This window comes from Paracoccus sp. R12_2 (assembly GCF_017744015.1).
In the GTDB taxonomy this organism is placed as follows: domain Bacteria; phylum Pseudomonadota; class Alphaproteobacteria; order Rhodobacterales; family Rhodobacteraceae; genus Paracoccus.
Genome location: NZ_JAGHRA010000009.1, coordinates 1 through 54,025 on the forward strand (window position 1 = coordinate 1; position 54,025 = coordinate 54,025).

At 63.6% G+C, this 54,025-nt stretch carries 61 protein-coding genes and 1 tRNA gene (1 of these 62 cut by a window edge); 14 read left to right on the forward strand and 48 right to left on the reverse strand.

Annotated elements, in window-relative coordinates; translation table 11 throughout:
* Nucleotides 1-245: hypothetical protein (locus tag J7359_RS11735; RefSeq protein ID WP_209056844.1), on the forward strand; the 245-nt coding region annotated here is incomplete at its 5' end.
* Nucleotides 246-300: 55 nt separating this feature from the next.
* Here J7359_RS11735 and J7359_RS11740 read toward each other — a convergent pair.
* Nucleotides 301-2,010 (reverse strand): bifunctional sulfate adenylyltransferase/adenylylsulfate kinase, encoded by a 1,710-nt coding sequence (locus J7359_RS11740; protein WP_209056845.1) that lies wholly within the window; start codon nucleotides 2,008-2,010, stop codon nucleotides 301-303.
* A 266-nt stretch (nucleotides 2,011-2,276) separates the two neighbouring features.
* Nucleotides 2,277-2,501 carry a hypothetical protein gene (locus tag J7359_RS11745; protein WP_209056846.1) on the reverse strand — a complete coding sequence of 75 codons (225 nt, stop codon included), beginning with the start codon at nucleotides 2,499-2,501 and terminating at the stop codon, nucleotides 2,277-2,279.
* Between the two features lie 70 nt (nucleotides 2,502-2,571).
* Between J7359_RS11745 and J7359_RS11750 the strand changes: the two genes are divergently transcribed.
* Nucleotides 2,572-3,468, forward strand: coding sequence for a LysR substrate-binding domain-containing protein (locus J7359_RS11750; RefSeq protein WP_209056847.1), 897 nt, complete (start codon nucleotides 2,572-2,574; stop codon nucleotides 3,466-3,468).
* Here the strand turns inward: J7359_RS11750 and trxB are convergent, their stop codons facing one another.
* The gene (gene trxB, locus J7359_RS11755; RefSeq protein WP_209056848.1) at nucleotides 3,469-4,467 is read right to left on the reverse strand and encodes a thioredoxin-disulfide reductase; all 999 of its coding nucleotides are present in this window, start codon (nucleotides 4,465-4,467) and stop codon (nucleotides 3,469-3,471) included. It lies immediately after the preceding gene.
* Nucleotides 4,468-4,613: 146 nt separating this feature from the next.
* Here trxB and J7359_RS11760 point away from each other — a divergent pair, with 146 nt between their 5' ends.
* The gene (locus tag J7359_RS11760; protein WP_209056849.1) at nucleotides 4,614-5,114 is read left to right on the forward strand and encodes an Lrp/AsnC family transcriptional regulator; all 501 of its coding nucleotides are present in this window, start codon (nucleotides 4,614-4,616) and stop codon (nucleotides 5,112-5,114) included.
* Nucleotides 5,115-5,206: 92 nt separating this feature from the next.
* On the opposite strand, the gene J7359_RS11765 is transcribed toward J7359_RS11760, so the two are convergent.
* A complete protein-coding gene (locus J7359_RS11765) occupies nucleotides 5,207-5,893 on the reverse strand; it encodes a sulfotransferase family 2 domain-containing protein (protein ID WP_209056850.1) in 687 nt (228 codons plus the stop codon).
* A gap of 343 nt (nucleotides 5,894-6,236) precedes the next feature.
* On the opposite strand from J7359_RS11765, the gene J7359_RS11770 reads away from it, so the two are divergent.
* Nucleotides 6,237-6,842 carry a CatB-related O-acetyltransferase gene (locus J7359_RS11770; protein WP_209056851.1) on the forward strand — a complete coding sequence of 202 codons (606 nt, stop codon included), beginning with the start codon at nucleotides 6,237-6,239 and terminating at the stop codon, nucleotides 6,840-6,842.
* 187 nt (nucleotides 6,843-7,029) lie between these two features.
* Here J7359_RS11770 and J7359_RS11775 read toward each other — a convergent pair.
* The 8 genes from J7359_RS11775 to J7359_RS11810 form a co-directional block, all read right to left on the reverse strand.
* Nucleotides 7,030-7,106 (reverse strand) — tRNA-Arg (locus tag J7359_RS11775).
* 83 nt (nucleotides 7,107-7,189) lie between these two features.
* Nucleotides 7,190-7,876 carry an ABC transporter ATP-binding protein gene (locus tag J7359_RS11780; RefSeq protein ID WP_209056852.1) on the reverse strand — a complete coding sequence of 229 codons (687 nt, stop codon included), beginning with the start codon at nucleotides 7,874-7,876 and terminating at the stop codon, nucleotides 7,190-7,192.
* Nucleotides 7,876-8,625, reverse strand: coding sequence for an ABC transporter ATP-binding protein (locus J7359_RS11785; protein WP_209056853.1), 750 nt, complete (start codon nucleotides 8,623-8,625; stop codon nucleotides 7,876-7,878). The genes J7359_RS11780 and J7359_RS11785 overlap by 1 nt, the downstream gene beginning before the upstream one ends.
* Nucleotides 8,622-9,560, reverse strand: coding sequence for a branched-chain amino acid ABC transporter permease (locus J7359_RS11790; RefSeq protein WP_209056854.1), 939 nt, complete (start codon nucleotides 9,558-9,560; stop codon nucleotides 8,622-8,624). Before J7359_RS11790 ends, J7359_RS11785 begins: the two co-directional genes overlap by 4 nt.
* Entirely contained in the window at nucleotides 9,557-10,474 is a 918-nt protein-coding gene (locus J7359_RS11795) for a branched-chain amino acid ABC transporter permease (protein ID WP_209056855.1), read from the reverse strand. Before J7359_RS11795 ends, J7359_RS11790 begins: the two co-directional genes overlap by 4 nt.
* Nucleotides 10,475-10,524: 50 nt before the next feature.
* Complete coding sequence (locus J7359_RS11800) at nucleotides 10,525-11,694, reverse strand: ABC transporter substrate-binding protein (protein WP_209056856.1); 1,170 nt, start codon at nucleotides 11,692-11,694, stop codon at nucleotides 10,525-10,527.
* Between the two features lie 157 nt (nucleotides 11,695-11,851).
* On the reverse strand, nucleotides 11,852-12,586 hold the full coding sequence (locus tag J7359_RS11805; protein ID WP_209056857.1) for a MipA/OmpV family protein: 735 nt from the start codon (nucleotides 12,584-12,586) through the stop codon (nucleotides 11,852-11,854).
* Between the two features lie 119 nt (nucleotides 12,587-12,705).
* Nucleotides 12,706-14,562, reverse strand: a complete 1,857-nt coding sequence (locus tag J7359_RS11810; protein ID WP_209056858.1) for an ABC-F family ATP-binding cassette domain-containing protein — start codon at nucleotides 14,560-14,562, stop codon at nucleotides 12,706-12,708.
* Between the two features lie 138 nt (nucleotides 14,563-14,700).
* Here J7359_RS11810 and J7359_RS11815 point away from each other — a divergent pair, with 138 nt between their 5' ends.
* Genes J7359_RS11815 through J7359_RS11825 form a run of 3 tightly spaced genes read left to right on the forward strand, consistent with a single transcriptional unit; the run spans nucleotide 14,701 to nucleotide 16,792 of the window.
* A complete protein-coding gene (locus J7359_RS11815) occupies nucleotides 14,701-15,918 on the forward strand; it encodes a GTP-binding protein (protein ID WP_209056859.1) in 1,218 nt (405 codons plus the stop codon).
* Nucleotides 15,915-16,538, forward strand: a complete 624-nt coding sequence (locus J7359_RS11820) for a DUF1826 domain-containing protein (RefSeq protein ID WP_209056861.1) — start codon at nucleotides 15,915-15,917, stop codon at nucleotides 16,536-16,538. The genes J7359_RS11815 and J7359_RS11820 overlap by 4 nt, the downstream gene beginning before the upstream one ends.
* Nucleotides 16,538-16,792 carry a DUF6525 family protein gene (locus J7359_RS11825; RefSeq protein WP_209056863.1) on the forward strand — a complete coding sequence of 85 codons (255 nt, stop codon included), beginning with the start codon at nucleotides 16,538-16,540 and terminating at the stop codon, nucleotides 16,790-16,792. The genes J7359_RS11820 and J7359_RS11825 overlap by 1 nt, the downstream gene beginning before the upstream one ends.
* 48 nt (nucleotides 16,793-16,840) lie before the next feature.
* Here J7359_RS11825 and J7359_RS11830 read toward each other — a convergent pair whose 3' ends face one another.
* Entirely contained in the window at nucleotides 16,841-18,442 is a 1,602-nt protein-coding gene (locus J7359_RS11830) for a bifunctional metallophosphatase/5'-nucleotidase (RefSeq protein WP_209056864.1), read from the reverse strand.
* 127 nt (nucleotides 18,443-18,569) lie between these two features.
* Between J7359_RS11830 and J7359_RS11835 the strand changes: the two genes are divergently transcribed.
* Entirely contained in the window at nucleotides 18,570-18,905 is a 336-nt protein-coding gene (locus J7359_RS11835; protein WP_209056865.1) for a DUF952 domain-containing protein, read from the forward strand.
* Nucleotides 18,902-19,960 (forward strand): quinone-dependent dihydroorotate dehydrogenase, encoded by a 1,059-nt coding sequence (locus J7359_RS11840; RefSeq protein WP_209056866.1) that lies wholly within the window; start codon nucleotides 18,902-18,904, stop codon nucleotides 19,958-19,960. The genes J7359_RS11835 and J7359_RS11840 overlap by 4 nt, the downstream gene beginning before the upstream one ends.
* Here the strand turns inward: J7359_RS11840 and cysE are convergent.
* The 25 genes from cysE to nth form a co-directional block, all read right to left on the reverse strand.
* On the reverse strand, nucleotides 19,957-20,796 hold the full coding sequence (gene cysE / locus J7359_RS11845) for a serine O-acetyltransferase (protein ID WP_247740357.1): 840 nt from the start codon (nucleotides 20,794-20,796) through the stop codon (nucleotides 19,957-19,959). The genes J7359_RS11840 and cysE overlap by 4 nt on opposite strands.
* Before the next feature lie 68 nt (nucleotides 20,797-20,864).
* Nucleotides 20,865-21,578 (reverse strand): DUF2793 domain-containing protein, encoded by a 714-nt coding sequence (locus J7359_RS11850; RefSeq protein ID WP_209056867.1) that lies wholly within the window; start codon nucleotides 21,576-21,578, stop codon nucleotides 20,865-20,867.
* Nucleotides 21,565-25,449: a glycoside hydrolase/phage tail family protein gene (locus J7359_RS11855; protein ID WP_209056868.1), complete on the reverse strand. Its 3,885-nt coding sequence runs from the start codon at nucleotides 25,447-25,449 to the stop codon at nucleotides 21,565-21,567. Before J7359_RS11855 ends, J7359_RS11850 begins: the two co-directional genes overlap by 14 nt.
* 22 nt (nucleotides 25,450-25,471) lie before the next feature.
* The gene (locus tag J7359_RS11860; RefSeq protein WP_209056869.1) at nucleotides 25,472-25,906 is read right to left on the reverse strand and encodes an NlpC/P60 family protein; all 435 of its coding nucleotides are present in this window, start codon (nucleotides 25,904-25,906) and stop codon (nucleotides 25,472-25,474) included.
* Nucleotides 25,899-26,732, reverse strand: coding sequence for a DUF2163 domain-containing protein (locus J7359_RS11865; protein ID WP_209056871.1), 834 nt, complete (start codon nucleotides 26,730-26,732; stop codon nucleotides 25,899-25,901). The genes J7359_RS11860 and J7359_RS11865 overlap by 8 nt, the downstream gene beginning before the upstream one ends.
* A complete protein-coding gene (locus J7359_RS11870) occupies nucleotides 26,729-27,361 on the reverse strand; it encodes a DUF2460 domain-containing protein (RefSeq protein ID WP_209056873.1) in 633 nt (210 codons plus the stop codon). Before J7359_RS11870 ends, J7359_RS11865 begins: the two co-directional genes overlap by 4 nt.
* A gap of 16 nt (nucleotides 27,362-27,377) precedes the next feature.
* Nucleotides 27,378-27,965 carry a phage tail tape measure protein gene (locus tag J7359_RS11875; protein ID WP_247740369.1) on the reverse strand — a complete coding sequence of 196 codons (588 nt, stop codon included), beginning with the start codon at nucleotides 27,963-27,965 and terminating at the stop codon, nucleotides 27,378-27,380.
* Between the two features lie 87 nt (nucleotides 27,966-28,052).
* Complete coding sequence (locus tag J7359_RS11880) at nucleotides 28,053-28,289, reverse strand: rcc01693 family protein (RefSeq protein ID WP_209056877.1); 237 nt, start codon at nucleotides 28,287-28,289, stop codon at nucleotides 28,053-28,055.
* Nucleotides 28,286-28,600, reverse strand: coding sequence for a gene transfer agent family protein (locus J7359_RS11885; RefSeq protein ID WP_209056879.1), 315 nt, complete (start codon nucleotides 28,598-28,600; stop codon nucleotides 28,286-28,288). The genes J7359_RS11880 and J7359_RS11885 overlap by 4 nt, the downstream gene beginning before the upstream one ends.
* The gene (locus tag J7359_RS11890) at nucleotides 28,600-29,013 is read right to left on the reverse strand and encodes a phage major tail protein, TP901-1 family (RefSeq protein ID WP_209056880.1); all 414 of its coding nucleotides are present in this window, start codon (nucleotides 29,011-29,013) and stop codon (nucleotides 28,600-28,602) included. The genes J7359_RS11885 and J7359_RS11890 overlap by 1 nt, the downstream gene beginning before the upstream one ends.
* A gap of 12 nt (nucleotides 29,014-29,025) precedes the next feature.
* Nucleotides 29,026-29,445, reverse strand: a complete 420-nt coding sequence (locus J7359_RS11895; RefSeq protein WP_209056881.1) for a DUF3168 domain-containing protein — start codon at nucleotides 29,443-29,445, stop codon at nucleotides 29,026-29,028.
* Nucleotides 29,442-29,774, reverse strand: coding sequence for a head-tail adaptor protein (locus J7359_RS11900; RefSeq protein ID WP_348524380.1), 333 nt, complete (start codon nucleotides 29,772-29,774; stop codon nucleotides 29,442-29,444). The genes J7359_RS11895 and J7359_RS11900 overlap by 4 nt, the downstream gene beginning before the upstream one ends.
* A 5-nt stretch (nucleotides 29,775-29,779) precedes the next feature.
* Nucleotides 29,780-30,394 (reverse strand): phage head-tail connector protein, encoded by a 615-nt coding sequence (locus tag J7359_RS11905; RefSeq protein WP_209056883.1) that lies wholly within the window; start codon nucleotides 30,392-30,394, stop codon nucleotides 29,780-29,782.
* Between the two features lie 191 nt (nucleotides 30,395-30,585).
* Complete coding sequence (locus J7359_RS11910) at nucleotides 30,586-31,749, reverse strand: phage major capsid protein (RefSeq protein WP_209056884.1); 1,164 nt, start codon at nucleotides 31,747-31,749, stop codon at nucleotides 30,586-30,588.
* Between the two features lie 108 nt (nucleotides 31,750-31,857).
* Nucleotides 31,858-32,388 carry an HK97 family phage prohead protease gene (locus J7359_RS11915; RefSeq protein WP_247740358.1) on the reverse strand — a complete coding sequence of 177 codons (531 nt, stop codon included), beginning with the start codon at nucleotides 32,386-32,388 and terminating at the stop codon, nucleotides 31,858-31,860.
* A gap of 4 nt (nucleotides 32,389-32,392) precedes the next feature.
* On the reverse strand, nucleotides 32,393-32,626 hold the full coding sequence (locus J7359_RS11920) for a hypothetical protein (protein ID WP_209056887.1): 234 nt from the start codon (nucleotides 32,624-32,626) through the stop codon (nucleotides 32,393-32,395).
* Between the two features lie 4 nt (nucleotides 32,627-32,630).
* On the reverse strand, nucleotides 32,631-33,815 hold the full coding sequence (locus tag J7359_RS11925) for a phage portal protein (protein ID WP_209056888.1): 1,185 nt from the start codon (nucleotides 33,813-33,815) through the stop codon (nucleotides 32,631-32,633).
* Nucleotides 33,816-33,922: 107 nt separating this feature from the next.
* Nucleotides 33,923-35,269, reverse strand: a complete 1,347-nt coding sequence (locus J7359_RS11930) for a terminase family protein (protein WP_209056889.1) — start codon at nucleotides 35,267-35,269, stop codon at nucleotides 33,923-33,925.
* Complete coding sequence (locus tag J7359_RS11935) at nucleotides 35,220-35,639, reverse strand: permease (RefSeq protein WP_209056890.1); 420 nt, start codon at nucleotides 35,637-35,639, stop codon at nucleotides 35,220-35,222. Before J7359_RS11935 ends, J7359_RS11930 begins: the two co-directional genes overlap by 50 nt.
* A 306-nt stretch (nucleotides 35,640-35,945) precedes the next feature.
* Nucleotides 35,946-36,383 carry a hypothetical protein gene (locus J7359_RS11940; protein ID WP_209056891.1) on the reverse strand — a complete coding sequence of 146 codons (438 nt, stop codon included), beginning with the start codon at nucleotides 36,381-36,383 and terminating at the stop codon, nucleotides 35,946-35,948.
* Between the two features lie 121 nt (nucleotides 36,384-36,504).
* On the reverse strand, nucleotides 36,505-37,689 hold the full coding sequence (mltG, locus tag J7359_RS11945) for an endolytic transglycosylase MltG (RefSeq protein WP_209056892.1): 1,185 nt from the start codon (nucleotides 37,687-37,689) through the stop codon (nucleotides 36,505-36,507).
* Nucleotides 37,686-38,948 carry a beta-ketoacyl-ACP synthase II gene (fabF, locus tag J7359_RS11950; RefSeq protein WP_209056893.1) on the reverse strand — a complete coding sequence of 421 codons (1,263 nt, stop codon included), beginning with the start codon at nucleotides 38,946-38,948 and terminating at the stop codon, nucleotides 37,686-37,688. Before fabF ends, mltG begins: the two co-directional genes overlap by 4 nt.
* Nucleotides 38,949-39,076: 128 nt before the next feature.
* Nucleotides 39,077-40,189 (reverse strand): Hint domain-containing protein, encoded by a 1,113-nt coding sequence (locus tag J7359_RS11955; protein WP_209056895.1) that lies wholly within the window; start codon nucleotides 40,187-40,189, stop codon nucleotides 39,077-39,079.
* 162 nt (nucleotides 40,190-40,351) lie between these two features.
* Entirely contained in the window at nucleotides 40,352-41,365 is a 1,014-nt protein-coding gene (locus J7359_RS11960) for an adenosine kinase (protein ID WP_209056897.1), read from the reverse strand.
* On the reverse strand, nucleotides 41,362-42,024 hold the full coding sequence (gene nth / locus J7359_RS11965) for an endonuclease III (RefSeq protein ID WP_209056899.1): 663 nt from the start codon (nucleotides 42,022-42,024) through the stop codon (nucleotides 41,362-41,364). The genes J7359_RS11960 and nth overlap by 4 nt, the downstream gene beginning before the upstream one ends.
* A gap of 246 nt (nucleotides 42,025-42,270) precedes the next feature.
* Between nth and J7359_RS11970 the strand changes: the two genes are divergently transcribed.
* Nucleotides 42,271-42,939: an OmpA family protein gene (locus J7359_RS11970; RefSeq protein WP_209056901.1), complete on the forward strand. Its 669-nt coding sequence runs from the start codon at nucleotides 42,271-42,273 to the stop codon at nucleotides 42,937-42,939.
* A 164-nt stretch (nucleotides 42,940-43,103) separates the two neighbouring features.
* On the opposite strand, the gene J7359_RS11975 is transcribed toward J7359_RS11970, so the two are convergent.
* The 5 genes from J7359_RS11975 to J7359_RS11995 form a co-directional block, all read right to left on the reverse strand.
* Nucleotides 43,104-43,664 carry a F0F1 ATP synthase subunit B gene (locus J7359_RS11975; protein WP_209056903.1) on the reverse strand — a complete coding sequence of 187 codons (561 nt, stop codon included), beginning with the start codon at nucleotides 43,662-43,664 and terminating at the stop codon, nucleotides 43,104-43,106.
* Nucleotides 43,661-44,257 (reverse strand): F0F1 ATP synthase subunit B', encoded by a 597-nt coding sequence (locus tag J7359_RS11980; protein WP_209056905.1) that lies wholly within the window; start codon nucleotides 44,255-44,257, stop codon nucleotides 43,661-43,663. Before J7359_RS11980 ends, J7359_RS11975 begins: the two co-directional genes overlap by 4 nt.
* Before the next feature lie 76 nt (nucleotides 44,258-44,333).
* On the reverse strand, nucleotides 44,334-44,570 hold the full coding sequence (locus tag J7359_RS11985) for a F0F1 ATP synthase subunit C (protein WP_089343169.1): 237 nt from the start codon (nucleotides 44,568-44,570) through the stop codon (nucleotides 44,334-44,336).
* Between the two features lie 64 nt (nucleotides 44,571-44,634).
* Complete coding sequence (locus tag J7359_RS11990; protein ID WP_209057047.1) at nucleotides 44,635-45,375, reverse strand: F0F1 ATP synthase subunit A; 741 nt, start codon at nucleotides 45,373-45,375, stop codon at nucleotides 44,635-44,637.
* A 14-nt stretch (nucleotides 45,376-45,389) separates the two neighbouring features.
* Nucleotides 45,390-45,626: an AtpZ/AtpI family protein gene (locus J7359_RS11995; protein ID WP_348524378.1), complete on the reverse strand. Its 237-nt coding sequence runs from the start codon at nucleotides 45,624-45,626 to the stop codon at nucleotides 45,390-45,392.
* 318 nt (nucleotides 45,627-45,944) lie between these two features.
* On the opposite strand from J7359_RS11995, the gene J7359_RS12000 reads away from it, so the two are divergent.
* From J7359_RS12000 to J7359_RS12015, 4 genes are read left to right on the forward strand one after another with little or no spacing between them, the layout of a single operon-like run.
* Complete coding sequence (locus J7359_RS12000) at nucleotides 45,945-46,292, forward strand: metalloregulator ArsR/SmtB family transcription factor (RefSeq protein ID WP_209056909.1); 348 nt, start codon at nucleotides 45,945-45,947, stop codon at nucleotides 46,290-46,292.
* Nucleotides 46,289-47,170: a PfkB family carbohydrate kinase gene (locus J7359_RS12005; RefSeq protein ID WP_209056911.1), complete on the forward strand. Its 882-nt coding sequence runs from the start codon at nucleotides 46,289-46,291 to the stop codon at nucleotides 47,168-47,170. Before J7359_RS12000 ends, J7359_RS12005 begins: the two co-directional genes overlap by 4 nt.
* Nucleotides 47,167-48,090: a pseudouridine-5'-phosphate glycosidase gene (locus J7359_RS12010; RefSeq protein ID WP_209056913.1), complete on the forward strand. Its 924-nt coding sequence runs from the start codon at nucleotides 47,167-47,169 to the stop codon at nucleotides 48,088-48,090. Before J7359_RS12005 ends, J7359_RS12010 begins: the two co-directional genes overlap by 4 nt.
* A 33-nt stretch (nucleotides 48,091-48,123) precedes the next feature.
* The gene (locus J7359_RS12015) at nucleotides 48,124-48,819 is read left to right on the forward strand and encodes a DUF502 domain-containing protein (protein ID WP_209056915.1); all 696 of its coding nucleotides are present in this window, start codon (nucleotides 48,124-48,126) and stop codon (nucleotides 48,817-48,819) included.
* Here the strand turns inward: J7359_RS12015 and J7359_RS12020 are convergent.
* The 5 genes from J7359_RS12020 to prfB form a co-directional block, all read right to left on the reverse strand.
* Complete coding sequence (locus tag J7359_RS12020) at nucleotides 48,765-49,832, reverse strand: patatin-like phospholipase family protein (RefSeq protein WP_209056916.1); 1,068 nt, start codon at nucleotides 49,830-49,832, stop codon at nucleotides 48,765-48,767. The two genes, J7359_RS12015 and J7359_RS12020, sit on opposite strands and share 55 nt — an antisense overlap.
* A gap of 83 nt (nucleotides 49,833-49,915) precedes the next feature.
* Nucleotides 49,916-50,998 carry an acyltransferase gene (locus J7359_RS12025; RefSeq protein WP_209056917.1) on the reverse strand — a complete coding sequence of 361 codons (1,083 nt, stop codon included), beginning with the start codon at nucleotides 50,996-50,998 and terminating at the stop codon, nucleotides 49,916-49,918.
* Nucleotides 50,999-51,074: 76 nt separating this feature from the next.
* On the reverse strand, nucleotides 51,075-51,746 hold the full coding sequence (locus J7359_RS12030) for a hypothetical protein (RefSeq protein ID WP_209056918.1): 672 nt from the start codon (nucleotides 51,744-51,746) through the stop codon (nucleotides 51,075-51,077).
* A gap of 95 nt (nucleotides 51,747-51,841) precedes the next feature.
* Entirely contained in the window at nucleotides 51,842-52,831 is a 990-nt protein-coding gene (locus J7359_RS12035; protein WP_247740359.1) for an aldo/keto reductase, read from the reverse strand.
* A 163-nt stretch (nucleotides 52,832-52,994) separates the two neighbouring features.
* A protein-coding gene (gene prfB / locus J7359_RS12040; RefSeq protein ID WP_209056919.1) for a peptide chain release factor 2 crosses the window boundary here: on the reverse strand, nucleotides 52,995-54,025 show its 3' portion. 97 nt of this gene lie beyond the right edge of the window; only the last 1,031 of its 1,128 coding nucleotides appear in the window; the start codon falls outside the window, past its right edge; it ends in the stop codon at nucleotides 52,995-52,997.

Consider the following 54,025-nt stretch of genomic DNA (forward strand, 5'->3'; position numbering starts at 1 on the left):
TGGCGCAGCACACCCATGATCTGGGCTTCTGTGTATCGTGTCTTCTTCATCGGAATCTCCTCAGTCATCCTGCCGAGAAAATTCTACTTCCGCATCCCGTTAAGATCGGGGGGGATTACCGCAGCACTGTCGCCAGCCAGGGGTTGAACTCTGGCGGCGCGGCAACGTGGCTGTCTGTCATGAGGGAATCCTTCAAAGATACTTTCCATAACGATCCGGCCTTACAGCGCGTTCCGCCAGAATGAACGCGGCCCCGTTCCCTGGGAACGAGGCCGCATGTCACACATTGATGGGGATCGTTCAGTTCAGGCCGATCAGCCCCATGCTTTCCAGCGTCAGCAGCACCTGATGGGCGCAGTTGTCGACTTCGACATCTTGCGTATCGACGCGCAGCTCGGGCTGCTTGGGTTCTTCATACGGGTCCGAGATGCCCGTGAATTCCTTGATCTTGCCCTCGCGCGCCAGCTTGTACAGGCCCTTGCGGTCGCGGCGTTCGCATTCCTCGAGCGAGGTCGCGACATGGATTTCGACGAAGGCGCCATATTGTTCGATCATCTCGCGCACGGCACGGCGGGTCGCGGTGTAGGGCGCGATCGGCGCACAGATCGCGATGCCGCCATTCTTGGTGATCTCGGACGCGACATAACCGATACGCTTGATATTGATGTCGCGATGTTCCTTGGAAAAGCCCAGTTCGCTGGACAGATGCTTGCGCACCACGTCGCCGTCCAGCAGCGTCACGGGGCGGCCGCCCATTTCCATCAGCTTGACCATCAGCGCGTTGGCGATGGTCGATTTGCCGCTGCCGCTGAGGCCGGTGAAGAACACCGTGAACCCCTGCTGCGCACGCGGAGGAGAGGTGCGGCGAAGCTGCTGGACCACCTCGGGGAAGCTGAACCATTCGGGAATGTCCAGACCTTCGCGCAAGCGGCGGCGCAGTTCGGTGCCGCTGATGTTCAGAACGGTGACGCCTTCTTCGATCTCGTCTGCCGGTTCGTACTGGGCGCGCTCCTGCACATAGACCATGTGCTTGAAGTCGACCATCTCGACGCCGATTTCGTCCTGATGCTTGCGGAATAGGTCCTGCGCATCATAGGGACCATAGAAATCCTCGCCCGCGCTGTTCTTGCCCGGTCCGGCGTGATCGCGACCGACGATGAAATGCGTCGCGCCATGATTGCGGCGGATCAGCCCGTGCCAGACCGCCTCGCGCGGGCCGGCCATGCGCATCGCAAGATTCAGCAGCGACAGCGTGGTGGTCGCCGACGGATACTTGTCCAGCACCGCCTCGTAGCAGCGCACGCGGGTGAAATGATCGACATCGCCCGGCTTGGTCATGCCGACGACCGGATGGATCATCAGGTTGGCCTGGGCTTCCTTGGCGGCGCGGAAGGTCAGTTCCTGATGCGCGCGGTGCAGCGGGTTGCGGGTCTGGAACACCACGACGCGGCGCCAGCCCAGCTTCTTGAACTGCGCGCGCAGTTCATTGGGCGTGTTGCGGCGGCCGCGGAAATCATAGTGCGTCGGGGCCTGAAGGCCCTTGACCGGGCCGCCCAGATAGACGGGGCCGGCGGTGTTGTGCAGATAGTTCACGGCCGGATGGGCCAGATCATCGGCGCCGAACACCTTCTCGGCTTCATGCGCCTTGTTCGGCACCCATTTGTCGGTCACCGACATGATCGCAAGGATGACACCTTCCTGATCGCGCAGCGCGATGTCGGTGCCGGGCTCGATCCCGTCGGCGAATTTCTCGCTGACATCAAGATTGACCGGAATCGGCCAAAGCGCACCAGAGGTCAAGCGCATGTCGTTGACGACGCCATCGTAATCCGCCTCGGTCAGGAAGCCTTTCAGCGGACTGAAGCCACCATTCATCAAAAGCTCCAGATCGCAGATCTGGCGCGGCGTCAGATCCCAGCTGGGCATCTTGCCCGCTTCGTGCTTCAGCGACGATGCGGCCTCTTCAGAAACGTAAAGTTCGGGGATTGGCGCCTGATTGGGATGGGTCATTTGGAATGCTCGGACATTGAACGGACAGGATGAAGACACGTCCGGCCGGTCGGCGGGTCGTGACTTGGTGCCGCCCATAGCCCCGGTATCGCGAACATTCAACCGGCGCGCGGTGCCCACAGCGGCTAATCCGGGCGATGCGGCAAGAATGACGCGAGGATGTCAGGAACAATATGTTCGCGACGAGGGCAGTCCCGGAATATCGGTTTGCCCGGTCGGTGATGCGCCGGTCAATGTCCCGTGTTTCCGGCGCTAATCATGACAGACTAGCTTTTTTCCATCGGCAAGGGTTCAAACCGGCTGCCTTTGTGCTGCGTGCGGTCGGAACAAGGGCACATGGCCCGCCCGCCGGGACGAGGCAGCGGAAGATCGTCCAGATCGCGCGGGCCCATATTTGCAAGGTCGGGGTGGTCCAGCGGATCAAGAATTGGCGGCAGCGGGGCCATCGCGTCGCCGATGCGACGCAGAATTCGGCGGAGATCATGTTTCATGATCGAAATATAGAGAATACGCGCATCAAACAGGATTGAGAACATTCGAGAGCCGTTTTAGATTTTCTGAATGCAGCCCCTGAACCGGATCCCCCTGACCGGCCTGCGCGCCATCGAAGCCGTGGCGCGGCTTGGCAGCTTGTCTGCCGCCGCCGAAGAACTGGGCGTGACGCCCGGCGCGCTCAGCCAGCGGATCTCGCGGACCGAGGCGCAGCTGGGCCGCCGCGTCTTCGACCGCATAAGCACCGGCCTGACGCCGAACGATCTTGGTCGTCAGATGGCGGCGCATCTGTCGCGCGGCATGGCGCAGCTTGCGGCCGCGGTGGCGCTGACCGATCCGGGCCATGACGATCTGTTGAACGTCTCCGTCGCACCTCTTTTTGCCAGCCGTTGGCTGATCTGGCGACTGCCGCGCTTTTCCGCCGCGCATCCCACGATCCGCGTCCGGATCGAACCGGTCGTACAGATGACCACGCCGGGGCTGGGCGGCGTCGATATAGGCATCCGCGTGGGACGTGGTGCCTGGTCCGGGCTGCGGGTCGAGAAATTGCTGGATCAGCGCGTGATGCCGGTCTGTGCGCCATCCTTGGCCAACGACATCCGGACAACCGCGGATCTGCTGCGCCTGCCCGTGATCCGCGAAAACGACGGTCTTGCCGGCTGGCAGGACTGGCTTGCTGCGCACGGATTGTCGTCGAAGGACGTCCCGCCCGGTCCGGTCTATGCCGATGGCGGGCTGTGTATTGATGCCGCCAAGACCGGACAGGGCGTCTTCATGGCGTGGGAAACGCTGGCCTCGGATTCGTTGTCCTCGGGGCAGTTGGTCACACCCCTGCCCGGCCGCGCGCCCACCGCCAACGCCTACTGGTTCGTCACGGCCGAGGGCACGCGGAAATCCGCCATCGCCCGATTTCGGGACTGGCTGCGCGCAGAGCTTGCCGACACCGCGCGCGACTGGCCCGCCTGATCACCCGGCGGTGGCGTCCTCGGGCAACTCGGCAGAGCCCGGATCGGGTTCGCCAGCTTCGTCCTGCTCGGCCAGCCATGCCTCGGCGTCCAGCGCCGCCATGCAGCCCATGCCCGCGCTGGTCACCGCCTGCCGATAGATATGGTCGGTCAGATCGCCCGCCGCGAACACGCCAGGGATCGAGGTGCGCGTCGAACCCGCCTCGACCTTCACATAGCCGCCGTCATGCAGTTCCAGTTGATCGCTGACCAGTTCGCTGGCCGGCGCGTGACCGATCGCGACGAAGACTCCATCGGCCGAAACCTCGCGCGTGGTGCCGTCCTTGGTGGATTTCAGGACGGCGCCGGTCACGCCCATCGGGTCGTCGGCACCTTTCACCTCGGCCAGTTCGTGATCCCAGACGATCTCGACCTTCGGATTGCGGAACAGACGGTTCTGCAGGATCTTTTCGGCCCGCAGGCTGTCACGGCGATGCACCAGCGTCACCTTGGACGCGAACTTGGTCAGGAACAGCGCCTCTTCGACCGCGGTGTTGCCGCCGCCGATGACCAGAACCTCGCGGTTGCGATAGAAGAACCCGTCGCAGGTCGCGCAGGCACTGACCCCGAACCCCTTGAACTTCTCTTCGCTTGGCAGGCCAAGCCATCGCGCCTGCGCGCCGGTGGCCAGGATGACCGCATCGGCGGTGACCCGCCGCCCGCTGTCGCATTCCGCCACGAAGGGACGCTGACCCAGATCCAGCCGGGTCACGATGTCGGTGACGATCTCGGTTCCCATCGCCTTGGCGTGGGCCTCCATCTTCACCATCAGATCGGGGCCCTGGATCTCGGTCTCGCCGGGCCAGTTCTCGACCTCGGTGGTGATCGTCAGCTGCCCGCCCGGCTGCATCCCCTGGATCAGCATCGGCTCCAGCATCGCGCGCGCGCCATAGACGGCGGCGGTATAGCCCGCCGGCCCCGAACCGACGATCAGAAGTTTCACATGCGTGCGGTCAGTCATCTTGCACCCCATCGGCCATTTGGTGCATCAGGTAATCCCTCGGCGCGGCTTGTGCAACGCATCACGATACCGGAAAGAATGTTGCGCATAGCCGGTCCGCATTGTAGTTTCCGGCAACGCCGCAACCCAATCCAAGAAAGAGCAGCATGGCTGGCGCGAAACTGGACGACATCGACCGCAAGATCCTGGCCGAACTTCAGGCCGACGGCCGGATGACGAATGTCGAACTTGCGCGCCGCGTCGGCATCTCGGCGCCGCCCTGCCTGCGCCGTGTCCGCGCCTTGGAAGAGCTGGGCTATATCCGCGGCTACCACGCCGATATCGACGCCCGCGCGCTGTGCTTCGAGGTGCAGGTCTTCGCGATGGTGCGCCTGGCCAGCCAGTCCGAACGCGACCTGTCCGCGTTCGAGGATCTGGTGCGCGGCTGGCCCCTGGTCCGCGAATGCCACATGCTGAACGGCGAGATCGACTTCATCCTGAAATGCGTCTCGCCCGATCTTTCCACTTTCCAGCGGTTCCTGACCGACAACCTGACCGCCGCCCCCAACGTCGCCAGCGTCAAGACCTCGCTGGTGATCCGCGCCGGAAAGGACGAGCCCGCGGTTCCGTTCGAGATCGTCGAGGAACGGGTCCGCGAGGCGGGCTGAAACCGGTTCGACCGCACATCAAGTCACCAGGATACGGCCTTGCGATAAACCCGCTGCCGGCAAGGACGCTGCGCAAGGGAATCGGGGCTGCGTCACGACGAGGACGCAGCTTTCCTTGTGAGACCCTCGAAGCAATAGCCATACCGCTCGATGTCGTCGCCATAGGTGTCCTCGACCCATCTTCGCGCCGCAGGTGTGTAGAAATGGTGATAGCTCGTCTTGTTCCGCCCGAAGATTCTCGACCACATCGAAACCTTGCCAAGATGAGAGCGATTGAAGACCGGCAGGGTCGTATCCTCAAGCCCGATCCGCTGCGCGATCCGCCTGAACTCGCCCTCCAGATCCTCGAACCGCATGACATCATCCATCAGATTTCTTCCCTTCCTGTCACAAAGGGCCAGCTTCGGGACCAATCGCTTTTTCTGAATGATCGTGTTCAGGTATCGCTCGAACCTTTCAGGCGTCGCCCGTTCCTTGTGGCGCATGCGGCGATACAGCGAAAAGACCTGAGCATACGGATTGCGAACGACCGAGAACTTGAAGAATTCATCAAATTCCTTCGGGTAACGTTTGCGGACCTCCAGCGCGGTATCGTGGATGCCGGTTCCGCGCCGATCGACCTTGTTCCTCGTGGCATCCCGGTGGATGCGATTGTTCCATTCAGACGCCTCACGCCCCTCCTGATCCAGAAGGACAAGTCCACCCAAGGCGGCTTCGATGGAATTTCCGCCAGTGCGCTTCAAATGGATGAAGATGGCCTTGTGATCGAACGAAATCATGCACCCTCCGGATCGTCGACAGGAAAAACGTAAGTTGGCACGGGCCTTGCGGCCAGCGATCATCGACATGGGCGACGCGTGGTCCTCCGCTGCTGTCCGGCGCAAGCCAAGCGCGATCAAGTTGACAACCTGCCAACGTTTCGACCCTATCCGCTGTTCCGGTCGGTTTGCATCGCTGTGCCGAACAGGGATCGGCGCACGGCACAGCCACATCGCGTGCGGTCGCCGCGCCTTGAAAGGCTTGCCTATTCCCGCGTCATCACGCAGACAGGCCCGCACAAGCGGAAAAGCATCAATCAAGGCCTACGGCCCCTGCGCCCCGCCATCGTATCGAGAGAACGGCATGAGCATCTTCACCGAAGAGGAAATCGCGGAATTCCACCTGCTGACCGACCCCGCGCAGATCGAGTCAGGCGAGATCCGCGGCGATCTTGACAGCTGCATGATCGCCGGCAACGTCCTTTGTGGAAAACACACGACGATCAACGGCTATCTGAATGCCCGCGGCAGCATACGGATCGGCAAATACTGTGCGCTCGGCCGATTCATCTCGGTTCATGCCGGAAATCACCGCACCGACATGCCGAACCAGCAGGTCCTGTTCAGCCGTCGTTTCGGTTTCTCACTTGCGTTCGAGAGACGGCGCGTCGAAATCGGACACAATGTCTGGATCGGCGACAAGGTCAATATTCTGGCCGGAGTGACCATCGGACACGGCGCGGTCCTGGCGGCGGGGGCGACGGTCGTGTCGGACGTCCCGCCTTTCGGGATCGTCGGTGGTGTGCCAGCCAAGCTGTTGCGCAAGCGCTTCAGCGATCACGTCATCGAACAGATGCTGGACATTCGCTGGTGGGACTGGGACGACGACAAGATCAGGGCGAACAAGCTGTTCTTCGAAAGCGCACTTGAACCCGACGCGGATTACGACCTTTACCCGGCGATCGTCTGACAACACCCGGCACCCGGATGATGCGCGAACCAAGGCCGACAAAGCCGCGATATTTGCGAAAGCAGGTCGCCGCTTTGCGACCAGGATATCCAGTCGGCGGCGTTGGCAAGATCCTTCGGGTCGCGCCTTCAGGACCGCGCGCACAAAGCCAGGCCAAGGTAGGTATCGGTTCAGAGGTCGATGATCTTGGCGCACCCGAGAGGATTCGAACCTCTGGCCTCTGCCTTCGGAGGGCAGCGCTCTATCCAGCTGAGCTACGGGTGCCTGAGGCTTCAATATCCGCGCCGGCGCGGCTGTGCAATGCCGAATTGCCCGGGTTTGCCGGTGATCGTTGCCACGCCACGCGATCAGACATGCAGGAAGCGTTCCTTGATCTCTGGCGTCGCGCGCAGGGCGGCGTTGTCGCCCGACCAGACGGTGCGACCTTTCTCGATGACCACGTGCCGGTCGGCAAATCGGGTCAGCGCATCCACGTTCTTGTCCACGATCAGGATCGATTCGCCCGCCGCCTTCAACTGCGTCAGGCAGGCCCAGATCTCGTCCCGGATCAGCGGGGCAAGCCCCTCGGTCGCCTCGTCCAGCACGACAAGGCGCGGATTGGTCATCAGCGCGCGGCCGATGGCCAGCATCTGCTGTTCGCCCCCCGAAAGCTGATCGCCGCGATTGGCCATCCGTTCGCCCAGACGCGGAAACAGCGCCAGCACGCGATCCAGCGTCCATTGGCCCGGCCGGGCCATCGCGACCAGGTTCTCGCGGACGCTCAGCGTCGGAAAGACCTGACGGCCCTCTGGCACCAGTCCCAGACCGGCACGTGCGATTCGATGCGGCGCGGCATTCGTCATGTCGGTGCCCGCGACGATCACCCGGCCTTGCCGGGCGGGAAGCAGGCCGAAGATCGTGCTGATGGTGGTGGTCTTGCCCATGCCGTTCCGCCCCAGCAGCGTCACCACCTCGCCCTCGGCAACCTCGAGATTGATGTCGTGCAGGACCTGACTTTGCCCGTAAGCCGCCTGCAGCCCCTGAACCTTCAGCATCAGGTGCCCTCCTCTTCGCCCAGATAGGCGGCGCGCACCTGCGGGTCGTCGCGGATCCGGTCCGGGGTTCCGGTGGCAATGATCCGGCCATAGACCAGCACGCTGACCCGATCGGCAAGCGCGAAGACCGCATCCATGTCGTGTTCGATCAGCACCAGTGTCACATCACCCTTCAGGCCGCGCATGACCTGGATCAGGCGGTCCGCCTCGGCGCCGCTGGTGCCGGCCAGCGGTTCATCCAGCAGCAGCAAGCGTGGCCGGGTCGCCAGCGCGATCGCCAGTTCAAGCTGTCGTTTCTCGCCATGCGACAGGCTGCCGGCATTGAAGAAGGCACGATCCGCGATGCCCACGCGGTCCAGCGCCGCCAGCGCCTGATCGTTCAGGTCGCGTTCCTCGGCCACCGGAGAGAAGAAGCGAAAGCTGCTGCCTGATCGCGCCTGAACCGCGGACGCAACGTTTTCCAGCGCCGTGAAGCCGGGCAGGATCGAGGTGATCTGAAAGCTGCGCGACATGCCCACGCGGACCCGGCGATGCATCGGGCGCCCCATCATCTCGGTCCCGTCGAAACGGACCGAGCCGCCGTCGGACGTCGCCTGCCCGGAAAGTTGTGCGATCAGCGTCGATTTGCCCGCTCCGTTCGGGCCGATGATGGCGTGCAGTTCGCCCTCTTCGACCGACAGGTCCAGATCGTCGGTGACCTTCAGTGCGCCGTAGGACTTGCGCAGGTTGCGGACCTCCAGCAGGTTCATCGACGCCTCCGGAACAGACCCGACAGACCGTCGCGTGAATACAGGACGACCAGCACCAGGATCAGGCCGAACAGCAGCGGCCAGTGTTTCGTCAGCACGGCCAGCCATTCCTCCAGCAGCAGGGCGATAGTGGCCCCCGCGACCGCGCCCAACAGATTGCCGATCCCGCCGAAGACCACCATCACCACCAGCTCGCCCGACCGGTGCCAGTTCATGAAGGCGGGCGAGACATAGCTGGTCTGGTTGGCCAGCATCACCCCCGCAATGGCGGTCATGCAGCCCGAGATGACGAAGGCGGTCAGCTGGTAGCGGAACGGAGAGAACCCGATCGCCTGCATCCTGACCGGGTTTTCGCGGGCGCCGGTCAGCACCCTGCCAAAACGCGACCGTGTGATCGCGACGGCCAGCAGGTAAAGCCCGATCAGCAGGACCAGCACCGCATAGTAAAGCGCCGTATCGTCCTCGAGAATGGTCTGGCCGAACAGGGTCGAGCGGGCGTTCAGCGTGACCCCGTCATCGCCGCCATAGGCCGACAGCGACACGAAGAAGAAATAGGCCATCTGTGCGAAGGCCAGCGTGATCATGATGAAGTAGATGCCGCGCGTGCGCAGAGAGATTGCGCCCGTCACAAGCGCGAAGACCGCGGCAGCGGCGATGGCGGCCAGCATGTGCAGGCCCAGATCGGTGATGCCGGCACGCGACAGGATCGCGACCGCATAGGCGCCGATGCCCAGATACGCCGCGTGGCCAAAACTGACCATGCCGCCATAGCCAAGGATCAAATCCAGCGCCAGCGCGGCGATGGCATAGCACAGGATGCGGCTTGCAATGACGACCAGATAGCTGTCGTCCAGTGCGACCGCCAGAAACGGCAGAACGGCAAAGGCGGTGAACAGGATGGTCGCCGCCCAGGCGCGGGTCGGGATCAGCCTCATGTCCTGGCCCCGAAAAGGCCCGCGGGACGGGCCGCCAGGATCGCCGCCATCAGGATATAGACCAGCATCGGCGCCAGCACCCTTCCCGCCTGAGCGGCCGACGAAGGTTCCATCACCGCGCGCAGGATGATCGGCCCGAAACTGCGCCCCAGCGTATCGACCAGCCCGACCAGCAAGGCACCCGCAAACGCCCCCTTGACCGACCCGATGCCGCCGATGACGATGACCACGAAAGCCAGGATCAGGACGCTTTCGCCCATCCCCGGATCAACCGTCAGGATCGGCGCCACCATTGCGCCCGCGAATCCGGCCAGCATGGCGCCGAAGGCGAAGATGATCGTGAACAGCTTCCTGATATCGACCCCCAGCGCCGAGACCATCGCCCGGTTCGTGGCCCCGGCGCGCAGCCGCATCCCGATCCGTGTCCGGGTGATGACCAGCCACAGCCCCGCAGCGGTCACAAGCCCGGCCCCGATCACGACAAGGCGAAACACCGGATAGCGCATCGGACCGACAAGCGGCACCGAGCCTGACAGCAGGTCCGGCATCCGCACCGACAGCGGCGCCGCCCCCCAGATGATCTCGACCGCTTCGGTCAGGATCATCACCAGACCGAAGGTGGCCAGAACCTGATCCAGATGGGGCCGGTCATACAGCTTGCGAAACACCAGCAGTTCCAGCACCAGCCCGATCAGCAGCGTCGCTGGCAGCGTCAGCAGCAGGCCCAGCCCATAGCTGCCGGTCATCTGTGCGAAGGTCACCGCAAGATAGGCGCCGATCATGTAGATCACGCCATGCGCAAGATTCACGAAATCCATGATCCCGAAGACCAGTGTCAGGCCAGCGGCGATCAGGAACAGCAGGATGCCGAACTGCATCCCGTTCAGAAGCTGAAGCAGAAACAGGTTGGTCATGTGACAAGGCCCCGGTCGGCGTGGGGCGCTTCAGCCGCGCCCCTGCCCGATCAGTTCATCTGGCAGTCGCCGACATAATTGTCCGCGTAATCGTCGAAGATCTTCTCGACGACCGAGGTGGCGAACTTGCCATCCTCGCGTTGAACGACCTTGGTCAGATAGAAATCCTGAACCGGATAGTGATTTGAGCCGAAGCTGAAGTCGCCCCGGACCGAATCGAACGGTGCGGATTCCAGTGCCGCGATCAACGCGTCCTTGTCCGTGGTGCCACCCGCCTCGCGCAGGGCGCCGTCGATCAGATAGGCCGCGTCATAGGCCTGCATCGCATAGACGGCGGGCACCTTGCCGAATTTTTCCTCGTAGGCCGCGACGAACTCGGCGTTCCCCGGCGCATCAAGATCGGGCGCCCAGTTCGACCCGCCAAAGAACCCCAGCGCGGCGTCCTGTTGGGCCGGCAGCGTCGATTCATCCACGGTGAAGGCGGACAGGAACGGGATCGTCTCCAGCCCTGCCTGACGATACTGCTTGACCAGGTTGACGCCCATGCCGCCGGGCATGAAGGCGAACACGGCATCGGGCTGCATCGCGGCGATTTGCGCCAGTTCCGCCGAATAATCCAGCTGGCCAAGCTGGGTGAATATCTCGCCCGCGACATCGCCCTGATAGCTGTGCCGGAATCCCGCCAGACTGTCCTTGCCCGCCTGATAGTTGGGGGCCAGCAGGAAGACATTGTCGAAACCCTGCTTCTGGGCATAAGCGCCCATCACCTCGTGCATCTGGTCGTTCTGATACGAGGTCACGAACAGATGCCGAGAACAGTCCGCACCGGCCAGATTCGAGGGCCCGGCATTCGGGCTGATCAGGATGGTGCCGGAATCGGTCACGGGTTTGACGATCGCGCCAAGGATGTTTGAAAAGATCGGGCCGACGACGATATCGACCTGATCACGCTCGACCAACTCGCGCGCCTTGTTGGCAGCGATGTCGGGCTTCTGCTCGTCGTCCATCACGACGATTTCGGTCTTCATGCCGCCGATCTCGCCGATCTGTTCCGCAGCCAGCAGGAAACCGTCGCGCCCCATCTCGCCCAGCACCGCGGCAGGCCCCGAAAGGGTGAAGATCAGACCTATCTTCAGGGTGTCGTCTTCCTGTGCGGCGGCGGGGCCAGCAAGGCATGTAGTCGCTGCAAGCAGCGCAAGAATGTTCCGGGACTTGGTCATGGGCACCTTCCTGTTGCGATCCGCCGCGTTGATCGCGGCATGGCTGTCCGTTCCACCTAGAACGCACCAACAGCGGGCTCTGAGTCAAGAAATTATTTCAGGCTTAAAATATTCCGGTGCCACGAACTACGCCAAATCTGCGGCAATCATCAGGATCTCAGAAACCGAACGAGAACTTGCGCACGATGCCCAGGCGCAGCGCAGGCTGGTACTTGTCTTCCACGATCGGGGAATCGGCGGCGTCACCGATCAGGCGGCCATATTCGACCTCGCCCATGATCGCCGTCCGGTCATTCAGCGCATAGCGCGCGCGGAACTTGATCGCGGCGCTGTTGAACCCGCTGCCGGGGGCGTATTCAGGATATCCGCTGGTCACCGACTCGGCCGGCGTGACACCGAAATACGTGTCCGAATATTCCGAGTTTCCCCACCCGAATTCGACACCGGACCACAATGTGACACGGTCGCTGAGATCGGTGCGGTAGGTGGTGCCCAGTTCGCCAACCACGCCCTCGTGCCCGCCAAAGCCACGACGGATCGTCCCGTAGGCCGTCACCGGACCCTGGCCATAGCTGACCTTGCCGCCCAGTTCGTAGGCCCGGTCGATCTGGTCCATTCCGGCCAGCGCGTCATCGTCCGACGGATCCCGTTCGCCGATCGAACTGAACGACGGTGAAAACGAAAACCCTTGCGGGTTACCGCCAGTGCCGATCTGGAAATTCTGCCAGATCAACCACGGGGCGGCATCGGTATCGTCGGAACCCGGATAGACCGGGCGACCCTGCGCACCCAGGCCAAGCTCGACCGATACATCGCGCCCTGCAAGGCCGAAGTCCTGGGCCGAGGCCGAACCGGCGGCGACGACAAGGGCGACAACAGCAAGAAATTTCATGGCACAGATCCGGTCGGCATTCAGGGATATCACCTCTTAGGTCCGAATCGCCGGGCAGCACAAGCTATTCGCGGCAACGTGACCCAAGGTGGATCGCGACGACGCATTTGCGCAACAGATCAGACCTTCTCGGCGCCTTCCAGCTTTTCAAGCGCCGCCATCCACAAGGATTCTGCACGCGCCATCGCCTGGACCGCCTCGGCGCGTTTCTTCGACCATTTTTTCGCCTCGTGCGGGTCATTGTAAAGCGCGGGGTCGGCAAGCTTCACGTCCAGTTTTTCCAGCATCTCGGTAAGTTTTTCGACCCGCTCTTCGGACCGGCGCACCTCGGATCGAAGGGTCAACAACTCGTCACGCGCGGGACGTTTTGGTGCAGGCTTCGCAACCGGTTCGACGGGTTTGGGTTTCGCGGCATCGTCGCCGTTCAGCAGAAAGCGCCGGTAGTCGTCCAGATCACCGTCATATGTGCTGACCGCCGCGTCATTGACCAGCCACAGCCGATCCGCGACCAGGCTCAGCAGGTGCATGTCGTGACTGACCAGCACCACCGCGCCGGTATAGTCGTTCAGCGCCTCGGACAACGCCTCGCGGCTTTCGATGTCAAGGTGGTTGGTCGGCTCGTCCAGAACCAGCAGATGCGGGGCGTCGATGGTCGCGATCAGCAGCGACAGCCGCGCCTTCTGCCCGCCGGACAGTTGCCCGACCCTGGTTTCGGCCTGCGCTTCCATCAACCCGAAACCGGCCAGTCGCGCCCGCAGACGGGCCGGCGCCTCGTTCGGGCGCAGGCGCCGGACATGCTCGATCGGGGTTTCGTCCAGGGACAGTTCATCGACCTGATGCTGGGCGAAATAGCCGACGCGCAGCTTGCTTGACCGGGTGATCCGGCCATCCATCGCAGCAAGCCGTTCCGCAAGCAGCTTGGACAGTGTGGATTTGCCCTGCCCGTTCCGACCCAGCAGCGCAATCCGGTCGTCCTGATCGATGCGCAGGTTCAAACGCTGAAGAACCGCGCGATCGCCATAACCCACCGCGACGTTTTCCATGGCGATGATGGGCGGCGACAATTCCTCGGGCTGCGGGAAACTGAAGCGGTGAAACTTTGCCTCTTCGGGCGCGGTGATCGGCTGCATCTTCTCCAGCATCTTGACCCGTGCCTGCGCCTGACGCGCCTTGCTGGCCTTGGCGCGGAAACGGTCCACGAAGCTTTGCAGATGCGCCCGCCGATCGGCCTGCTTTCTGGCCTCGGCAGCCTGCAAGGCACGTTTCTCGGCACGAATGCGGGTAAAGCCGTCATAGCCGCCTGTGTAGAGCGTCAGTTTGCGGTTCTCGACATGCAGGATGTGGCCGACGGCGCGATTCAGCAGATCGCGGTCATGGCTGATGATGATGACCGTATGCGGATAGCGCGCCAGATAGGTTTCCAGCCACAGCGCCCCTTCAAGGTCCAGATAGTTGGTCGGCTCGTCCAGCAGCAGCAGATCCGGCTGCGAGAACAGCACGCCCGCCAGCGCGACCCGCATCCGCCACCCGCCCGAGAAATCGCTGGTCGGCCGCGCCTGATCCACCTGCGAGAAGCCAAGGCCGACCAGGATCGAGGACGCGCGCGCCTCGGCTGACCACGCGTCGATATCGGCCAGTCGGGTCTGGATCTCGGCGATGCGGTGCGGATCCTTAGCAGTCTCGCTTTCGGCCATCAGGGCTGCGCGTTCCTTGTCTTCGGCCAGAACCGTGGCAAGGACCGATTGCGCGGTGCCCGGCGCCTCTTGTGCCACTCCGCCGATGCGGGCGCGCGAGGGCAAGGTGATCTCGCCGCCATCGACGGCAAGCTCACCCCGCAACATCCGGAACAATGTCGTCTTGCCAGCCCCGTTCGGGCCGACAAGGCCAACCTTGTGACCCTCGGGGATGGTGGCCGAGGCGTGCTCGAAAAGCGGGCGGCCCTGAATGGCGAAGGAGATATCGTCGATACGCAGCATGGGCGGGGCATGACCGAAGGCGAGCAGGTCGTCAATGGCAAGACCTTCGTTGCAGCCTTTCCGGCACCGTGTTGCAACCTGAGATGTAATACTATAACACTTACTGACTTAACGACATTGCTCGCAGGGACGCCATTCATGAACCTAGATGCCCGCCTTCCCGTCACCGTCCTGTCCGGCTTTCTGGGCGCCGGAAAAACGACGCTGCTGAACGACATTCTGAATAATCGCGACGGGTTGCGCGTCGCTGTGATCGTGAATGATATGTCCGAAGTGAATATCGATGCGGATCTTGTGCGTGCCGAAGGCGGGATGGCCCGCACTGACGAGACCCCGGTCGAAATGTCGAATGGCTGCATCTGCTGCACGCTGCGCGAGGATCTGTTGACCGAGGTTCGGCGCCTGGCCTGTGCCGGACGGTTCGACTATCTGCTGATCGAATCATCAGGCATTTCCGAACCATTACCGGTCGCGACCACCTTCGAGTTCCGTGACGAGAACGGCGACAGCCTGTCCGACGTTGCGCGGCTGGATACGATGGTAACGGTCGTGGATGCGCTGAGCCTGCTCAAGGACTATTCAAGCCATGATTTCCTTGACGATCGTGGCGAGACCGCAGGACGGGGCGACGATCGCACACTGGTCACCTTGCTGACAGAACAGATCGAGTTCGCCGATGTGGTGGTTCTGAACAAGGTCAGCGACGCCGGTCCCGACCGTGTCGATGCTGCGCTTGCGATCATCCGCAGCCTGAACGCGGATGCCCAAGTTATCCGGACCGACCATGCCCGGATCAACGCGCGCGACATCCTGAATACAGGTCTGTTCGATTTCGACCGGGCCCATGAACATCCGATGTGGATGAAAGAGCTTTACGGCTTCGGCGACCATGTTCCCGAAACCGAGGAATACGGCGTCACCTCGTTCGTCTATCGGGCAAGACGGCCGTTCGAGCCGCGCAAGATCCATGAATTGCTGAACAGCCCCCTGCCGGGTGTGATCCGCGCAAAAGGGCATTTCTGGATTGCCTCGCGCCCGGACTGGGTTGCCGAATTCTCTCTGGCGGGGGCGCAGTCGACGGTGCGCCCTCTGGGCACATGGTGGGCATCCGTGCCCCGCGAACGCTGGCCGGATCATGGTCAGGCGCGCACCTATATCGCCCAGCATTGGGCCGACCCGTGGGGGGATCGGCGGCAGGAACTGGTCTTCATCGGCTGCGACATGGACGAGGATGCGATACGGTGCAGGCTGGACGCTTGTATTCTGGGCGAAGAGTGGGGCGAGGAACCCCGGGCCTGGACCGACCTTCCCGACCCGTTTCCAGCTTGGCGACGGGCCGACGAGGTGGCGGCATGAGCATCGCAGCACGCCCACGCGCCGCCACCGCGATCAATCAGTCCTTCTGTCCGCGCGTCCTGGGCACCATCGCCATGCCCGGGGTAGGCGCGGCGATCTGGCAACGGGATGTCGCACCCACGTTGCTGAAATGGTTGGAGGAATTGCCGACCGACCACCTGCCTCGATTACGCGAAAGACTGCGGCCCAAGGATGCCGCCGCTGCCGTAAAGGCCGCGTGTATCACCGCCAGAACGCCCGCCTCGCCTGAACGCGATAAATTTGTGGCCGAGGTTTCCGACCTCGTGCAAGTTGCGGCAGCCCAGACCGGTGCCGTGATGGTCGACCTGCGTCTGGACTCCGTTTTTGGACAGCCCTGCCCGAAATGGCATCTGGATGCCGTTCGGGCACGCTTTCTGTGCACGCTGCGTGGCGCGGGAACCGAGTTCGGACCAGCAGGTTCCGATGGCGACGTCACCGCCACCCATCGGGTGCCTCTGGGCTGCGCCGCAATGTTCCGTGGTCGTGATTGGCCGGGTGAAGAGGTCTTAGGAATTTTGCACCGTTCTCCGCCTACCGAAAACGGTCAATGCCGTTTTCTGGTGGTAGTCGATCCGGTCGATCCGATCGGGACATGCTGATGGTGGCGCGGAACGGCAATCTGGGCCGAACAGCGCAACGGCTGCGACGGCGAACCCGTGATCCGATGGCCGCATTCGACGCCCTGCCCGCGCCGCTGCGGCGATGGCTGGCGCATGCGGCACTGCCGTGGTCACCGGCATCATGTCGCCGCTTGTGGCAAAACGCACGCGCTGCGGGCGCCTCGACCCAACAGGCGCTGGAGTTGCTTGATCGCGCCCAAGCGCGCGCCTTGCAGCGCGAATCCACCGAGTGACTTGTATGAAGATTGGATGGCGCCGCATCACGCCGCGGCACCACCGCCCTATTTGACTGTGATGCGTCCATCCAGAGCCGGGGCGAAGTCCGCCCCCCGAGACGCCAGATAATCGGCAAGAACCTCGGCCAGGTCCGGTCCGAAATCATACGCGTCCGATGCGTTTGCAGCAAAGACCTGATAGCCGTCTCCACCGCCGCGCATGTAGTTGTTCGAGACGACCCCATATGTCGCGGACGGGTCGAGCGGCGCCCAGTCCTGATCCCGACGAACCATCACATCGCTGATCCTGCTGCCGGGTTCGGCATCAGGATCAACAGTATATTTCAGTCCGGCAACCTGAGCAAAGCGACCTGCCGCTTCTTCGTATTGGCTTGCACCATTCTCCAGCGCGGCGAGGACATCCTTTCCCGAAAGCCGGAATGTCGCCAAGGTGTTCTGGAAGGGCAGCACCGTATAGACTTCGCCCATCGTGACCGGACCTTCGTCGATCGAGGCCCGCAGCCCGCCGCCATTCGCGATCGCGATGTCGATGCCCTGATCCTTCACGCGTTCCAGCATTGCATCCGCCACAAGATTGCCCATCTCGCATTCCCTGGCACGACAGTTGTCGCGTCCACCATCTATCGGCGCCGCGGTCCGGGCGACGACCTTCTGTCGCAACTCCTCGATCGGCGCGGCCATCTCGGCGACGCGGGCGGCGATGGCCTTATCCTCGGGAACCGTACTATCCAGCAGGATCGGCTGTCCTTCGGCCTTTGTCAGAATGCCGTCGTCGTCGAAGGTCAGAACAAGATGGCCAAGATATTTCGAGTAGGCATAGGCCGTTGCCACCGGAACCTCTGTCCCCTCCGGCCCCTCGACAAGTGTCGGATACGGACCAGCCGCGGAATCCATGCTGCCGAGCAGAGTGTGCGAATGCCCGCCGATCACCGCATCCAGGCCCGGCACCTCGCGAGCGATCTGCTGATCGCGCAGATATCCGACATGGGTCAGTGCGATGATCTTGTTGACGCCCTGATCGGTCAATGTTTGCACGTCGGCGGCAAGACTGTCGATGTCGTCCATGAAGATCACATTGGGGCCGGGCGATGACGTCTCGGTCGTATCCGTCGCCAGTGCGGACACGATGCCGACCTTTTCGCCACCGATGTCCAGCGTGACGATGTCATCCACCTTGCCTTTCAGCACGTTCGAACGCGACAGGTCCAGATTGCCGGATATGACCGGAAATGCGACCCCATCGGTCAGGACCGCCAGACCTTCGGGACCATCATCGAATTCGTGATTGCCCACCGCCATGGCGTCATAGCCTATCGCGGTCATGAACTCGGCAACATCCTTGCCCTTGTAGGTCGTATAGAACAGGCTGCCTTGATACTGGTCGCCCGCGTCCAGGACGATGACATTGCCGTCCTGCGCCGTTATCTGATCTTGCAATTCGGCAACCTTGCTGGCCACCCGCGCGACGCCGCCGAAACACTCGCCCGCATCGCGCGTCTCCTGGTCACAGGTGCTGTCGTATTTGTTGATCGGTTCGATCCTGCTGTGCAAATCGTTGGTATGCAGGATGTGCAGCGTCATCTCGGCCTGTGCTGCCACCGCTGACAGCGCCACGGTGGAAGCTGCAATCAAATATCGAACATGCATCCGCTGATCCTTTCAGGCACGGTCAATCTTCTCGGCAGCTTCGCCCAGTCGATTGACCTGGTCAAACCTTCTGTTCTGGATCGATTGCGCCCTTGACCGTGGTGCCGCCAACACGGCAAATGCCGCCATGCTGATCTACAAGATTTTTCGTGCGCAGGAATGGAGCGAGATGCAGGCGAAGGGCCACAGCGATGGCGCGCCTGTCGATCTGGCCGACGGGTTCGTGCATCTCTCAACCGCATCGCAATTGCCGGGCACGCTTTCAAAGCATTTTGCGGGCGAAGACGCCCTGACGCTGTTGGCCTGCGATACGGAAACGATGGAAGACGCGCTTCGGTGGGAGCCATCGCGCGGCGGCGCAATGTTCCCCCACCTGTATCGCCCGTTGCGGATGGCCGATATCCGCTGGACGCGCAGGATCCAGTTGACCGGCAACGATCACCAGACCGGACCGCTGGAATGAACATGATCGAAAAGCTGGGCCTTGCCGCATTGCATCGGGTCAATCCCGAAGTGGCGCATGACATTTCGATACGCGTGCTGGCGGCAGGCCTTGTCCCATTGCCCGGCAGGCCGGTGACATCCGAGCGGCTGCGACTTGATCTGGCAGGTTTGCAACTTGCCAACCCCATCGGTCTGGCCGCGGGCTATGACAAGAACGCGCGGGCCGTGTCATCGCTGATGCGTGCAGGGTTCGGCTTCATCGAGTTGGGGGCGGCGACTCCGCGTCCACAGCCGGGAAATCCGAAGCCCCGACTGTTCCGCCTTCGACAGGAACACGCGATCATCAACCGCTTCGGCTTCAATAACGACGGTGCCGAAGCGATTACCGCCCGCCTTGGCGTACGCGATCACATCATTCCCGTGGGACTGAATATCGGCGCGAACAAGGACAGCGCCGACCGCAGCGCCGATTTCGAAGAAGTCGTTCGTGTGGCCGGGATTGCGTCGGATTTTCTGACAGTGAATGTCTCATCACCAAATACCGAAAGGCTGCGTGACTTGCAGGGTGCCGACGCTCTGGCGGCGCTACTGGACCGAGTGATCCTGGCCCGCGACGCGCTGCCAAACTGGCGACCGGTCTTTGTCAAGATTGCGCCGGATCTGGACAACAAGGCATTGGCGGATATCGCGGCAGTCGCCCGTCAGGCGCAGATCGATGGAATCATTGCGACGAACACGACATTGTCTCGTGACGGCGTGCAAAACGGACAGAACTCCGAGACCGGCGGGCTGTCAGGCGCCCCCCTGTTCCAGCGTGCGACACATGTTCTGGCAAAGCTCTACCGAGAGACGAGAGGAGAAATCCCTCTGATCGGCGTCGGTGGGATCGGCTCGATCGATCAGGCATGGGAAAAGCTGCGCGCAGGCGCCACCGCGATCCAGCTGTATTCGGCCCTGATCTATCAGGGTTTTTCGCTTGTCCCGAAGATCGCTAAAGGACTGGACGCACGGCTTGCGCAAGAGAACATGACACTGACCGAACTTAGGGGCAGCGGCGTCAGCGACTGGGTCTAGAAATACTCTTCGATACCCAGCAGCTGGTTCATGCTGTGCGAGGGTTCAGGGCATCCGGCGTCGCCGATCACCCGCGCCGGAACGCCGGCCACCGTCTTGCAGCAAGGCACATCGTGCAGCACGACTGAACCGGCGGCGATCCGCGAATGGTGTCCTATCCGGATGTTGCCAAGCACTTTTGCGCCCGCCCCGATCATCACGCCGTCGCCGATCTTCGGGTGCCGATCACCGTCTTCCTTGCCGGTTCCGCCAAGGGTGACGGAATGCAGCATCGATACATCGTTCCCTACTGTGGCTGTTTCGCCAATAACGATGGAGTGTGCATGGTCGATCATCACGCCCGTGCCTATCTTTGCCGCAGGGTGAATATCCACACCAAAACACTCCGAGCATCGCATCTGTACGAAATAAGCCATGTCGCGGCGGTCCTGCTGCCACAGCCAATGCCCCATACGATAGGCCTGAAGTGCCTGATATCCCTTGAAGAACAGGATGGGCTGGATCAAACGGTGCGTCGCGGGGTCGCGGTCATAAACAGCCATCAGATCCGCGCGCGCCGCCTCGGCCAATTCGGGCGAAGCCGCATAGGCATGATCAGCCAGTTCGCGCAGGATCTGCTCGCTCATCTCTCCGGATGCCAGTTTCAGAGAAAAGCGATAGGCCAAAGCGGCCTCTAGGCTGTGGTGATGCAGCAACCCCGCATGGATCAGCGACCCCAACAACGGCTCTCCGCGCACCGCCTCGGTCGCTTCATCACGAATCTGCGCCCAAATCGCATCGCGATCCAGATTCAGTGCGTTGGCGTTGCTGCTATCTTGCATGTTCATCAGAACCATCCGCGACTTTCCCATTCCTTCCTAACGCAGTTTGTCAGGCGGGAAAAGCCGCGGATGGGCGTCATGCTTCAACCTGGCAGGCGCAATCCCAGCCAGTGGACTGCAAGCTTGACGCGTCCGCCGGAAAACTGACCGCCCTCTGCGGTCATCAGCAGGTTGGCATCGTCGTAGTAAGCCATCGGCGAGCCAAGCAGGCCGCGAGTCCAGGAATTCATCGATTTGCCAATCCCTTGCTCGAAGCGGTCATCGGCACCCAAGCTACCAAGCCGCCAACTGGACAAGCTGCCGGTCAAGGCCTGTGTCACCCGCGCGGTCGCACCGATCACCACTACACCAGCGGGAATCGTCAGGCCGGTGTCGAAAACCGCACCAGCCGAGACCGAAACCTCGGCCTCGGCAATGCCGGTCAGCAATCCGGCACCGGTTTGGCCCAAGGTCAAAGCCCCTTCGACCCATCGCGTCCCGTCATGGATCGCACAGATGCCATGATCCGCAATGAAGGCGCGCATGCCCGGACCCGCCGGAACGAACACCCATCCACCATTGGACCCGATCGCGATGCGACCCGACTGGCTCACCCAAGCACCACTTGGGTTGGCGGGGACGCCCCAGCACTGGCCATCGATCACCTGGGAAGGGGGGGTTGTGGTCGTAACGCTTTGCAGGGTCAGATTCACCAGTCCGTCAAGCCGCATCAGGGCCTCGTTGACCGTGACATGTTTCTGGGCCTGTGCAGGTTGAAGCAACGGCATCTCCAGCCGCTGGGTCTCATTCGTCGGCATTGAATATCCTCCTGACAAACGGTCCGATCCCGTACTGGTCTGACAACTGTGCAACCTCGACCGCATAGGCGCCGCCGCCGTTGATCGCCTGCCAGATATCGACCGGGATGACATATTCTGGTGCGCCCAGTTGCACCTCATGCAGAGTCGCGCCGAACTGGATGACGCGCAGCAAATAGGCTTCGCGCGTTTCGTTCAGCGGGACATCGGGTCCGTCCCAACTGTCGCCATCGATCCGGGTGCGGCGAATCCAACTGACCCGACGCCCTGCTGTTCGAAGATGGCACGGCGCATACGGTCTCAACCCTGCCCCGCGGATCTCTGTCGTCACCGCACGATAGCTGGAATCGTCGGGCGAACGCGATGCCGGCCCAATTCTCCAGAATCGCTCTTGTCCGCGTGCGCCAGGTGGCAGCACAACCTGCTTGGGCGCGCCGTCCAGCAACACGATCATGCTATCCGCCGGCCATGCCGCGGGCATCATGGAATCCGTGCCCGCCTGGCCTCGCAACCGCGAACTGATTTCCCAAACTCCGTTACCTCGGGGTTGGGCGCTTGCGAACTGAATGATTTCCCAGTTGCCTGACGTCCCGTCCCCGATCGCCATGACGTTCGCACCAGCCAGCAGGGCGCGCTGCGTGACTGATCGCAGATCGTCCGATTTCAGCTGAATTCGCAGCGCGTTTCCCCGGTCGAACAATCCCGGCCTGGCCCATGGCAACGCATTTTGGGTCCGTCCGATCACGGCGCGGCGGTTCAGCGTCAGGTTCAGATCATACCCCCCCTCGGGCTCGACCGAAACATAGGCTGCGACGGTGCCCGGCCACGGTTTTGCCGTGACCGCCAGATAGGGTGCATGCGGCACCTCATCGCCTCGCAGCAGCGGCAGATCCAGAAACAGCGGCATCACCGGCATCGGCGGAACATAGCGGCGGATCGATGGCTCCTCCTCATTGGTCAACGCCGGTCGATAGACGCCAGAATCCACCCGCACGGCATCCACCGTCGCCGCGCCGGCGCGTTCGACGCGATCGATACGCCACCGGCTGGTCTCGATGCCGTCGCGGCGCAGCCGAACGACGTCGCCCGGTCCCAGGTGACCTTGCGAAGGTGGCAACGCGAAACGCGCCGTGTCGCGCGACACCGTCGCCTCGACCAGCCATCGTTCGGCGATCGCCCTCCCCTCGGCACGCGTTAGCACCAAGGGAAATTCGCTGTCGGTCACGGACTCTTGGTCAGCATCCGGAAGACTGGTCTCTGCTGTTGCCACGGAATAGTCGGCACCAGCCGCGACATGCGTCAAACGCAGGCGTCCGGCAATCTCAGGTTCGGGTGCGCGCACCGTTTCCAAACCACTGACGTCATCAGAAATTGCCAGATGGTCGGCCCCGATTTCGGCCCTGGCCAACCCATCGCGCATGACAAAGCGCAACACACCGTCACGCTCGATCGCATCAAACCCATAGGCCAGCATCAAGGGTTGCAACGCGGCGCGACCGCTTTGGCCGCCCTGCAAGGCAAAACCACGAACGACACCCGACATCCCCGACACGTCGAAGGATTGAACCCCTGAGAATCTGCAGATGTCAGCCACCACAGCGCTCAGCATCACAGCCCCGGCCCTGCCGTTCAACCAGTGCCCACGTTCCCAGGCAGGGCCGTCCGACCACAAGTCCGCGCGTGCCGGAAATGCAGGATATGGACGCGCATCCCAACACCAGACATGCGCGCGTCCAAGATCCAGCATGGCCACGCCGTCGTCGTTGACCGGATTGTTGCCCGGCACCGACCAATAGGCGGCGACCGCATGAACATAAGCCGCCTGGATGGCGTCGTCACGCTGACCGGTCGAGAAATACGGCAGCACGCTTTCCGAACTCATTGCATCCAGAAACTTGTTGGGCTGGTTCGTGGCCTTGTTCAACGCCGCACAGCCGTATTCTGTGAACCAGATCGGCTTGGAACCTGGAACCCACCCGGTCGCCTCGCGCGATCGCACCCCTTCCGGCCGGTCGAAATGCAGGTTTTGCCACCAGCTTGCCATGTCCTTGTAGCGCCATACCCACGCTTCGTCATACTGACCATCGGTGATCGGCGTGCGGATCTGGGCATCGCGATCGGCCTCGCTGGCATAGTACCAGTCATATCCCTCGCCACCGCAGACATTGGCTTGAAGATAGTCGGGGTTGTCGATGCGACCCCAATGCGCGTCCAGATGATCCTCGCCATCCCGCCAGTCCGACAACGGCATGTAGTTGTCGATGCCGATGAAGTCGATATTCTCATCCGACCACAGCGGATCCAGATGGAAGTACAGTTCACCGTTTCCGGGATGATGGCCGAAATACTCGGACCAGTCCGCCGCATATCCGATCTTCACATCCGGTCCCAGAATTGCGCGCACATCCGATGCCAGCCGCCTGAGCTGTGCGACGGCGGGATAGCTGTTCTGCGGTCCACGAATCTGCGTCATGCCGACCATCTCGGAACCGATCACGAACGCATCTATGCCGCCCGCTGCCGCACAGAGATGTGCATAGTGCAGGATAAACCTGCGATAGGACCATTCGTCAGGCCCGTGATAGACGATGGTGTCGTCGGAACGGGAAAAATCATCCGCCTCGGCCTCTCCGAAGAATGACGCGACCTGATCGACGGCAGCCTGTGTGAGATCGGAAGAACCGGACCTTCCGGGCGCCAAGGGCGTCGTGATCCGCCCTCGCCATGGCATCACCGGCTGCTCTGCACCACCATACGGATCGGAAAGACCATTCCCGGCTAGCTGCTCCATCAGGATGAAAGGATAGAAGACCGCACGTCGTCCGCTTTCCTCGATCGTGCGCAGGGCCTCGATCACCGAGCGATCGCACGGCGTGCCGCCATAGATCGGTCGTCCATCGACCCGCGACACCTCTTGCGCTTGACCGCGCGCGATTCCACCCGCGCGCCACGGCATCTCGCTGCCCTCGGCATCGACCTGTTCAACCTTGGGGCGCAGGCTGCAGTGATCGATGCGAAGATCGTCGCCGAACCACGACACGACCAGGGACACCGACCCGACATTCGGAAGCTCGCGCCCCATCACATCCATGGAAGCACTGAAATCGGTCCCGCCCATCGGCGTATTGACATTGACCGAACGCGTCTCGCCCAGACCAAGATCTTCAGTGACCGCCGTAGTCGCCAGCGAATATTCTCCGGTTCCCGGGATCAGCGCCACCGCGCGCACATCGCTGCACAGGCCGCTGCCGTGCTGGGCCGGGCAGGTCACTTCGAAGCTCAGCTGCGGCATACGGTTGCCCCAGCGCTCAAGGCTCAGATCCTCAAGGACCACATAGGCCACGCCGCGATAGGCAGGGGCATTCTCGCCCTCATGGGCCGAGATGGCCGGATCGGGCATCTGCGCCTCAATGCCCCGATAGACGCGCATGTTCAATTCAGAAGCCGAGACCTCCTCGCCATCAGCCCAAACACGCCCGACCCCAAGAATATGTCCTTCGCAAAGCGCCAGCGCCACCGACAGTCGATAGCTGATCTGCGTCACCTTGGGCTGCGGCGCGCCCTTGCCGCCACCGCCTTCGCTACTGCGGATCTCGGCTAGGGGCGAGGACCAGATGACATGGCCCGGCACCCGCATCTGTCCCCAGATACGCGGGATCGGCGCGCCCTCGCCCGCTGTCTGCAACCTCAGCCGGTCGATCCGGCCCGTCTCGACGGCTTTCGAGCCGCCGCCCAGAAGACGCTGGTCAATGGCCCGGCCCACCGTCGCGCCAATGGCGCGACCAATGACCGCACCCGACAAACCCAGAAAGGCACCGCCGAAGCCGCCTCCGATGGATGCACCCACTGCCGACAGCACAATCGTCGCCATTGCGGTCTCCTCAAGTTGTTCGTCATGGAAAGCGGAATCTGGCAGCAATCCGTTGCCGCCAGGGACTGGTCAGTTGGCTTTCGATCACGCCATGATGTGTATAGGCGTGTATGAACCGCGCCGGATCTTGCGCCACCGAGACGATGCCAAGATGCTTGGCAACCGCACCCTGGCGCATTCGGAACAGCAGGACCTGCCCTTCACCGAAAGGATCTGTCCGCGCGATGGGCACGAGATGCCGCGCCGCCCCGGCCAGGAGCGGTTCGTCCGCGCGGAATTCTCCCCAGTCGGGCGTGTATTCGGGCGTCGCCTCGGGCTCACATCCATAGAGTGATCGCCAAATACCTCGGATCAGGCCCAGACAATCCGCACCCGCAGCCTGCACGCTGGCCTGATGCACATACGGCGTTCCGATCCAGCCGCGCGCGATCGCCACCACCGTGTCGCCATCACCCATTTCGACCCTCGGCACCCGGGGCCATCAACCAGTCTTCGCTTGGCAAATGTGGAAAGCCGCGAAAGTTCAGGAAGTTGGCGAACTTCTTCTGGCACGTGTCGGCGCGCTTGTCGCAACCTGTGGTCAGGCGAAGACGGTCGCCCACCCGGGGCAGTATCGCCATCGCCTGCCACAGTTCGATCTCTCGCCCTCCGCCCGACAACGAAATGTCATTCTTGACCACCCCGCCCAAACCCTTCGCGGGACCATCAAGAACCAGCAAGGATCCGCGTTCGAACCAACCATTCGTGAAGTTTCCGAACGAGGCAAAGCGCAGGATCCGACCCTCGTCCAGCCCCTCGACAGCGACAGTTTCGCGCCATCTGTCGTCGGTCAGGTCAAGCTTGCAGCACCCATCCCCAAGCCGGGCCGAGCAGCGTGGATGATACACCCGGCCCTGCGCCGCATTCAGCGGTTCGGACAGCCCCCGCAATTCGGCACGGAAAGCACCGTTCCCTCGCGAGACCTCGCCCAAGGATCCAGCAAAGATCAGCGTCCGTTCACGAGGGTCGTTCCAATCGACTTCCCACATCCGCAGCGTCGCGCCGTCCCAAAGCCCGGCCAGCAGGTCACGTTCGGTGATTGCATCATCCGACAACGCGCCTGCAGCCTCAGAATTGTCCACCGACAGGCCCGACCCCTGCACCAGTGCCCGCGCACTCATGCCGTGATCCGGCCGGAACAGGATACCGTCGAATTCAAGCCGTGCATCGTGATCAGTGAACCCCAGAACAACGCTATCACGCCTCTGAATGGCCCAGGCCCGACAAATCGTCGTTGTGGTCATATCCGCACCTCGACCACAGGTATCTGCGGGATCTCGCCGGCGTGGAACGAGGCGACGGAAACCGCGATCCGATCGGTGTCGAACCTGACGGGAACGTCGTATTCATAGCCTGCAGAAACGCGTGCGCCGGGTTCAGGGGGCACGCGAAACGTGACGACACCGGTGCCAAAATCGACATCATAGTCGATGTCCGGATAACGTTCGACGCCGCCCACGCCCGCGCGGACCGTGTCGCGCACCGGCTTTGTCACGGGCCGCTGGTATTTCGCCGGTCCCGAAGAATAGGACTTGATCAGCTGGAAGCTGACGGTGTTGCCGTCGCCCCGTGCGATTTCCTGATCGTCGAAGACTGGTTCCTTCGACGGAACGCAGCTCTTGAAGTCCGACCAATCCTTCCACCGAAACCCGTGCAACTGTCCTGCCCGGGCTTCGAAAAACGCCACAAGCGCCGCAAGATCGTCCAGCGAGCGCAATCCCATTCCGGCGTCAAAGCGGCGGCGCGCATGTGCCCATGGCGTGTTGCGTTCCTCGAAACCGCTGGCCAGCGCGACGATCTCGGTTCTTCGTTCCGGTCCCCCGATCGATCCGAACGACAGGTTCGCGGGGAATCTGACCTCATGAAATGCCATTTCTGCCTCCTCGCACTCAGGCGTTGCGATCGCCGCGCGCCAGCGCGCGGCCCAATTGCGCCGCGATCTGCGACTGGCTGCGCTGGAAACCTGCGACATCAGGCGTGCTGACATTGATGGTGACATTGACGGGCCTGGCAGCCCCGCCCGCCGCCGCAACGCCAAGACGGCCATCCGCGCCACGCCGCAGAGGCATGATCGCCTCGGGGCCGGCCTCGCCCATCAATCCCGTGGCGCCGCGCATCGGAAAATGCGTGGGCTCGGCGACGACACCCCCCTTTGCGAATGGCATCACACGCCCCTGCACAAATGCACCGCCTTGCGCAAAGGGCAGCGCGCCGGACAGCATCCCGGTCACGCCCCCCGCCAAGGATCCTGCCAAGGCACTTTCCACCGGCTTCATCGCGATCGAAAAAACGGTGTCCGCAATCTGCCGCCCGATGCCTCTCAGCGCGTCCGACAGCTTCTGCCCATCGAAGATCAAGCCATCAAAGGCCCGACGCAGGCCAGTTTCGATGCCCGAGCTCAAGCTGCCGACCTCGCGCGTGGTAAACACCATCGACTGCCGAAGCCGCGCCAACTCGGCCTCGAATTCCGCCGTCATCCGGCTGGTCTGACCGAACCCTTCATCCACCTGGTCCAGCGTGGTTCCGAAACCGTCCTTGTTCGCCATGATGATGGCCCCCGATTGTCAGTTGTCCTTGTTGCCGGATGGCTCGGTCATCGGCCTGTCCGGGTATCGGGCGGCCAATTCGGCCAGCCGACCACGTGTCATTGCCGGGGGTCCGGCCTCGATGCCCAGCATCAGGGCCAGTTCTGCCGGTGTCAGCGACCAGAACTGATCCGGTCGCAGACCCAGCCCCCGCAATCCGGCCTGCATCAGGCCGGACCAGTCCAGCCCGCCCTTCGCCCCGTCACTGCGCGTCATGCGTCGATCCGAAATGCGCGTGCCAGCAACTCGGCCGCGGCGCGCCCCGCCGCGACCGGCCCGCCGCCGATCTCAGTGGTCAACAAGTCGGCTGCCCGGCCCTGCCATCCGCCGCCTCGCAGCCCGGCCACCAACACCGACAAGACGTCACGGCTTGAAAAGCGACCCGCCTCGAACCGCTCGGCGACCGCCAGCAGGCTGTCGGCGCCCAGATCATGTTCAAGTTCCGCCAGCGCGCCCAGTGTCAGCCGGGCGACATGCGGCTGACCGTCCAGCACCACCTCGACCTCGCCACGCAACGGGTTCACCATCACAGCGCCGTAAAGCCAAGCGCCCCGGCCGAAGCCATGGTCAGCTCATATGTCGCCTCGCCATTGTAGCTTCCCGAATATTCCAGCGCCGTGATCTGGAACGGCCCTTCGACTGTGCCGAAATCCGGGATCACCACCTGGAAAAGCGGCACTTCACCGTCGAAGAATGCCTGCCGCGCCCTTGCATCGGTATCGGCGTCGCGAAACACGCCCGATCCCGAAACCGAGGCGCTGCGCATCCCGGCTCCGCCCAGCAATTCGCGCCAGCCCCCCTCGCTTTCCAGCGAAGTGACGTCCACCGTCTCGGCGTTGAAGGACAGGCGGCTTGCGCGCAGCCCGGCCACCGTCTCAAAGGCGCCATCGCCCGTCATGTCCATCTTGATCAGCAGATCGCGTCCGTTCTGTACCGCCATGGGTCCGTCTCCTCAGCCCAGATCAATGCGCGCGCGGAACGTCAGATCGACCCGCCGCGCAGCCCCGTTTTCCACCCGCCGCGCCTTGGCGCGCAGGAACCACAATCCCGCCAGATGCCCGCGTTCCAGCGACATCGCGCCGTTTTCCAGCGCCTCGCTGACAGCCACCGCCGTCGCCTTGACGGCGGCAAAACCTGCGCTGTCATCGGCCCCCGACAACACCGATACGATGAAATCGTGCTGCGACCCGGATGCAGTCATGTCGCCCGCATCCCGTGTCTCCTCCGGCCCCAGCGACACGAACACGCCGCTTGGCGCATCGACCGGCATCGCATCGAAAATCGCATCGCCCACCAGCGCGGCCAATGCCGTGTCGGCGCGCAGATGCTGATAGACCGCGCCCTGCAGCGCCACCCCGGCCGCATAGCTCATGCGGGTTCCTCCTCTTTCGCGAAGCAGGTCAGCCAAAGACCAGCCGCGTCACGCTCGGCCACCGCCTCGATCCGGAACAGGCGATCCTGCAATCGCAAGCGCTGTCCCGGCAGCGGTCGGCGTGGGTCGCCCGAAGGCGCGCCACGCACGGTGATCCGCCACGACACGACGCTTTCGGGGCCGACCTCGGCGAACCTTTCCCGTCCCGAACCCGCATTCATCTCGGCCCACAGCGTGCCAAGACGCTGCCAGACGACGCGATACCCGCCCATGCCATCGGCCTGCCGTTCCGGGGCCTCCAACGCGAGGCGGGTGTTCAACCTCGGCACACCCATCAGCGCATCTCCCGGCTGCCGCGGCCGGCCAGCGTCCGCACCTGGCGCCAGCGCTCGATCAACGCGCTGACCCCGAACGGCATCGCGCCCTTGCTGCCCTCGAAGCTGCGATCCTCATAGTATCGGGCCGCCAGCATCAGCACCGCCTGGGCCAGATCGGCAGGCACTGCCGCCCAGTCCGCACCGAACCCCGCCGTGAACATGACCGTCACACTGCCGCGACGCGGCACATGCGGCAGGATCACTCCGGTCGGCAGAATCATCGGGCGTTGGCCGTCGGGCAGCAATCGCCAGCTTTCCGCAGCCATCTCGGTGACGGTACCCGCACCGTCTTCTATCGAGATCCCCTGGACCGATATGACCGGCGCCAAAGGCAGGGGCTGCCCCAGTCGATCACGCCAGTCATCCAGCTGCATCCGAAAGCGCCGGGTCAGCAGCACCTTCCCGGTGCGGGCCTCGATGGTGGCAATCGCGGCGCGCAGATACCCCGTCAGCGCCGCAGTCTCGGCGCTGTCTTCGGCGATCTGGAAGCCCGAGCCAAGCCGCAAATGCTCGCGCAGCGCGGCGACCGGCAGCGCCTCCGCCGCCGGCGCCGTTTCCTCAATCAGCATCATGTCGCGAACCTCCCGTCCTGCCGTCCGCCTGGTCGTTCCACGTCGGCGGGACCCCAGCGGCCCCGCCTGATTTTCGTGTGTGGGAAGGGGCCGCGCCCGCGCGCAGGCCATCAGCGCGCGCGGACAGATGCAAAGCCGGAATGACCCGCGACCCGTGCGCAGCCCCCTCCCTCGCCCGATCCGGCAAGGGATCAGGCGAACTGCAGCAGCTTGACGGCACGGAAGTCGGTGACGCCCCCTCCGACGCGCTTGGTCGCATAGAACAGAACATGCGGCTTGGCGCTGAACGGGTCGCGCAGCACGCGCAGATCAGGGCGTTCGACGATCGTATAGGCCGCGCGGAAGTCACCAAAGGCGATCGATAGCGATTCCATCTCGATATCGGGCATGTCCTCGCTGATCATCACCGGATATCCCAACAGCTGCGGGGCCTGGCCCGCCGACAGCGCATCCGTCCACAGGAAGCGGCCATCGGCATCCTTCATCTTGCGGATGCGCGCGGCGGTCTTGGAGTTCATCACGAAGCTGGCGTTCGAACGATACTCTGCACCCAGAGCATAGATCAGGTCGATCAGCGCATCCGCTGGCGCCTCAGGGTTGAAGTCGCCCAACGCACCGCTGGTGACGATTCCGATCTGACCGTCGGTGGCTGCATCGTTCGCGGCGACCGGATAGGACAGGATGCCGCGCGGCTTGGCGACCCCGTCGCCGATCACGAAGGCGGCAGCCTCGGAACGGGCGAACTTGTCGGCGATCCGCTCGGCCAGCCAGGCCTCGACGTCGAACGCAGCATCATCCAGCAGGCGCTGGCTGGCCTTGGGCATCGCTGACAGTTCATGCACCGGAATCGAGATACGCTCGATCCCGCCGGTCGCAGTTTCCGTCGAATCCGCCTCGGTGGCCCATCCGGCACCCATGTCGCCCTTGTCCACCAGAACCTCGTAGGCCGAGGATTCCACGGCCACCACATTTGCCAGCTTGCGCAGCGACGCGCCCGAACGCAGCACGCTCTGCACCGCTTCCGCGACCCGAGGCGCTGCCAGGAATCCCCCATCGCTGGCGACCGTCAGGCCCTTCTCTTCGATGACCAGACCGCGCAGCCCGTCATCGTCGCCGCTGCGCAGATAGGCATTGAACGCCTTCTGGTGCGGGATCTCGGTTTCGGCGGTGGTCGAAAGGGGCGCACGGCCCCGGATGGCGGTCTTGCGATCAAGCATGTTCATGCGCTCTTCCTGTGCTTGCAGTTTTGTCTGGATGTCTTCTCGGAAACCCCTGAGTTCACCGACGAACCCCATCATGGCCCCTTTCAGATCGGCGGACGGATCTCCGCCGCCCGCGGCCTTTGCCTCGGTCATGGTCTTCTCCTCATCGCGATGTGCGGGGCCCACCCGCCCCTGTTGCCGGACCAGCTTGCAGGGCAAGGTCCGAACCCATGGAATGCGCGCTTGCGCGCGGCATCGATTTCACTCGGTCCGCAGCACCTCGGATGCCGCGACGAACAGCGCGGCGATCTCGCGCAGTTCATCCGCCTCCTTGCGACCGACCTTGGCCTCGGGAAGCATCGGGAAGGTCACCAGCGACACTTCCCACAATTCGACTTCGACCAGCGCGCGCCGGCCCTTCTGGTCGCGTTCGGCCCTGATCGTGCGATAGCCGATCGACAGCCCGTCGATCGCGCCCGCCTGGATCAGCGCCGCCGCCTCGCGGGCCTGCGCCACATCGGGCAGCAACCGCCCCTTGACCCACAAACCCCGTTCGTCTTCGCGAACCTCGTCCCAGACGCCGATGGGCCGGGTCGGATCGTGCTGCCACAGCATCCGTACCTTGTCGCCCTTGCCCGTCAGTCGCTTCAGACTGGCCTCGAAAGCGCCCGGCAGCACGGCATCGCCACCCTGATCGGTCATCCCGAACAGGCTGGCATAGCCTTCGATCACATGATCGTCGGACAGGATCGGTGTCCCGCCCGCGAATTTCACCTCAAGTCCCGGAACCATTCCCTCAGCCTCCTTTCGGCGCATATTCCAGAATGCCCTGCACCGCCTGTGTCAGGATCACCGCGACGACGCCGTAGACGGTCATCCACAGTCGCCTCTCCAACCCTTCGATCAGCGCCTCGATCCGCTCCAGCCGCTTCTCGACGGTGCCGAACTGCAGCGCCATGATCCGCTCCTGCGCCTCGAACCGCTGATCGTGCCAGCCGAAGGCATCCTTGACGAAACGAGATCCCTCCATCGCCTCACCCATCGGCCAGCGGCGGCAGCCCCAGCAGCGCCCGTTTCTCGGCATCGGTCAGGAAGCTGGCCTCGCTGATACGCTTCCACTGCTGATCGCGTTCATCGGACAAGGCTGGGATGCGGTCGGGATCGGGACGCAGATCGATCTCGGCGCCAAGATGCTCGGACAGCCACCAGGCGACCGAGGCCGCCACACGTGTCGCCAACGGCAGCACGGTCAACCGATAGAAGGCCCGGTGCGCCTCGGCATAATTGGCATAGGTCGCATCGCCGGGGATCCCCAGCAGCATCGGCGGAACGCCGAACGCCAAGGCGATCTCGCGCGATGCCGCCATCTTCGTCTGATGGAATTCCATGTCGCTGGGGCTGAACCCCATGGGCTTCCAGTCCAGTCCGCCCTCCAGCAGCATCGGCCTGCCCGCATTCCGCGCGCCCTGGTGGTTCATCTCGATCTCGCCCACCAGCCGGTCGTACTGTTCGGGGCTCAGCACGCCCTGCCCGTCCGCGCCCTTGTAGACGATCGCACCGCTGGGTCGCGCCGCGTTGTCCAGCAACGCCTTGGACCAGGCCGAGGCGCTATTGTGGACGTCCAAAGCCACCGCTGCAGCCTGCATCGGGGACAGACCGTAATGGTCGTCCTGCGGATGAAAGCTTTTCACATGACAGATCGGATCGGGGCTGCCCGTCATGTCGAAACGGTGCTTGCGGCCACCGACCGCATACTCGAATGCGACTGGCCAGCCATCCTCGCCCGGCACGATGCTCATCCGGTCCGAACGCAGGACATGCAACTCCTCGGGCAGCCCCGCACCGGACAGTCCGACCGCCTCGACATAACCGTTTCCCGACAGCAGCATCTGCCCGAACACCGCTTCGAACAACTCGGCACGTCCCTGCCCCGGATTGGGTCTGCGCAGCAGGTCGATGACCGGATGGGCGTCATAGCGCCGCTCGCGATCCTCGCACACCAGGGGCACCGCAGCCGCGGCCTCGGCAATCAGCTTGACGCAGCGAAAACCCACGGGATTTCCCACGAACCCGCCCCGTGTCAGCGACCCGGTGTCGCGCGCCGACCAGACCGGTCGCCCCGAACCGGTCGCGAACGCCACGACCCGGCCCGTCGCGCTGGCCTTCCTCTCCTGCACGGGAGCGATCTTCTCCTCCCGCGAAAATAAACGAAACGCCATGCTCGCCTCCATGTCCCGGCCATGAAAAAGGGCCGACCCGCAGGCCAGCCCCTTCTTCTTTGCTGAAATATCCTGGGCATCCGGGGGTGAAACCCCCGGCACCGTCGTCACAAGCGCCGCATCTGCGGCCGCCGCCATCCCGCGGCCGGTTCGATCATCAGCTCATGGATGGCCCAAACCATCGCATCCAGCCGATCAGGCGACCCTCGCCCCTCGAACCCCCGAACCGTCATCTGGCGCATCTGGTCTTCCAGCGCTCCAAGATTGCCGCTCCGCACATGACGGACGCGACCCTGCTCGTACAACGCCGCGACAGGCTCGGCGCGCAGCCCCTTGCCGCGACCGGCCCGCAGCGCCTTGAAGGGCACCAGAGGGTCGATCTGCCGGATCACGCTTTCAACCAGATCACCGCCCTGATTGACCTCGGCCACCAGTTTCTCGGCCCCATGCCGGTCCATGGCGGCAATCGCCGCACGCGCCCAATCCGTCGGTCCGCCCCTGATCGTCGCATCTTCCAGCACAAAGGCGCGCCAGTCGCGCGGCTCGCCATCGGCCAGAACCCCCGCGACCACGATCCCGCATTCGTCGCTGGCCTTGCCTGCCGTAACCGCCGGATCGACCGCGACCACAACGCGGCTCAGCCTCGGCGCGTGATCCACCCGTGCGCCCTCCAGCATCTGGGTCGTCCACAGCGCGCCTTCCACATCGTCCAGCAGAACCCCGTCCAGTTCCTGCCGTCCCAGCCTCGTTCCGCCGTAACGCGCCTCGACCTCGGCCAGGAAACTCTCGGCCAGATAGGCCCGGTTGGCATCGGTCGGCGCGTGGGTGGTCACGGTGCTGGCATTGCCAAGTATGCGCTTCAGCACGCCGACATTGCGGGGTGTCGTCGTGACGACCTGCTGCGGATGCCGCCCCAGCCGCAGCGCGAACTGAAGCATGTCCCAGCTGTCCTCCGCCTTCTTCCACTTGGCCAGCTCATCGACCCAGGCGGCGTCGAATTGCGGCCCGCGCAGCGCCTCGGGCTCATGCGCGGAATAGACCGTCGCAGTCGCGCCGTTGGCCCAGACCAGCCGCCGGCGCCCGGCCTCCCAGACCGGCCGGCGATCCGGAGGAGAGCAGGCAAGAATGCCGCTCTCGCCCATGACCATCACCTCGCGCGCCTGATCGAAGGTCTCTCCGACCAACGCAACGCGATGGCACTTGCCGGGTGCGGCGGCGGTCGGCCCCTCGACCATCCGCCGCACCCACTCCGAGCCTGCGCGGGTCTTGCCCGCACCACGCCCGCCCATGATGACCCAGCTTTTCCAGTCGCCTTCCGGCGGCAACTGGTGCGGCAGGGCCCAGAACTCGAACAGCCAAGGCAGCGCCATCAGCGCGTTCTCGGACAGACCACCCAGAAACGCGTCAACTTCCTCCGGCGCGGCGGAGGCAAGCCAAGCGGCGCCCGATCTCATCTCTTGCCGCGTCAAGATCGAGGCTGCCTCCTCCGACCCCGCCGGCGATATCCTTGCGAAGTTTGTCAACCCTGTCCCTTTCCGTCATCATCATGTGGATGGCTTCGCGGACTCCCCGCGCCACCTGCGTGGCCTTCTTCAACTCTGCCGGATCGACAGAAGCCGAACTTCCCGCCGCCAAGGCATCCTGATAGGCTTCCAGGTCCCGGACGTAAGAGAAGAAAAGCCCATCCGCGACGGTGATCGCCTCTTCCGGATCATATCTTCGCCGCGCTTCCCCGACCTGGTCCGCAGGCTTGTCGGTGACGTGCGACGTGGCCACAAACGGCCCTTCGGGATCACCGACCCCGCCCCATTCCATATCGTTCATGCAAACTGTCCCGCCTCGTGTCCTGTCCGCACGAGCCAAGAAATGGAAAAGCGGCCCAAGGGGTCGCCCCCCGGCCGCTTGCCCATTTCTCCCAGCATGTATAATTTCTACCTTAAGGCGTTCGGTTAGTCAATCGCTAAATCAAAGGACGATCTGAAAATCGGAATTTACATAACAATAATAGACGCTTAATTCGCGCAACACCCGTTGCGTACGCCGCGCAACACCAGCCCCATGCGGCGGGAATCGCGCACGAAAACGCCCGCCACAATGACGTGGCGGGCGCAGAGATCGCCAAGCCGGACATCAGCCCTTTTTCTTGGGATTTCCCTTGGCGCGCGCTTCGGTCGCCGCCGCGATGGCGGTGCTGGCCTCATCCTGCATCTTCTGCGCGAAAGCCACCATCTGCGCGGCATATGCCTCGGCCCAATCCGGAAAATGGCCGCTTTTCAGGGCTTGCTCGCGCATTTCCTCGCCCTTTTCACGCATCTTCTGGAACTGCTCTTCCCAGGCGGATTGCATGGTCTGCCACTGTGTGCGCACATTCTCGTTCGCTTCCTCGAAATAGCCGCGCATCTGTGCGTTCAACTCGTCCTGCCGTTGCAAGGCGGTCTCTTGCCACTTCCGGGCACCGGCCATCATCTCGTCGTTGCGAGCGCTCATGTCGTCCTGCCATTCGGCGGCCCGCTGTTCGAACATTCGGGCGTTCTCGGCGAGGGTCGAAAACATGTCGGACAGTTTCATCACGCATCCTCCTGATGTCAGAGGGTGCGGGCCGGCGCAGCCGACGCCATGGAAAAGCCCGCCCCATCACATCGCAGCCTGCGGCGTGGGGCGGGCTTTGTCAAACCTTATGGACCGGCGCTCAGCCGCCCCCCTGAACGGGGCTGTCCGTAGCCTCTCCACGCTGCGCCTCAATCTCGCGCCACCGCGCGACATTCCGGTTATGCTCGTCCAGCGTGCGCGCAAACGCATGCCCGCCCGTGCCATCCGCTACGAAGAAGATGAAATCGGTCTGCGCGGGATTCAGGGCCGCGTTGATCGCCGCACGCCCGGGATTGGCAATCGGCGTCGGCGGCATCCCGTCGATGCGATAGGTGTTGTAGGGCGTCGTCGTGTTCAGTTCCGACCGCCTCAGACCCCGATCAAGAACACCCTGACCGTTGGTGATGCCATAGATCACGGTCGGGTCGGTTTCCAGCCGCATGCCCTGTTCCAGCCGGTTGACGAAGACGCTGGCGACCTGCGGACGTTCGGCTGCGACGCCCGTCTCCTTCTCGACGATCGAGGCCATGATCAGCGCCTCTTCCGGCGTTTCATAAGGCAGACCAAAGGGCCGTGCCTCCCATTCGGCGGCAAGGATCGCGGATTGCCGGCGCGCCATGTCGGCCAGCAGCGCGGTTCGCGATGATCCCTTCTCGACCTCATAGGTGTCGGGTGCCAGGCTGCCCTCGGCCGGGACCTCATCGATCTCTCCGCTCAGGAAGCCGGCCGCTTTCAGCCCTTCGACGATCTGCCAGCTGGTGACGCCCTCGGCGACGGTGATCCGCAGCCGGGCATCGGGACTCTCCGTCGCGACGGTGATCGCTTCGGGCTGTTCCTCGTTGGCGGGGTTATAGCGTGCCATTTCCTCGAATGCGCCGGTCTGCTGGTTCATGTCGCGCAACAGGACGGTGTTTTCGCGCACGCCGACCCGCAGGATCACCTCGGTCCCGCAGGTCGAAGGGCCGCCCGCCGTCACCACGCCGACGATGTCCTGCATGCTGGCACGCGGCGGCACAAGATAGCTGCCGAATTTCAGATCGCGCGACTTTTCCATATAGTCGGCGCCCGCGCGAAACAGATAGGCGCTGCTGACCGCGCCCTGCGCGGCAAGCTGCTGGCTGACCGCGTTCAGGCTGGCGCCCGGCGCGATCTCGACGCATTGGGCAACCTCGCTGGGACCGGGGCCGCTGAACTCGTGCTTGGCCCACGCCACCGCGGCTGCAACCGCGATCAGCAGAACGATCAGCAGGGTCAGGAAATTCGAGGCGATGTTGCGCCAGATCATCCTGCGACCTTCCCAAGGATCAGGCTGGCATTGGTGCCGCCGAATCCGAAGCTGTTGGACAGAACCACATCGACCTTGCGCCGAACGGCGGCATTCGCGGCCAGATCCAGCTTCGGCTGCACCGCCGGATTGTCCAGATTGATGGTCGGCGGACAGATCTGGTCACGGATCGCGAGGATGCAGAAGATCGCCTCGACAGCGCCCGCCGCACCCAGAAGATGCCCGATGCTGGATTTGGTGGACGACATCACGGCGTTGGCCGCATGTTCGCCCATCAGCCGTTCAACGGCGCCCAGTTCGATCGTGTCAGCCATCGTGCTGGTGCCATGCGCGTTGATATAATCGATCTTCTCGGGTCCGATCTTCGCGCTGCGCAGCGCGTTCTGCATGGCCCGGAATCCGCCGTCGCCATCCTCGCTGGGTGCGGTGATGTGATAGGCGTCCCCCGACAGCCCGTATCCCAGCACCTCGGCATAGATTGTCGCGCCGCGCGCCTTGGCGTGTTCGTATTCTTCCAGAACCACACAGCCCGCGCCTTCGCCCATCACGAAGCCGTCCCGATCCTGGTCATACGGGCGGCTGGCGGCCTGGGGATCTTCGGCCCGCTTGGTCGACAATGCCTTGCAGGCGTTGAAGCCCGCGATCCCGATCTCGCTGATCGGCGCCTCGGCACCGCCCGCGACCATGACATCCGCATCGCCCAGCATGATCAGCCGCGCGGCGTCACCGATCGCGTGCGCCCCGGTCGAACAGGCCGTCACCACGGCATGGTTGGGGCCCTTGAACCCGAACCGGATGCTGACCTGACCCGAGATCAGGTTGATCAGCGCGCCGGGAATGAAGAACGGGCTGACCCGCTTGGGACCGCGTTCCCTGATCAGAACAGCCGTTTCCGCGATCGAGGTCAGACCGCCGATGCCGGACCCGATCATGACGCCGGTGCGCAAGCGGGATTCCTCGTCCTCGGGTTCCCACCCGGCGTCCTTCACCGCTTGCGTGGCGGCGGCCATGCCATACAGGATGAAATCATCGACCTTGCGCCGGTCCTTCGGCTCCATCCAGTCATCAGGATTGAAGCTGCCGTCGCTGCCATCGCCGAAAGGGATCTCGCAGGCGTATTTCGTCACCACGTCCTTGGGATCGAACCGGGTGATCGGACCCGCGCCCGATTTTCCTGCCAGCAGGCGCTGCCAACTGGCTTCGACGCCCGAGGCAAGCGGTGTGACCATCCCCAACCCGGTGACAACAACCCTGCGCATATCCATGTCCTCGCCTCATCAATTTCGGGCGGTGATACACGCCCAAAACACGCCGCGCAACGCATGACAATGTGAAGCCCGCCCTCTTGCCAAGGGCGGGCGCGGCCAGCAGATGAGGAAGATCTACGTCAGCCGACGACGGGTTTCTGATTGGCCAGGTGACGCTCGGCCAGTTTCCGCGCCTGCCGCCCGGGGACCACGGGACGCGCGGGCTGCCGCAATTCCATATCCGCGCCGATCTCGGCCAGATCCGGGAACAGGGCCAGAATCTCGGCACGCGCCTCCTCGGACACGCCTTTCAGCGCCTGCGGACCGGTGAACAGCGATTCGGACACCGCACCGTTCGATGTCACCAACTGGTGATCGTCGAACAGCAAATGAACATAGGTGACTTGTGCGGCGTCTTCGACCATTTCGATGCCCGGCAGCGCGGTCAATTGCTTGGCCGCGACCAGAACCTCGTTGGTGCCGAACATCCGCTGCGCCACCGCCGACCGCACCAGCACCCGGTGCTGGGGCGAGACAAGAAGATCGGCATTCGGCAGGCCAAGCCCCAGCGCCCCGATCCGGATCCGGATCGGTTTCAGGTTATCGGTGTCACGGACATCCAGGTCACGCGATCCGACCCAGCGCAACATCTGGACGCCTGCATCGACGGTGATGACCGCATCGCCTTCGCGCAGATCCTCGACCGGACGCGGTCCTTCGGGCGTCTCGATCATGGTCCCGGCGACAAAGCAGGTGATGAAATTGGCCGCACCACGGTCGGCTGTCAGATTGCCGCTATTCGAGATCAGACCGTTCAGCCTCATCGACACGATCGGGCCGCTTTGAAAGATAGCGGAGTCGGCGTTGGCAGTAATTTCTGGTGCCAGAAACAGGTTGCGAGCCTCATCCTGAAAGACCACCGCAGAGACATTACCGGTCGATCCGTCGAAAAATGTCACGGTCGCGTCATAGACGCCAAGCCCTTCGAATGTCGCGACCGTCTGGGAACCGGCACCGGGCAGCGTGTATTGAACCTGATCCGTCCCAACGCGGTTGGTGTCCAGTGATCCAGCCTGGCCAGCACGGTCCAGCGCCGTGACGGTGACGATACGTTCAAACAGCGGATCGGCGGGACTTCCGTTGGTCTGCCCGACAAGGTCGATGGCGTTCTCGCTGATCGCATTTCCCTCGGTCGGATCGATATTGAACGTCCCGGTATTCCCCAGGAAAATCGCATTGAAGGTCGTCGGCATCGCCTCACTCCTGTAAACTCATCCAACCGGGCTGCGCAGCAAGCCCGCAAACAAAACATTGTCGCGGCAGAATATCATCCGGTCCAAGTCGTTTGTCCAGCGATGATGCCACCAAACATCTGTACATTTGGTCAGGTTTGCACGCGCCGCAAATTCGCGGCGTCAGATCAGCCCTTCTGCGCTGAAATCCGCGCGCAGGTCGCGCTCGGGGCGCGGGCCCACATGCCCGATCACCTCGGCGGCGGCAATGCAGCCCATCCGACCCGCGGCCTCCAGCGGGGCGCCCCGTGCCAGCCCGTAGATCAGGCCGGCGGCGAACTGATCGCCCGCCCCGGTGGCATCCACCGGCACCACCCTGTGGACAGGCGCGGTCACACGCACGCCGTCGCGGATCAGGATCGCATCCTCGCCTGACCGGGTGCAGATCACCGTGCCGCAGTCGGCGCTTGCCTGGGCCAGCGCGGTTTCCAGATCCTCGGTCTGATACAGCGACGACCATTCGTGGATATTGCCGATCACGTAATCCATCGGCCCGGCGACCAGCTTGCGGAAATCCTCGCGGTGCCGGTCCACGCAGAACGGGTCCGACAGGGCGATCCCGGCCTGTCCGCCCGCCTCGTGACAGCAGCGCGCGGCCTTCAGGAACGCCTCTTTTCCCTTGGGCTTGTCGAACAGGTATCCTTCCAGGAACAGCCACCCTGCCCCCTGAAAGACCGACGGGTTCACGTCATCGGGCCCAAGCTCGGCCGAAATGCCCAGATAGGTGCTCATCGACCGTTCGCCGTCGGGCGTCACAAGGATGATGCTGCGCGAGGTCGGCAGCTGATCGCCCGCGACCGGCGGATTGACGAACACGGTGCCCGCAGCCTCTGTCTGTTCGGCATAGGACAGCCCCAGCGCATCCTCGGCCACGCGACCGATGAACGCGGTCTTCAGACCCAGCGCACCGATCCCCGCCAACGTGTTGGCCACCGATCCGCCCGGCACCAGCCGCGCCTGCGCCCGGCCGGGCCCGTGATCGTCGGCCTGCGCGGCCATCAGGTATTCGGACCGCTCGCGCTCGATCAGCTGCATGATCCCCTTCTGCACCCCCAGCGCCTCAAGCCGCGCGTCGTCGGTGGGCGAGATCACGTCCATCACCGCGTTGCCGATTCCGATCACATAGGGCGTGGTCATGCGGTCTTCTCCTCATAGGGGCAGAGATCTTTGATGATGCAGACGGCACAGCGCGGGCGCCGTGCCTGACAGATATAGCGCCCATGCAGGATCAGCCAGTGATGGGCATGTTGCTGAAACCGGGCGGGCACGTTGTCCTCGATCGCGCGTTCGACCTCGTCCACGTCCCGGCCCGGTGCAAGGCGCGTGCGATTGCCGACCCGGAAGATATGCGTGTCCACCGCCTGCGCGGGCTGGCCGAAGGCGCAGTTCAGCACGACATTGGCCGTCTTGCGCCCGACGCCCGGCAGGCTCATCAACGCGGCACGGCTGTCGGGCACCGCGCCGCCGTAATCCTGAACAAGGATCCGCGACAGCGCGATGACATTCTTCGCCTTCTGTCGGTAAAGCCCGATGGTGCGGATATGTTCGGTCACGCCCTCAAGCCCCAGATCCAGCATCTTCTGCGGCGTGTCGGCCACCGCGAACAGTCCCTTGGTGGCCTTGTTCACCCCGATATCGGTCGCCTGCGCGGACAACGCCACCGCGACGACCAGCGTAAAGGGATTGACGAAATTCAGCTCCGTTTCGGGATGCGGATTGGCCTCCTCGAGCCGCGTGAAGATCGCGACCTGTTCCGGAAACGGCAGCGGAGGTGAAAGACGCGAGGATCTGGCCATGACACGAGGCTTCTGACGATCAACGCCGCGCTTTGCAAGTGCCGCGATGCAGCATGCCCGCACTTGCCGGAGGAAAATCGCCAATGATCGAATTGTGACGCGTTGTCAGCGCATTCGCTGATATCTGCGCTTTCCTTCGTTGCGGAACTGCGCCAGCTTGCAAGACGTTCCAGAACCGGCCCGGAATCGGGCGCGCCAGATCCGGCGGCCATCCCGTCCGGCACATGACAAGGAAAGGGGATACAGATGAACCTCCGCTTGACGACGACTATTGCCGCGTCGGGGCTGATCGCGCTCGGTGCCTGCACCGATCCGTCGATGAACCCGAACGGCACCGCGACGGGCATGTCGCGCACCCAGCAGGGCGCACTTGCGGGCGCCGCGATCGGCGCGGTGCTGGCCGGCACGCGCGACAGCGACAAGAACAATCAGGGCCGGGACGCCGCACGAGGCGCGATCCTGGGCGCCGCCGCCGGGGCCGTGGCCGGGAACATCCTCGACCGTCAGGCCGCCGCGCTGAAGCAGTCGGTGTCCTCGAACGTCCAGGTCGTGAACCACGGCTCGTATCTTCAGGTCGTGCTGCCCGAAGGCATCCTGTTCGCCACCGATTCCGCTGCCGTGTCAGGCCCCGCGCAAAGCGATCTTTACGCCGTCGCGCGCAACCTGAACCAGTATCCGAACAGCCGGATCGAGGTGGTGGGCCATACCGACAGCACCGGCTCGGCCGCCTATAACCAGGACTTGTCGCAGCGCCGGGCCGGATCGGTCGCCGGCATCCTGACCGCCGCGGGCGTCAATCCCGGACGGGTGGTCGCCGTCGGCCGCGCGTCCAGCCAGCCGGTGGCGTCCAACGCGACCGCGCAGGGCCGCGCCCAGAACCGCCGGGTCGAAATCCTGATCCGCCCGACGAACTGACGGCTCGGCGCGCGCCGAACCTGCACCACGACTGTTCGAGGCCGGCATCCGCCGGCCTCTTTTCATGCGACCATCAGGTCATACAGGCTTTCGCCAAACGAAAACCCCCGGCCAGAAGACCGGGGGTTTTTTATCATGCAGCCGATCTGCGCCCGTGGCGGGCATCAGTTCAGGCGCTGAGACACTTCGCTGATGGCATCGTCGATCCCTGCCGAACGCTGGCCGGACTGGACCTGTGCCGCCAGCAATTCGGATGCTGCGGCGATGGCGGTCCGGACGGCGCGATCGCGCACGGCACGGACTGCGTCGTTCTCGGCGCTGGTGATCTGATCCTCGGCACCCTTCAGACGACGCTCGATAGACGTCTTCAGGTCCGACTGCGCCTTGGCGGCCTGCGCCTCGGCCTCGCGCTTGGCGTTGGCGACGATCTCCTGTGCCTGACCCTTCACCTCGCGCTGACGACGCTCGTAGCTGGCATAGATCTCCTGCGCTTCTTCGCGCAGGCGACGCGCCTCGTCCAGGTCCGCGCGGATCCCCTCGGCACGCTTGTCCAGCATGCCGCCGACGATCGAGGGAACCTTGAAATAGATCACCACGCCCACGAAGATCAGGAACGCGATCAGGACGATGAAGTCGGTGTTGCCAAGCGAGAAGAACGGCCCCGTGGCTGCTGCGGCAGGTCCTGCGCTGGCCGCAAGCAAGGCGATGGCAGAAAGTCGTTTCATTGCACGGCCCCCTTGATGCGGTTGTCCACAGCCTGATCGACGGCACCCTGATCGACGTTTCCGCCAAAGCTGCTGACCAGCTCTGCCGTCACTTCGCGGGCGACCTCGCGGGCGTCGGTCACGGCCGACTCGCGGATCTCGGCGATGCGCTTTTCCGATTCAGCGGTGCGCGCTGCGATCTCGGCATCGGCCTTGGCAATCGCCGCATCCAGTTCCTTCTGGATCTCGGCGCGATTGGCGGCGACGATCTTGGCCGCCTCGCTACGGGCATCGGCCAAGGCCTGATCATAGGCGGCTTCCGCCTCGCGGGCCTTCTGCTTGAATTCTTCGGCAGCCATCAGATCGCCGGTAATGGCGCCCTGACGGTCGGAAATGACCGCGGCGATGCGCGGCAATGCCACATTCGACAGCACCCAGTACAACGCCAGCAAGGTGACGACGAGCCAGAAGATCTGGTTCGGGAAAGTAGCGATGTCAAGCTGCGGCAGGCCCGTGGATTCGGCCGCGTGACCGGCCTGATCCGCGCCGTGTGCGGCGGCCGCTTCGGTATGTTCGGCCACGCTTTGGGCGGCCTCTTGCAACAGGCTGATCATGTCCTACCCCATTGGCCTCTCAGGTCACGAAGGGGCGAGGCCGAAAACCTCACCCCGCCGCAAGGATGGCGTGGGATCAGACCGCGAACATCAGCAGAAGCGCGACGAGGAACGAGAAGATCCCCAGAGCTTCGGCGAAGGCCATGCCGATGAACAGCGTAGCGGTCTGACCGGCGGCGGCCGACGGATTGCGCAGGGCGCCCGACAGGAAGTTCCCGGCCACGTTGCCCACACCGATGGCAGCCCCGCCCATGCCGATGGCGGTCAGGCCGACGCCGATGTACTGGCCCAGTTCTCCGATATTGCCTTCCATGATGATACTCCTTGCGGTTGGAAGTTTGAAATTCGGGTAAAGATGATCCTGATGCGGCGCCCGCCTAGTGCGACGGATGCAGCGCGTCCTTCAAGTAGACGCAGGTCAGGATGGTGAACACATAGGCCTGGATGAAGGCCACGAGGATCTCGAAGGCATACATGCCGACGACAGCCAGGATCGAGACGGGGGCAACGGCGGCGATCGCGGCAAAGCCTGCGAAGACCTTGATCACGGCGTGGCCTGCGATCATGTTGCCTGCAAGACGAATGGAATGGCTGACCGGGCGCACGAAATACGAGATCACCTCGATCACGGCCAGAACCGGGCGGATCGCCAGCGGCGCCGAGCGGACCCAGAACAGGTCAAGGAAATGCGCGCCGTTCTTGATGAAGCCGATCGCCGTGACGCTGACGAACACCGCCAGCGCCAGAACGCCGGTCACCGCGATATGCGACGTCACCGTGAACGCCTTCGGCAGCAGTCCGGCAAAGTTCGAGACCGTGATGAACATGAACAGCGTCATGATATACGGGAAGTATTTCAGCCCGTCCTTGCCGGCGATGTCCTCGATCATCTTGTGGACCATACCGTAGGACAACTCGGCAACCGACTGCGCACGGTTGGGCACGATCGCCCGGCCACGGGTGCCCATCACCAGCAGCGCGATGATGGCCAGCGCGACCACGGCCATCCACAGCGTGACGTTCGTCGGCGTGTACCAGTGCACCTCGCCACCGCCGAACAGCGGTTTGACGATGAACTGGTCCATCGGGTGGAAGGTCAGGCCGGTTGCTTCTTCCATCTCGGTCGCCACGGTCAATCCCTCTTGTCGGTCTCCGGCGCGTCGCCGGGGCTGCTACCCAGTTCGGCCGCGGTGCGCATCATCGTCTTGATGCCGGCCGCGAAGCCGAGAAAAATGAACAGGATCATCAGGAACGGCTGCGTGCCGAACAGATGATCCAGGCCGTATCCGATACCGCAGCCCAGCAAGATGCCCGCTACGATCTCGAGGACCATGCGCCAGGCGATATGCGCCTTGTCATAGCCCGCCATCGGCGTCCTCGCCTCTGGCTTAGAAGTCAATCGTGACAGCCGTTCCTCCAGCTGGCGCAGACGGGCCGCATCGTCGTCCCTGTCGCCCCCATGCCGGGGCCCTTCGGCCATCTCTCACGCCCCCGTTATCACTCGACCGGGTGTCTAGGGGGGATCGCGGTTCAAGTCAAGCAAGTGCAGGATATGCATAGTAGACTGAAAATAAAGAGAATTCCTGACGGAAGCTTTTGCCCGCACCGCTTGCATTCCCGGCTGCGCGCCGACATTATTCAACCGCCAGGTTGACCTTCGGCCGGCTTGGGACAGCAAGGATCATCAATGCCCTCCTTTTCGCCCGACCGGCTGGACCTGATTTTCGCGGCGCTGGCCGATCCTACGCGGCGGCGCGTGCTGTCCATGCTGCTGGAGGACGACATGGCGGTCAGCGATGTGGCTCATCCCTTCGACATGAGCCTTGCGGCCATTTCCAAGCACCTCTCGGTGCTTGCGGCGGCGGGCCTGATCCGGCAGGAACGCCGTGGCCGGATCACCTGGTGCATGCTGGATCCGGACGGCATGCGCGCCGCCTCGATCTGGATGCAGGGCTTCGGTCAGTTCGACCCCGTCGATCTGGACGCGTTCGAACGATTTCTGGAAACCGAGATGCAGGAATGGACCAAGGAATGACCAGCCGCCCCGACATCCTGTGCATCGGCGCGATGCTGTGGGACGTGATCGGCCGCGCGCCGCGCCGGATGGCACCGGGGGCGGACGTGCCGGGCCGGATCCGCCACATTCCGGGTGGTGTCGCGCTGAACGTCGCGGTCGCGCTGGCACGCTGGGGCCTGGCACCGGCCGTATTGTCGGCGGTGGGCCGCGACCCGGAGGGCGCGGCGCTGGTGGCCGAGGCGGAACGGCTTGGGGTCCTCACAGGCTGGCTTTCGCGCGACACCGGGCTGCCAACCGATTGCTATATGGGGATCGAAGACAGCCAGGGCCTGATCGCCGCCATCGCCGACGCGCACAGCCTTGAACAGGCGGGCGACGCCATCCTTGCGCCGCTGTCGGCCGATCTGGCGGGCTGGACCGGTGCCGTGGTGCTGGATGGCAACCTGACCGAGGATCTGTTGTCGGCCATCGCCCGTGACCCGCGCCTTGCACTGGCCGATCTGCGCGTTGTCCCCGCCAGCCCCGGCAAGGCCGAGCGGCTCGAGCCGCTGATCGCCGCACGGCGCGGCTGTTTCTATCTGAACAGGCTCGAGGCCGAGATCCTTGCCGGACGCGCCTGCCCCGACGCCGCGACCGCCGCCGAGGCTGTTGTCGCGCGCGGTGCGGCGCGGGTTCTGGTCACCGACGGCCCGCATCCCGCCGCCGAGGCGATCGCAAATGGGCCGACCCTGACCCTGGCCCCTCCGCCGGTTGCCGTCGCGCGTGTGACCGGCGCGGGCGATTGCTTTCTGGCCGCGCATCTGGCAGCGGGGCTGTCAAACCAGCCGCGCGAGGCGGCTTTGCGGCAGGCCGTCGACGCCTCGGCCGCGCATGTTTCGGGAAAGGACGTTCCATGAATGATGCCCCGCTTCTGTATTCCCCCGAGGTCGCTGACGCGCTTGGCGCGGGACGGCCTGTCGTGGCTCTGGAATCGACGATCATCACCCACGGCATGCCCTATCCGCAGAATCTGGATATGGCGCGCGACGTCGAACAGGTGATCCGCACGGCAGGTGCAGTGCCCGCGACCATCGCCGTGATGGGGCATCAGATCCATGTCGGACTGACCGATGAAAGCCTGGAACAATTGGCTCAGACCCCGCCCGACGAGGTGATGAAGCTGAGCCGCGCCGATCTGGCCGTCTGCCTTGCCAATGGCCGAACCGGCGCGACGACGGTCGCCGCCACGATGATCTGTGCGCATCTGGCCGGAATCCGCGTCTTCGCGACCGGTGGCATCGGCGGCGTCCATCGCGGCGCCGAACACAGCTTTGATATCTCGGCCGATCTGCATGAGCTGGCGCAAACGCCGGTCACGGTCGTCGCGGCAGGCGCCAAGGCGATCCTTGACCTGCCCAAGACATGGGAAGTTCTAGAGACGCTTGGCGTGCCCGTGATCGCCTATGGCCAAGACGAACTGCCGGCCTTCTGGTCGCGCAGCAGCGGCATTCCGGCACCACTGCGGATGGACAGCCCAGGCCAGATCGCCGCCGCCGCCCGGATGCGCGCCCGGCTTGGCCTTGCAGGCGGACAGCTTGTCGCCAACCCGATCCCGCCCAACCACGAGATCACCCAAAGCGAAATCCTGCCCGTGATTCTGAAGGCGCTGGACGAGGCCGAGACGCAGGGCATCGCCACGAAATCGGTCACGCCCTTCCTGTTGCAACGGGTGTTCGAACTGACCGAGGGCAAATCGCTTGCCTCGAATATCGGGCTGGTCATGAACAATGCGCGACTTGCGGCAGAAATCGCCGTCGAAATGACGAAACCGGCTTGACCCCGGGCAGGCACTGACTGTTCCAATCACGCCATGCGTGTGCCCGACCCCACCCCTCTTTCATTGCCGCCGCGCCGTCCCGGTCTGCTGGCGCGTCTGCGCGCCAATTTCCTGGCCGGGCTGGTCGTCGTGGCGCCGATCGGCATCACCGTCTGGCTGATCTGGACGCTGACCGGCTGGATGGACAGCTGGGTGTTGCCGCTGATCCCTGCGCGCTGGCTGCCCGAACAGTATATCGGCATCAATCTGCGCGGCGTCGGCGTGGTGTTTTTCCTGTTCTTCACCGTGCTGATCGGCTGGATGGCCAAGGGCTGGGTCGGCCGGTCCCTGCTGCGCACCGGCGAACAGCTGGTGAACCGGATGCCGATCGTCCGGTCCATCTATGGCGCGCTGAAGCAGATCGCCGAAACCATCCTGTCGCAGTCCGAGGCGCGCTTCGACCGCGCCTGCCTGATCGAATATCCGCGCAAGGGATTGTGGGCGATAGGCTTTGTCGCCGGATCGGCCAAGGGCGAACTGCCCCGTGTCACCGGCGAGGACATGCTGGCCGTCTTCGTGCCGACCACGCCCAATCCGACATCCGGGTTCCTGATCTACGCCCCGGCGCGCGAGGTGAAGATCCTGTCCATGTCGGTCGAGGACGCAGCCAAGCTGGTGATCTCGGCCGGACTGGTCTATCCGACGATGCCCGAGCCGCGCAGCAATTCGGACAGATCGACCGTATCCTGAGCATTCAGCGCATCGGCGTGATCGGTCAGGAACAGGTCGGCAGACGCCTGCCCCGCCTCTTTCATCCGGGCCAGCAGACCGGGCGCCGGCATCATCTTGGACCGCGCGTTCAGATCGTTCATCAACGTATCGTCAAGGATCATGTGAACCAGTGGATCTTTCATCGCCCGGTTATGCAGCCGTTCCTCCGCGTGCAGCCGCTTGACGAAATTGATCGCGCGCAGTTCCGACATCAGCGCGCTGTTGAAGCTGACCTCGTTCACGCGGTCCGATATCTCGACCGGCGACCGCGGCACGCCGTCGCGCATCAGCGGATTGATGTTCACGATCACGATGTCGCGCGGCAGATCCCTGCGATACAGCGGGAAAAGGGCCGGATTACCGGTAAAGCCGCCATCCCAGAACGCCTCAAGCTGTCCAGTCTCGGGGTCGTGAATTTCGACCGCGCGGAACAGGGTCGGCAGGCAGGCCGATGCAAGAACCGCCTCGGTCGTGACGGCGTGGCGGGTGAACACCCTGATCCGCCCGCTGCGGACATTGGTCGCCGTCACGAACAGTTCCGGGCCGCGATCATTGGCAAAATTCGGATAGGGCAGTTCGCGCAGCACCGGTCCCAGCGGATTGACGTAGAACGGACCGTAGTCATAGGGGCTGAAGATGCGGCTGAGCCCGTCCAGCCACGCGGCGGGCGAAAACATCTCGGTCAGGCGATGCATGCTGCGCGGCAGCGGCATCAGCGAATGCATCCAGCGCACCAGCCGGTTGTCCGAAAGCTGGCCGACCTCGCTCCACAGGCAATCAAGGTTCCGGCGGGCCGCCCGTCGACCCTCGGGGCCCGAATGGCGCGACAACCCGGCCTTGACCGCAGCCCCGTTCAATGCCCCGGCCGAGGTGCCGCTGATCGCCGCGATGGTCAGCCAGTCTTCCTGCAGAAGCCGATCCAGCACGCCCCACGCAAAGGCCCCGTGCGCGCCGCCGCCCTGCAGGGCCAGGTTGATCGATTTTTCCTGCATCTGGAAGCCCCGCGGTTATTTCGCACCTGCGGCATACTACGCATGGCCACGCCTGCTGCAAGCGGCACAGGCGGCAGCGGGGTTCAGTCCGCCGCCGCACCTTGCGGCACGCTGCCCGGATGCACCGACAGCCGTCGCCGCCAGGGCATCAAGGGTTTCTCGGCCAGCTCGAAGACCAGCGCCGACCACAGGCATGACAGCGCCAAGGACCACAGCAGGATCGACAGGCTTCCGAAGGCCGCTACATCATTGGCCGCCAGCGCATACATGATCACATAATGCGACAGGTACATAGTGTAGGACCACACCCCGATGCGCCGCATGATCGCCCAGTTCAACGGCCGGAACACGATTGCATCCGGACAATTCACCGCGAAATGGAAGATCGGCATCAACGCAATGCCCTGCAGGCTGTAGCGCAGCGTGGAACGGAACATCTCGTCCCGATAGGCCAGCGTGAACAGCAACACCCCCAGCGACAGCGCCAGAATCGCATACATCGCCGGCCCGGACCGAAACCGGCGGTCGAAATCGGGATAGCGCTGCTGGACGATTGCCAGAATGCAGCCGTAAAGCAGGCTGTCGAAACGCGTATCGGTCGAGAAATAGATCTTCCAGTCGGGATCGCCCCAGCCAATCACCCGATAATACCGCCACGCCAGAATGATCGCCAGCAGCAGGACCAGATGACGCATCCGGATCGTGTTCCGCATCAGCGCGACAAAGATCGCGGGCCAGATCAGGTAGAAATGTTCCTCGACCGACAGCGACCAAAGGATACCCAGCCCCTCGACAAGCTGCGGTGCCGCGACCTGGGCGTAATAATTGAAATAGAACAGCAACTGACTGGTCAGCGTGCCCAGATCCAACTGGCCGCGCGCCAAGCCAAATGCGGACAGCAGCATCGCTGCGGCCAGCGTCAGCACCAGTGGCGGCATCAGACGCAGAACCCTGCGCAAATAGAACTGCCGCATCGAGATGGTTCCGTAGCGGTCCTGCTCCCGCAACAGCAGCGTGGTGATCAGATACCCCGAAAGAAAGAAGAAGACCGTCACCCCGAAGCCACCGGGACTTCGGCTGCTGATCTCGGCATGTCCCACCAGAACCAGAAGGATCGACGCTGCACGCAAGCCGTCAAGCGACGGCAGATACCCCGAACGGACCACGGCTACTCTCCACAAAAAACGCGATCAGTGATGCGCGCTTGGGGTCGCGTCTGTCAAGTTTGTTGTCGCCGCTGCCTCAATCGCCGATCAGGAATATCTCGGGCACCTCATAGACCTGCGTGCCATCGACGACGACGATCCAGATATCCGCCTCCATCCGCGCCGCGACCTCGCGACCGGATGCGTTCACATAGGGCTCGCGGGTTGCGGTGTCCTTCATGAAGTTCAGCGTGAACTGCTTTCCGTCCGGGGACTGGACCGTCACCGACGCCTGCCCATCCTCCATCCGCGCGACTCCGGCGGGACAAATGGCGCGCGCGTCTGAAACGCCTTCCCCGCAACGCAGCAGCGCGGTCGCGTCATATTCGTCGGTCGAGAAGGGCGCCGTCGCGTTCTGGGCATCGCCCGCGTCCTGATCCCTGCGTTCCCAATAGACGAAGATGCTGATCTTGGGAAAACGGAAGATCTGACCCAACTCTCCCAACCCGCTCTGCCGATAGACGGCATCGCCGTTGCTGTCGCGGAAATTTCCCGGCGTATCGCCGACAGGTTGAAGATCGTATTCCGTGCCGTCCTCAAGCCGGATGAGGACATTTCCCTGCCGCTGCGAGAATGTGCAATCAACCATCCGGTCCAGTGTGTCGGAACCGGCCGGATAGATCTCGCAGCTGGCGTCCGCGGTGTCGGCAAAGACCGGACCCGCGGCCAGGCCAAGAAGGAACGCGACACATGAAAGACGTTTCCGCATCGTGCTGAACCCCTGCGTTGATCCGGCTCACGCACCCGGACACGAAAACAGTGTATCAAGCCCGCATACCCGCACAAGCGGCGTGTTGCAGAAGTCTAGCAATAGGCCTGTGGTCCCCGCGACATGGCCTCGCCATAGCGGGCGCCGTGGGCCCAGCCCACCGGCAGGATCGTTTCGATCTCGGCCAGTTGCGCATGGGTCAGGCCGATCGCGGCCCCTTCAGCGTTCTGACGCATATGCGCGATGCTGCGCGATCCGGGCAACGCGATGACATGATCGCCGCGCGACAGGACCCAGGCGATCGCCAAGGCGGCCGGACTGTGGCCGTGATCGCGCGCATAGTCGGCAAACTTCGCCAACCGGGCCAGGTTACGCGGCCAGTTTTCCGGCGCAAAGCGCGGCATCCCCTGACGCAGGTCGCGATCTGCGAAGGCGTTGGGGTCCGGGGGCGTATCGCCGAACACGCCGCGACCGACCGGCGAGAACGCGACAAGCGCCGCGCCAGCCCGCGCACAGCCCTGAAGAATGCCCAGTTCAGGCTGACGCGTCCAAAGCGAATATTCGGACTGGACCGCCGCGACCGGGCCTGCAGACAGCGCACGTTCCAGCGTGCCGGGCGCGATCTCGGACAGGCCGATCGCGCCGATCTTTCCCTCGTCGCGAAACCGCAGCAAGGTCTGCATCACCTCTTCGATGGGGCGGCCGGGTTCGTGCCGGTGCAGATAGTACAGATCGATATGTTCGACACCCAACCGACGCAGCGACCCTTCCAGCGCCTGCCGCATATGATCGGGCGAGTTGTCGAACGGATGTTCGGGGTTGCGGGTGATCCCGCATTTGCTGGCAAGGACCACGCGATCGCGCCGGGTTTGCAGGAAGCGGGACAACAATTCCTCGGCCCGCCCCATCCCATAGACATTCGAGGTGTCAAGGTGATCGACGCCCATCTCCAGACAGGCCTCCATGCAGCGCAGCGCATCGTCGGGCGTGGTCTCGCCATAGGTTCCAACGAAATTCATCGTCCCCAGCGCAACCGCGCCCACCATCGGGCCGCCCTGCCCCAACCGCCGTTTCTGCATCGCCATCCATCCCGTTGGTCCGGCGACATCAAACCGCCCCAAGGCTCGGGGCGCAACCACCCCTTTGCAAGGCCGACAGCCATTTTTGCCGAAATTCACAGCGGGGAATACACCGCCGGCAATGGGCGCGGCGACCCCTTCTGACCTCAGGTTCGGCTTTCCTGCCGGTTCAGTCGTCGGACTGCGCTTCGGCGCGGGACTTGCCAGCCACATCCAGCGCCAGCGTGGCGGCCATGAACGCGTCCAGCGCGCCATCCAGAACCCCTTGCGTATCGCTGGTTTCCTCGGAGGTACGCAGATCCTTCACCATCTGATAGGGATGCAGCACATAGGACCGGATCTGGTTGCCCCAACCGGCGTCGCCCTTGGCGGCGTGCTGGGCGTTGATTTCGGCGTTGCGGCGGTCCAGCTCCATCTGGTACAGCCGCGATTTCAGCGCGGCCATCGCGTTCGCCCGGTTCTGGTGCTGCGATTTTTCCGAGCTGGTCACGACGATGCCGGTCGGGATATGGGTGATCCGCACGGCCGAGTCGGTGGTGTTGACGTGCTGACCGCCCGCGCCCGAGGACCGATAGGTGTCGATCCGGATCTCGTTGTCGGGCACCGTGATCTCGATATTCTCGTCCACGACCGGATAGACCCACACGGAACTGAACGAGGTGTGCCGCCGTGCCGCGCTGTCATAGGGGCTGATCCGCACCAGCCGGTGCACGCCGCTTTCCGATTTCAGCCAGCCATAGGCGTTATGCCCGCTGATCTTGTAGGCGGCGCTGCGGATGCCGGCCTCGTCACCCGCCGATTCCGAGATCAGTTCGACATCATAGCCCTTCTTCTCGGCCCACCGCACGTACATGCGTGCCAGCATCGCCGCCCAGTCGCAGCTTTCGGTGCCGCCGGCCCCGGCGTTGATTTCCAGGAAGGTATCGTTGCCGTCCGCCTCGCCGTTCAGCAGCGCCTCAAGCTCTTTCTGGCGCGCCATTTCGGCCAGCGATTTCAGGTTCGCTTCGGCCTCGGCGACCAGATCGGCGTCGCCCTCGGCCTCGGCCAGTTCGACCATCTCGGCATTGGCGTCCAGATCGGCCTGGATCCGGCGATGGGTCTCGATGGCATCCGACAGCGCCTGCCTGTCGCGCATCAGCTTCTGCGCCCGCGCCGGATCAGACCACAGATCGCCGTCCTCGATCATCGCGTTCATCTCTT

Excerpts from the sequence above, each read along its gene's own strand:
- J7359_RS11740 (WP_209056845.1), bottom strand. The coding sequence starts at position 2,010 with ATGACCCATCCCAATCAGGCGCCAATCCCCGAACTTTACGTTTCTGAA.
- J7359_RS11745 (WP_209056846.1), bottom strand. The coding sequence starts at position 2,501 with ATGAAACATGATCTCCGCCGAATTCTGCGTCGCATCGGCGACGCGATG.
- J7359_RS11750 (WP_209056847.1), top strand. The coding sequence starts at position 2,572 with ATGCAGCCCCTGAACCGGATCCCCCTGACCGGCCTGCGCGCCATCGAA.
- trxB (WP_209056848.1), bottom strand. The coding sequence starts at position 4,467 with ATGACTGACCGCACGCATGTGAAACTTCTGATCGTCGGTTCGGGGCCG.
- J7359_RS11760 (WP_209056849.1), top strand. The coding sequence starts at position 4,614 with ATGGCTGGCGCGAAACTGGACGACATCGACCGCAAGATCCTGGCCGAA.
- J7359_RS11765 (WP_209056850.1), bottom strand. The coding sequence starts at position 5,893 with ATGATTTCGTTCGATCACAAGGCCATCTTCATCCATTTGAAGCGCACT.
- J7359_RS11770 (WP_209056851.1), top strand. The coding sequence starts at position 6,237 with ATGAGCATCTTCACCGAAGAGGAAATCGCGGAATTCCACCTGCTGACC.
- J7359_RS11780 (WP_209056852.1), bottom strand. The coding sequence starts at position 7,876 with ATGCTGAAGGTTCAGGGGCTGCAGGCGGCTTACGGGCAAAGTCAGGTC.
- J7359_RS11785 (WP_209056853.1), bottom strand. The coding sequence starts at position 8,625 with ATGAACCTGCTGGAGGTCCGCAACCTGCGCAAGTCCTACGGCGCACTG.
- J7359_RS11790 (WP_209056854.1), bottom strand. The coding sequence starts at position 9,560 with ATGAGGCTGATCCCGACCCGCGCCTGGGCGGCGACCATCCTGTTCACC.
- J7359_RS11795 (WP_209056855.1), bottom strand. The coding sequence starts at position 10,474 with ATGACCAACCTGTTTCTGCTTCAGCTTCTGAACGGGATGCAGTTCGGC.
- J7359_RS11800 (WP_209056856.1), bottom strand. The coding sequence starts at position 11,694 with ATGACCAAGTCCCGGAACATTCTTGCGCTGCTTGCAGCGACTACATGC.
- J7359_RS11805 (WP_209056857.1), bottom strand. The coding sequence starts at position 12,586 with ATGAAATTTCTTGCTGTTGTCGCCCTTGTCGTCGCCGCCGGTTCGGCC.
- J7359_RS11810 (WP_209056858.1), bottom strand. The coding sequence starts at position 14,562 with ATGCTGCGTATCGACGATATCTCCTTCGCCATTCAGGGCCGCCCGCTT.
- J7359_RS11815 (WP_209056859.1), top strand. The coding sequence starts at position 14,701 with ATGAACCTAGATGCCCGCCTTCCCGTCACCGTCCTGTCCGGCTTTCTG.
- J7359_RS11820 (WP_209056861.1), top strand. The coding sequence starts at position 15,915 with ATGAGCATCGCAGCACGCCCACGCGCCGCCACCGCGATCAATCAGTCC.
- J7359_RS11825 (WP_209056863.1), top strand. The coding sequence starts at position 16,538 with ATGGTGGCGCGGAACGGCAATCTGGGCCGAACAGCGCAACGGCTGCGA.
- J7359_RS11830 (WP_209056864.1), bottom strand. The coding sequence starts at position 18,442 with ATGCATGTTCGATATTTGATTGCAGCTTCCACCGTGGCGCTGTCAGCG.
- J7359_RS11835 (WP_209056865.1), top strand. The coding sequence starts at position 18,570 with ATGCTGATCTACAAGATTTTTCGTGCGCAGGAATGGAGCGAGATGCAG.
- J7359_RS11840 (WP_209056866.1), top strand. The coding sequence starts at position 18,902 with ATGAACATGATCGAAAAGCTGGGCCTTGCCGCATTGCATCGGGTCAAT.
- cysE (WP_247740357.1), bottom strand. The coding sequence starts at position 20,796 with ATGGTTCTGATGAACATGCAAGATAGCAGCAACGCCAACGCACTGAAT.
- J7359_RS11850 (WP_209056867.1), bottom strand. The coding sequence starts at position 21,578 with ATGCCGACGAATGAGACCCAGCGGCTGGAGATGCCGTTGCTTCAACCT.
- J7359_RS11855 (WP_209056868.1), bottom strand. The coding sequence starts at position 25,449 with ATGGCGACGATTGTGCTGTCGGCAGTGGGTGCATCCATCGGAGGCGGC.
- J7359_RS11860 (WP_209056869.1), bottom strand. The coding sequence starts at position 25,906 with ATGGGTGATGGCGACACGGTGGTGGCGATCGCGCGCGGCTGGATCGGA.
- J7359_RS11865 (WP_209056871.1), bottom strand. The coding sequence starts at position 26,732 with ATGACCACAACGACGATTTGTCGGGCCTGGGCCATTCAGAGGCGTGAT.
- J7359_RS11870 (WP_209056873.1), bottom strand. The coding sequence starts at position 27,361 with ATGGCATTTCATGAGGTCAGATTCCCCGCGAACCTGTCGTTCGGATCG.
- J7359_RS11875 (WP_247740369.1), bottom strand. The coding sequence starts at position 27,965 with ATGACGGCGGAATTCGAGGCCGAGTTGGCGCGGCTTCGGCAGTCGATG.
- J7359_RS11880 (WP_209056877.1), bottom strand. The coding sequence starts at position 28,289 with ATGACGCGCAGTGACGGGGCGAAGGGCGGGCTGGACTGGTCCGGCCTG.
- J7359_RS11885 (WP_209056879.1), bottom strand. The coding sequence starts at position 28,600 with ATGGTGAACCCGTTGCGTGGCGAGGTCGAGGTGGTGCTGGACGGTCAG.
- J7359_RS11890 (WP_209056880.1), bottom strand. The coding sequence starts at position 29,013 with ATGGCGGTACAGAACGGACGCGATCTGCTGATCAAGATGGACATGACG.
- J7359_RS11895 (WP_209056881.1), bottom strand. The coding sequence starts at position 29,445 with ATGAGCTATGCGGCCGGGGTGGCGCTGCAGGGCGCGGTCTATCAGCAT.
- J7359_RS11905 (WP_209056883.1), bottom strand. The coding sequence starts at position 30,394 with ATGATGCTGATTGAGGAAACGGCGCCGGCGGCGGAGGCGCTGCCGGTC.
- J7359_RS11910 (WP_209056884.1), bottom strand. The coding sequence starts at position 31,749 with ATGACCGAGGCAAAGGCCGCGGGCGGCGGAGATCCGTCCGCCGATCTG.
- J7359_RS11915 (WP_247740358.1), bottom strand. The coding sequence starts at position 32,388 with ATGGTTCCGGGACTTGAGGTGAAATTCGCGGGCGGGACACCGATCCTG.
- J7359_RS11920 (WP_209056887.1), bottom strand. The coding sequence starts at position 32,626 with ATGGAGGGATCTCGTTTCGTCAAGGATGCCTTCGGCTGGCACGATCAG.
- J7359_RS11925 (WP_209056888.1), bottom strand. The coding sequence starts at position 33,815 with ATGGCGTTTCGTTTATTTTCGCGGGAGGAGAAGATCGCTCCCGTGCAG.
- J7359_RS11930 (WP_209056889.1), bottom strand. The coding sequence starts at position 35,269 with ATGAGATCGGGCGCCGCTTGGCTTGCCTCCGCCGCGCCGGAGGAAGTT.
- J7359_RS11935 (WP_209056890.1), bottom strand. The coding sequence starts at position 35,639 with ATGAACGATATGGAATGGGGCGGGGTCGGTGATCCCGAAGGGCCGTTT.
- J7359_RS11940 (WP_209056891.1), bottom strand. The coding sequence starts at position 36,383 with ATGAAACTGTCCGACATGTTTTCGACCCTCGCCGAGAACGCCCGAATG.
- mltG (WP_209056892.1), bottom strand. The coding sequence starts at position 37,689 with ATGATCTGGCGCAACATCGCCTCGAATTTCCTGACCCTGCTGATCGTT.
- fabF (WP_209056893.1), bottom strand. The coding sequence starts at position 38,948 with ATGCGCAGGGTTGTTGTCACCGGGTTGGGGATGGTCACACCGCTTGCC.
- J7359_RS11955 (WP_209056895.1), bottom strand. The coding sequence starts at position 40,189 with ATGCCGACGACCTTCAATGCGATTTTCCTGGGGAATACCGGGACGTTC.
- J7359_RS11960 (WP_209056897.1), bottom strand. The coding sequence starts at position 41,365 with ATGACCACGCCCTATGTGATCGGAATCGGCAACGCGGTGATGGACGTG.
- nth (WP_209056899.1), bottom strand. The coding sequence starts at position 42,024 with ATGGCCAGATCCTCGCGTCTTTCACCTCCGCTGCCGTTTCCGGAACAG.
- J7359_RS11970 (WP_209056901.1), top strand. The coding sequence starts at position 42,271 with ATGAACCTCCGCTTGACGACGACTATTGCCGCGTCGGGGCTGATCGCG.
- J7359_RS11975 (WP_209056903.1), bottom strand. The coding sequence starts at position 43,664 with ATGAAACGACTTTCTGCCATCGCCTTGCTTGCGGCCAGCGCAGGACCT.
- J7359_RS11980 (WP_209056905.1), bottom strand. The coding sequence starts at position 44,257 with ATGATCAGCCTGTTGCAAGAGGCCGCCCAAAGCGTGGCCGAACATACC.
- J7359_RS11985 (WP_089343169.1), bottom strand. The coding sequence starts at position 44,570 with ATGGAAGGCAATATCGGAGAACTGGGCCAGTACATCGGCGTCGGCCTG.
- J7359_RS11990 (WP_209057047.1), bottom strand. The coding sequence starts at position 45,375 with ATGGAAGAAGCAACCGGCCTGACCTTCCACCCGATGGACCAGTTCATC.
- J7359_RS11995 (WP_348524378.1), bottom strand. The coding sequence starts at position 45,626 with ATGGCGGGCTATGACAAGGCGCATATCGCCTGGCGCATGGTCCTCGAG.
- J7359_RS12000 (WP_209056909.1), top strand. The coding sequence starts at position 45,945 with ATGCCCTCCTTTTCGCCCGACCGGCTGGACCTGATTTTCGCGGCGCTG.
- J7359_RS12005 (WP_209056911.1), top strand. The coding sequence starts at position 46,289 with ATGACCAGCCGCCCCGACATCCTGTGCATCGGCGCGATGCTGTGGGAC.
- J7359_RS12010 (WP_209056913.1), top strand. The coding sequence starts at position 47,167 with ATGAATGATGCCCCGCTTCTGTATTCCCCCGAGGTCGCTGACGCGCTT.
- J7359_RS12015 (WP_209056915.1), top strand. The coding sequence starts at position 48,124 with ATGCGTGTGCCCGACCCCACCCCTCTTTCATTGCCGCCGCGCCGTCCC.
- J7359_RS12020 (WP_209056916.1), bottom strand. The coding sequence starts at position 49,832 with ATGCAGGAAAAATCGATCAACCTGGCCCTGCAGGGCGGCGGCGCGCAC.
- J7359_RS12030 (WP_209056918.1), bottom strand. The coding sequence starts at position 51,746 with ATGCGGAAACGTCTTTCATGTGTCGCGTTCCTTCTTGGCCTGGCCGCG.
- J7359_RS12035 (WP_247740359.1), bottom strand. The coding sequence starts at position 52,831 with ATGGCGATGCAGAAACGGCGGTTGGGGCAGGGCGGCCCGATGGTGGGC.